Origin of the sequence: Streptomyces sp. NPDC059373 (assembly GCF_042751495.1) — a bacterium.
Classification (GTDB): domain Bacteria; phylum Actinomycetota; class Actinomycetes; order Streptomycetales; family Streptomycetaceae; genus Actinacidiphila.
Genome location: NZ_JBHYXC010000016.1, coordinates 55,252 through 110,327, shown reverse-complemented (window position 1 = coordinate 110,327; position 55,076 = coordinate 55,252). Strand labels below are relative to the sequence as shown.

General features: G+C 70.2%; 59 protein-coding genes (2 of these 59 only partly in view). 39 read left to right on the top strand and 20 right to left on the bottom strand.

The annotated features are described in order from the left end of the window. The 3 genes in view from ACFXJ5_RS22205 to ACFXJ5_RS22195 are tightly spaced (at most 33 nt apart) and all read right to left on the bottom strand, a layout consistent with a single transcriptional unit that may run on beyond the window. On the bottom strand, window positions 1-577 hold the 5' portion of the coding sequence (locus ACFXJ5_RS22205) for an alpha/beta fold hydrolase (protein WP_384633582.1). 224 nt of this gene lie to the left of the window's left edge; only the first 577 of its 801 coding nucleotides appear in the window; its start codon is at window positions 575-577; its stop codon lies off the left edge, out of view. A gap of 33 nt (window positions 578-610) precedes the next feature. After that, window positions 611-1,396 carry a maleylpyruvate isomerase family mycothiol-dependent enzyme gene (locus tag ACFXJ5_RS22200; protein WP_384633579.1) on the bottom strand — a complete coding sequence of 262 codons (786 nt, stop codon included), beginning with the start codon at window positions 1,394-1,396 and terminating at the stop codon, window positions 611-613. Between the two features lie 14 nt (window positions 1,397-1,410). Then, window positions 1,411-1,761: a VOC family protein gene (locus ACFXJ5_RS22195; protein ID WP_384633576.1), complete on the bottom strand. Its 351-nt coding sequence runs from the start codon at window positions 1,759-1,761 to the stop codon at window positions 1,411-1,413. A gap of 153 nt (window positions 1,762-1,914) precedes the next feature. Between ACFXJ5_RS22195 and ACFXJ5_RS22190 the strand changes: the two genes are divergently transcribed. Beyond that, a complete protein-coding gene (locus ACFXJ5_RS22190) occupies window positions 1,915-2,370 on the top strand; it encodes an SRPBCC family protein (RefSeq protein ID WP_384633573.1) in 456 nt (151 codons plus the stop codon). After that, window positions 2,367-2,744 carry an ArsR/SmtB family transcription factor gene (locus tag ACFXJ5_RS22185; protein WP_384633571.1) on the top strand — a complete coding sequence of 126 codons (378 nt, stop codon included), beginning with the start codon at window positions 2,367-2,369 and terminating at the stop codon, window positions 2,742-2,744. Before ACFXJ5_RS22190 ends, ACFXJ5_RS22185 begins: the two co-directional genes overlap by 4 nt. 187 nt (window positions 2,745-2,931) lie before the next feature. Here ACFXJ5_RS22185 and ACFXJ5_RS22180 read toward each other — a convergent pair whose 3' ends face one another. Together ACFXJ5_RS22180 and ACFXJ5_RS22175 are read right to left on the bottom strand one after the other, a co-directional pair. Then, a complete protein-coding gene (locus tag ACFXJ5_RS22180) occupies window positions 2,932-3,348 on the bottom strand; it encodes a TIGR03668 family PPOX class F420-dependent oxidoreductase (RefSeq protein ID WP_384633569.1) in 417 nt (138 codons plus the stop codon). Window positions 3,349-3,363: 15 nt separating this feature from the next. Beyond that, window positions 3,364-4,191 carry an LLM class F420-dependent oxidoreductase gene (locus ACFXJ5_RS22175; RefSeq protein ID WP_384633566.1) on the bottom strand — a complete coding sequence of 276 codons (828 nt, stop codon included), beginning with the start codon at window positions 4,189-4,191 and terminating at the stop codon, window positions 3,364-3,366. 160 nt (window positions 4,192-4,351) lie between these two features. Between ACFXJ5_RS22175 and ACFXJ5_RS22170 the strand changes: the two genes are divergently transcribed. After that, a complete protein-coding gene (locus ACFXJ5_RS22170; protein WP_384633564.1) occupies window positions 4,352-4,807 on the top strand; it encodes a tellurite resistance TerB family protein in 456 nt (151 codons plus the stop codon). Between the two features lie 30 nt (window positions 4,808-4,837). Here ACFXJ5_RS22170 and ACFXJ5_RS22165 read toward each other — a convergent pair whose 3' ends face one another. Then, on the bottom strand, window positions 4,838-5,101 hold the full coding sequence (locus tag ACFXJ5_RS22165; protein WP_384633561.1) for a GlsB/YeaQ/YmgE family stress response membrane protein: 264 nt from the start codon (window positions 5,099-5,101) through the stop codon (window positions 4,838-4,840). 150 nt (window positions 5,102-5,251) lie between these two features. Here ACFXJ5_RS22165 and ACFXJ5_RS22160 point away from each other — a divergent pair, with 150 nt between their 5' ends. Continuing rightward, window positions 5,252-6,613 (top strand): cytochrome P450, encoded by a 1,362-nt coding sequence (locus ACFXJ5_RS22160; RefSeq protein WP_384633558.1) that lies wholly within the window; start codon window positions 5,252-5,254, stop codon window positions 6,611-6,613. A 15-nt stretch (window positions 6,614-6,628) separates the two neighbouring features. On the opposite strand, the gene ACFXJ5_RS22155 is transcribed toward ACFXJ5_RS22160, so the two are convergent. The 3 genes from ACFXJ5_RS22155 to ACFXJ5_RS22145 all read right to left on the bottom strand — a co-directional run bounded on the left by ACFXJ5_RS22155 (window position 6,629) and on the right by ACFXJ5_RS22145 (window position 8,508). Continuing rightward, a complete protein-coding gene (locus ACFXJ5_RS22155; protein ID WP_384633556.1) occupies window positions 6,629-6,943 on the bottom strand; it encodes a mycoredoxin in 315 nt (104 codons plus the stop codon). Window positions 6,944-7,242: 299 nt separating this feature from the next. After that, entirely contained in the window at window positions 7,243-7,962 is a 720-nt protein-coding gene (locus ACFXJ5_RS22150) for an aspartate/glutamate racemase family protein (RefSeq protein WP_384633553.1), read from the bottom strand. Window positions 7,963-8,004: 42 nt separating this feature from the next. Next, window positions 8,005-8,508, bottom strand: coding sequence for a C40 family peptidase (locus tag ACFXJ5_RS22145; protein WP_384633550.1), 504 nt, complete (start codon window positions 8,506-8,508; stop codon window positions 8,005-8,007). 359 nt (window positions 8,509-8,867) lie between these two features. Here ACFXJ5_RS22145 and ACFXJ5_RS22140 point away from each other — a divergent pair, with 359 nt between their 5' ends. Next, window positions 8,868-9,350 carry a hypothetical protein gene (locus tag ACFXJ5_RS22140; protein ID WP_384633547.1) on the top strand — a complete coding sequence of 161 codons (483 nt, stop codon included), beginning with the start codon at window positions 8,868-8,870 and terminating at the stop codon, window positions 9,348-9,350. Here the strand turns inward: ACFXJ5_RS22140 and ACFXJ5_RS22135 are convergent. Continuing rightward, complete coding sequence (locus ACFXJ5_RS22135; RefSeq protein WP_384633544.1) at window positions 9,310-9,510, bottom strand: hypothetical protein; 201 nt, start codon at window positions 9,508-9,510, stop codon at window positions 9,310-9,312. The genes ACFXJ5_RS22140 and ACFXJ5_RS22135 overlap by 41 nt on opposite strands. Before the next feature lie 178 nt (window positions 9,511-9,688). Here ACFXJ5_RS22135 and ACFXJ5_RS22130 point away from each other — a divergent pair, with 178 nt between their 5' ends. Then, complete coding sequence (locus ACFXJ5_RS22130; protein WP_384633541.1) at window positions 9,689-10,441, top strand: phytanoyl-CoA dioxygenase family protein; 753 nt, start codon at window positions 9,689-9,691, stop codon at window positions 10,439-10,441. Between the two features lie 17 nt (window positions 10,442-10,458). Here ACFXJ5_RS22130 and ACFXJ5_RS22125 read toward each other — a convergent pair whose 3' ends face one another. After that, complete coding sequence (locus tag ACFXJ5_RS22125) at window positions 10,459-10,878, bottom strand: PPOX class F420-dependent oxidoreductase (protein ID WP_384633538.1); 420 nt, start codon at window positions 10,876-10,878, stop codon at window positions 10,459-10,461. A gap of 148 nt (window positions 10,879-11,026) precedes the next feature. Between ACFXJ5_RS22125 and ACFXJ5_RS22120 the strand changes: the two genes are divergently transcribed. After that, a complete protein-coding gene (locus ACFXJ5_RS22120) occupies window positions 11,027-11,860 on the top strand; it encodes an aldo/keto reductase (RefSeq protein WP_384633535.1) in 834 nt (277 codons plus the stop codon). Between the two features lie 20 nt (window positions 11,861-11,880). Here the strand turns inward: ACFXJ5_RS22120 and ACFXJ5_RS22115 are convergent, their stop codons facing one another. Beyond that, complete coding sequence (locus ACFXJ5_RS22115; protein ID WP_384633532.1) at window positions 11,881-12,324, bottom strand: TraR/DksA family transcriptional regulator; 444 nt, start codon at window positions 12,322-12,324, stop codon at window positions 11,881-11,883. 85 nt (window positions 12,325-12,409) lie between these two features. Here ACFXJ5_RS22115 and ACFXJ5_RS22110 point away from each other — a divergent pair, with 85 nt between their 5' ends. Then, the gene (locus ACFXJ5_RS22110) at window positions 12,410-12,961 is read left to right on the top strand and encodes a hypothetical protein (RefSeq protein ID WP_384633529.1); all 552 of its coding nucleotides are present in this window, start codon (window positions 12,410-12,412) and stop codon (window positions 12,959-12,961) included. A gap of 141 nt (window positions 12,962-13,102) precedes the next feature. On the opposite strand, the gene ACFXJ5_RS22105 is transcribed toward ACFXJ5_RS22110, so the two are convergent. Next, on the bottom strand, window positions 13,103-13,834 hold the full coding sequence (locus tag ACFXJ5_RS22105) for an SDR family oxidoreductase (protein ID WP_384633526.1): 732 nt from the start codon (window positions 13,832-13,834) through the stop codon (window positions 13,103-13,105). Between the two features lie 141 nt (window positions 13,835-13,975). On the opposite strand from ACFXJ5_RS22105, the gene ACFXJ5_RS22100 reads away from it, so the two are divergent. Next, window positions 13,976-14,830: a helix-turn-helix transcriptional regulator gene (locus ACFXJ5_RS22100; RefSeq protein WP_384633523.1), complete on the top strand. Its 855-nt coding sequence runs from the start codon at window positions 13,976-13,978 to the stop codon at window positions 14,828-14,830. A gap of 64 nt (window positions 14,831-14,894) precedes the next feature. Here ACFXJ5_RS22100 and ACFXJ5_RS22095 read toward each other — a convergent pair whose 3' ends face one another. Next, on the bottom strand, window positions 14,895-16,142 hold the full coding sequence (locus ACFXJ5_RS22095) for an MFS transporter (RefSeq protein ID WP_384633520.1): 1,248 nt from the start codon (window positions 16,140-16,142) through the stop codon (window positions 14,895-14,897). 433 nt (window positions 16,143-16,575) lie between these two features. On the opposite strand from ACFXJ5_RS22095, the gene ACFXJ5_RS22090 reads away from it, so the two are divergent. Next, window positions 16,576-17,556, top strand: coding sequence for a LamG-like jellyroll fold domain-containing protein (locus ACFXJ5_RS22090; protein WP_384633517.1), 981 nt, complete (start codon window positions 16,576-16,578; stop codon window positions 17,554-17,556). Between the two features lie 85 nt (window positions 17,557-17,641). Further along, window positions 17,642-18,472: a pentapeptide repeat-containing protein gene (locus ACFXJ5_RS22085; protein WP_384633514.1), complete on the top strand. Its 831-nt coding sequence runs from the start codon at window positions 17,642-17,644 to the stop codon at window positions 18,470-18,472. A gap of 31 nt (window positions 18,473-18,503) precedes the next feature. Here the strand turns inward: ACFXJ5_RS22085 and ACFXJ5_RS22080 are convergent, their stop codons facing one another. Continuing rightward, window positions 18,504-18,884 (bottom strand): DUF427 domain-containing protein, encoded by a 381-nt coding sequence (locus tag ACFXJ5_RS22080; protein ID WP_384633511.1) that lies wholly within the window; start codon window positions 18,882-18,884, stop codon window positions 18,504-18,506. A 132-nt stretch (window positions 18,885-19,016) separates the two neighbouring features. On the opposite strand from ACFXJ5_RS22080, the gene ACFXJ5_RS22075 reads away from it, so the two are divergent. The 5 genes from ACFXJ5_RS22075 (at window position 19,017) to ACFXJ5_RS22055 (ending at window position 23,294) form a co-directional block, all read left to right on the top strand. Beyond that, a complete protein-coding gene (locus tag ACFXJ5_RS22075; protein WP_384633509.1) occupies window positions 19,017-19,166 on the top strand; it encodes an SbtR family transcriptional regulator in 150 nt (49 codons plus the stop codon). A 304-nt stretch (window positions 19,167-19,470) separates the two neighbouring features. After that, on the top strand, window positions 19,471-20,283 hold the full coding sequence (locus ACFXJ5_RS22070; protein WP_384633506.1) for an FAD:protein FMN transferase: 813 nt from the start codon (window positions 19,471-19,473) through the stop codon (window positions 20,281-20,283). After that, entirely contained in the window at window positions 20,280-21,737 is a 1,458-nt protein-coding gene (locus ACFXJ5_RS22065; RefSeq protein WP_384633503.1) for a ferric reductase-like transmembrane domain-containing protein, read from the top strand. The genes ACFXJ5_RS22070 and ACFXJ5_RS22065 overlap by 4 nt, the downstream gene beginning before the upstream one ends. A 54-nt stretch (window positions 21,738-21,791) precedes the next feature. Then, on the top strand, window positions 21,792-22,298 hold the full coding sequence (locus tag ACFXJ5_RS22060; protein ID WP_384633500.1) for an FMN-binding protein: 507 nt from the start codon (window positions 21,792-21,794) through the stop codon (window positions 22,296-22,298). 87 nt (window positions 22,299-22,385) lie between these two features. Continuing rightward, window positions 22,386-23,294, top strand: coding sequence for an LppU/SCO3897 family protein (locus ACFXJ5_RS22055; RefSeq protein ID WP_384633497.1), 909 nt, complete (start codon window positions 22,386-22,388; stop codon window positions 23,292-23,294). Between the two features lie 10 nt (window positions 23,295-23,304). Here ACFXJ5_RS22055 and ACFXJ5_RS22050 read toward each other — a convergent pair whose 3' ends face one another. Beyond that, window positions 23,305-24,093: an oxidoreductase gene (locus ACFXJ5_RS22050; protein WP_384633494.1), complete on the bottom strand. Its 789-nt coding sequence runs from the start codon at window positions 24,091-24,093 to the stop codon at window positions 23,305-23,307. A gap of 10 nt (window positions 24,094-24,103) precedes the next feature. Continuing rightward, a complete protein-coding gene (locus ACFXJ5_RS22045; RefSeq protein WP_384633491.1) occupies window positions 24,104-25,027 on the bottom strand; it encodes a nitroreductase/quinone reductase family protein in 924 nt (307 codons plus the stop codon). A gap of 165 nt (window positions 25,028-25,192) precedes the next feature. Here ACFXJ5_RS22045 and ACFXJ5_RS22040 point away from each other — a divergent pair, with 165 nt between their 5' ends. The 4 genes from ACFXJ5_RS22040 (at window position 25,193) to ACFXJ5_RS22025 (ending at window position 27,847) form a co-directional block, all read left to right on the top strand. Then, on the top strand, window positions 25,193-25,591 hold the full coding sequence (locus ACFXJ5_RS22040) for a MarR family transcriptional regulator (RefSeq protein ID WP_384633709.1): 399 nt from the start codon (window positions 25,193-25,195) through the stop codon (window positions 25,589-25,591). A 36-nt stretch (window positions 25,592-25,627) separates the two neighbouring features. After that, window positions 25,628-26,122 carry an RNA polymerase sigma factor gene (locus ACFXJ5_RS22035; protein WP_384633488.1) on the top strand — a complete coding sequence of 165 codons (495 nt, stop codon included), beginning with the start codon at window positions 25,628-25,630 and terminating at the stop codon, window positions 26,120-26,122. Further along, window positions 26,119-26,784 carry a hypothetical protein gene (locus tag ACFXJ5_RS22030; protein WP_384633485.1) on the top strand — a complete coding sequence of 222 codons (666 nt, stop codon included), beginning with the start codon at window positions 26,119-26,121 and terminating at the stop codon, window positions 26,782-26,784. Before ACFXJ5_RS22035 ends, ACFXJ5_RS22030 begins: the two co-directional genes overlap by 4 nt. A 397-nt stretch (window positions 26,785-27,181) precedes the next feature. After that, entirely contained in the window at window positions 27,182-27,847 is a 666-nt protein-coding gene (locus ACFXJ5_RS22025; protein WP_384633482.1) for a hypothetical protein, read from the top strand. Window positions 27,848-27,859: 12 nt separating this feature from the next. On the opposite strand, the gene ACFXJ5_RS22020 is transcribed toward ACFXJ5_RS22025, so the two are convergent. From ACFXJ5_RS22020 to ACFXJ5_RS22010, 3 genes are read right to left on the bottom strand one after another with little or no spacing between them, the layout of a single operon-like run. Beyond that, complete coding sequence (locus ACFXJ5_RS22020) at window positions 27,860-29,362, bottom strand: sodium:solute symporter (protein ID WP_384633480.1); 1,503 nt, start codon at window positions 29,360-29,362, stop codon at window positions 27,860-27,862. Next, window positions 29,359-29,580: a DUF3311 domain-containing protein gene (locus ACFXJ5_RS22015; RefSeq protein ID WP_384633477.1), complete on the bottom strand. Its 222-nt coding sequence runs from the start codon at window positions 29,578-29,580 to the stop codon at window positions 29,359-29,361. The genes ACFXJ5_RS22020 and ACFXJ5_RS22015 overlap by 4 nt, the downstream gene beginning before the upstream one ends. Before the next feature lie 31 nt (window positions 29,581-29,611). Further along, window positions 29,612-31,063 (bottom strand): amidase, encoded by a 1,452-nt coding sequence (locus tag ACFXJ5_RS22010; protein ID WP_384633474.1) that lies wholly within the window; start codon window positions 31,061-31,063, stop codon window positions 29,612-29,614. Between the two features lie 123 nt (window positions 31,064-31,186). Here ACFXJ5_RS22010 and ACFXJ5_RS22005 point away from each other — a divergent pair, with 123 nt between their 5' ends. The 19 genes from ACFXJ5_RS22005 to ACFXJ5_RS21915 all read left to right on the top strand — a co-directional run. After that, a complete protein-coding gene (locus tag ACFXJ5_RS22005) occupies window positions 31,187-31,978 on the top strand; it encodes a FadR/GntR family transcriptional regulator (protein WP_384633472.1) in 792 nt (263 codons plus the stop codon). Between the two features lie 122 nt (window positions 31,979-32,100). Then, a complete protein-coding gene (locus ACFXJ5_RS22000) occupies window positions 32,101-32,700 on the top strand; it encodes an MmyB family transcriptional regulator (RefSeq protein ID WP_384633469.1) in 600 nt (199 codons plus the stop codon). After that, on the top strand, window positions 32,697-33,230 hold the full coding sequence (locus ACFXJ5_RS21995) for a GNAT family N-acetyltransferase (RefSeq protein WP_384633466.1): 534 nt from the start codon (window positions 32,697-32,699) through the stop codon (window positions 33,228-33,230). The genes ACFXJ5_RS22000 and ACFXJ5_RS21995 overlap by 4 nt, the downstream gene beginning before the upstream one ends. A 101-nt stretch (window positions 33,231-33,331) precedes the next feature. Next, window positions 33,332-35,014, top strand: coding sequence for an FAD-dependent oxidoreductase (locus tag ACFXJ5_RS21990; RefSeq protein ID WP_384633463.1), 1,683 nt, complete (start codon window positions 33,332-33,334; stop codon window positions 35,012-35,014). A 44-nt stretch (window positions 35,015-35,058) separates the two neighbouring features. After that, window positions 35,059-36,510 carry an ATP-binding protein gene (locus tag ACFXJ5_RS21985; RefSeq protein ID WP_384633706.1) on the top strand — a complete coding sequence of 484 codons (1,452 nt, stop codon included), beginning with the start codon at window positions 35,059-35,061 and terminating at the stop codon, window positions 36,508-36,510. Next, window positions 36,507-36,857: a UBP-type zinc finger domain-containing protein gene (locus tag ACFXJ5_RS21980; protein ID WP_384633461.1), complete on the top strand. Its 351-nt coding sequence runs from the start codon at window positions 36,507-36,509 to the stop codon at window positions 36,855-36,857. The genes ACFXJ5_RS21985 and ACFXJ5_RS21980 overlap by 4 nt, the downstream gene beginning before the upstream one ends. Window positions 36,858-37,155: 298 nt before the next feature. Next, complete coding sequence (gene rpmG, locus ACFXJ5_RS21975; protein ID WP_127355579.1) at window positions 37,156-37,320, top strand: 50S ribosomal protein L33; 165 nt, start codon at window positions 37,156-37,158, stop codon at window positions 37,318-37,320. Window positions 37,321-37,346: 26 nt separating this feature from the next. After that, complete coding sequence (locus ACFXJ5_RS21970; protein WP_384633456.1) at window positions 37,347-37,598, top strand: type B 50S ribosomal protein L31; 252 nt, start codon at window positions 37,347-37,349, stop codon at window positions 37,596-37,598. A gap of 61 nt (window positions 37,599-37,659) precedes the next feature. Next, a complete protein-coding gene (locus tag ACFXJ5_RS21965; protein ID WP_384633453.1) occupies window positions 37,660-38,181 on the top strand; it encodes a TerD family protein in 522 nt (173 codons plus the stop codon). 167 nt (window positions 38,182-38,348) lie between these two features. Then, window positions 38,349-40,556 carry a molybdopterin cofactor-binding domain-containing protein gene (locus ACFXJ5_RS21960; protein WP_384633450.1) on the top strand — a complete coding sequence of 736 codons (2,208 nt, stop codon included), beginning with the start codon at window positions 38,349-38,351 and terminating at the stop codon, window positions 40,554-40,556. Between the two features lie 20 nt (window positions 40,557-40,576). Next, a complete protein-coding gene (locus ACFXJ5_RS21955) occupies window positions 40,577-41,035 on the top strand; it encodes a (2Fe-2S)-binding protein (protein ID WP_384633447.1) in 459 nt (152 codons plus the stop codon). 226 nt (window positions 41,036-41,261) lie between these two features. After that, window positions 41,262-43,244 carry a TerD family protein gene (locus tag ACFXJ5_RS21950; protein ID WP_384633444.1) on the top strand — a complete coding sequence of 661 codons (1,983 nt, stop codon included), beginning with the start codon at window positions 41,262-41,264 and terminating at the stop codon, window positions 43,242-43,244. A 437-nt stretch (window positions 43,245-43,681) separates the two neighbouring features. Further along, window positions 43,682-46,441: a cyclophane-containing RiPP biosynthesis TPR protein HaaT gene (gene haaT / locus ACFXJ5_RS21945; RefSeq protein ID WP_384633441.1), complete on the top strand. Its 2,760-nt coding sequence runs from the start codon at window positions 43,682-43,684 to the stop codon at window positions 46,439-46,441. A 176-nt stretch (window positions 46,442-46,617) separates the two neighbouring features. Beyond that, on the top strand, window positions 46,618-46,818 hold the full coding sequence (gene haaA / locus ACFXJ5_RS21940; RefSeq protein WP_384633438.1) for a HaaA family cyclophane-containing RiPP peptide: 201 nt from the start codon (window positions 46,618-46,620) through the stop codon (window positions 46,816-46,818). Window positions 46,819-46,831: 13 nt separating this feature from the next. After that, window positions 46,832-47,986 (top strand): FxsB family cyclophane-forming radical SAM/SPASM peptide maturase, encoded by a 1,155-nt coding sequence (locus tag ACFXJ5_RS21935; RefSeq protein ID WP_384633435.1) that lies wholly within the window; start codon window positions 46,832-46,834, stop codon window positions 47,984-47,986. A 66-nt stretch (window positions 47,987-48,052) separates the two neighbouring features. Continuing rightward, window positions 48,053-48,535, top strand: coding sequence for a cyclophane-containing RiPP N-acetyltransferase HaaN (gene haaN / locus ACFXJ5_RS21930; RefSeq protein ID WP_384633432.1), 483 nt, complete (start codon window positions 48,053-48,055; stop codon window positions 48,533-48,535). 135 nt (window positions 48,536-48,670) lie between these two features. Then, entirely contained in the window at window positions 48,671-52,231 is a 3,561-nt protein-coding gene (locus tag ACFXJ5_RS21925) for a DEAD/DEAH box helicase family protein (RefSeq protein WP_384633428.1), read from the top strand. Window positions 52,232-52,365: 134 nt separating this feature from the next. Continuing rightward, complete coding sequence (locus ACFXJ5_RS21920) at window positions 52,366-53,772, top strand: restriction endonuclease subunit S (protein ID WP_384633425.1); 1,407 nt, start codon at window positions 52,366-52,368, stop codon at window positions 53,770-53,772. Then, window positions 53,769-55,076, top strand: the 5' portion of a protein-coding gene (locus ACFXJ5_RS21915; protein ID WP_384633422.1) for an N-6 DNA methylase. It continues 252 nt past the right edge of the window; 1,308 of the gene's 1,560 nt are visible here — the first part of the coding sequence; it begins with the start codon at window positions 53,769-53,771; its stop codon lies beyond the right edge, outside the window. Before ACFXJ5_RS21920 ends, ACFXJ5_RS21915 begins: the two co-directional genes overlap by 4 nt.

Here is a 55,076-nt window from a genome sequence, read left to right as displayed (position 1 = left end):
AGAAGTCACCCATGATCGCGATGTTGTACGCGAGGGTGTGTGCGGCGGCGGCGAGCCCCGGCCACATGGGCATCCCGCGCATCTGCGCGACCGCCGTCGGAGGGAGGTCCACGCCTTTGGTCAGGAAGAGTTCGACCGCCTCGTCCCGGCGGCCCGACTTCGTGAGCTCGGTGAGCTGCTCCGTGAAGTCCTCCGGCGGGTGCGGGCGGCTGTCGTCGACGACGAACGGCGGCTCGTAGAGCGCCAGTCCGGTGATGTCGAGGCCGTGGGCGGCCGCCTCCAGGGCCAGGACCGCGCCGGAGGAGTGACCGAAGACGTACGCCGGCGCGCCGGCCTCGGCGATCACGGCGGCCAGGTCCTCGATCTCGCGCTCGACGGCGTAGGGCGCGGTGTCGCCGCTGGCGCCGAGGCCACGCCGATCGTAGGACAGGACGGTGAAGTCGGGGGCCAGCAGGCCGGCGAGCGGCGCGACGGCCGCTCGGCCTGCAAGGGCGCCGCACACGACGACGAGCGGTGGCCCGTTGCCCGTACGGTCGTAGACGATGGGGGTGCGGTCGGCCGAGATTGCGGTCGCCATCACAACTCCTTCGGCGTACGGGAGATGACTCCCTCACCCGAGGGAGACCCTTTCCAGCCAGTAGTCCAGCAGCGTGCCCTCGCCCAGCACCTCCACCCGGGCGCTGCCGGCGGGCAGCCGCCGGTAGAAGACCCGCAGGACGTCGCCGAGCGGACCTCGCAGCGCGACGGCCGCCCTGCCGTGGCCACGGCGCCAGGTGAAGCCGCCGTCGCCGAGTTCGATCAGCCACTCGGCGTTCAGCTCGGGGCGGACGTCGGTGGCGTGCAGGTGGATGCTCGCGCCGGCGTCCCCGCGTGGCTCGGCGAGGCGCGGGGTGGCGCCCGGGGCGCTCATCAGCTCCAGCAGTTCGTCGACGGCATCGGTGGCCACCTCGGGGGCGACGCTGTATTCGGCGCCCAGGGCGGCGGCCGCGTCGGCCCGGTGGATGACCACGTCGTGGGCGGCGCGCCGGGCCCAGAATCCGGTACTCGCCGGCAGCCCCCACACCTGCGCCTCTCCGTCCGGCCCGGCCGCCCGCAGGGTGCGCGCGAATTCCTCGGCGGCATCCCCGAGCCAGGCGTCCCGCGCGTCCGCCGCGTCGCCCTGCGGTCCGGTGAGGTCCGGCACCTGCCGCTCCGGGTCGTCGACCGGTTCGCCGGTGCGTACGGCTGTGCCGACCGTACGCAGGTTGCCTCCGACGTGCCGTACGAGATCGGTGAGCGTCCAGCCGGGGCAGGTCGGCACGTCCGTGGTGGGGTCGGCGCCGGCGAGCAGTTCTCTGAGCAGTCCGGTCTGGGTGAGCAGCTCGTCGCAGTAACGGTCGTGCCCCAGGATCGCCATGACCGACCTCCCGTTCACAGCTCGTGGGCGCGCGGGTGGCGTGGCTCGTAGAGCCCGAGTTCACCGCCGCCCGGCAGCCGCAGGACGCACAGCAGTCCCCAGCGTTGGTCGCTGACCGGCTTGACGAACTCCACGCCCTTCGCGGTCAGTTCGGCCACGGTCGCGTGGACGTCGTCGCACATCAGGAAGAGCTCGTGGCTCCCGGTGCCGTCGGTGGGGTGTACGGCGACCTCGGCGGGTGGCAGCTTGAAGATCAGCCAGCCGCCGCCTCCGTCGACGTGCGGATAACCCAGTACGTCCCGGAAGAACGCCCGGTCCGCCTCGGCGTCGCGGCTGTAGAGGATGACATGAGCGCCATTGATCATGTGCCGGCCTTGTCTCGGGGTTGTCCCCCACGGTAGGCGGCGGCCGGGTGAGCCGCCACACCTCGGCCATGTGCAAGTTCAGGCTTGCGCGTCCGCGACAGACGTGCAAGCCTGGAGTTGCACGTATCGGACCCAACCCCCTTGGAGGCCGTCATGTCGGCGGACCGTATCGAACGAGAGATCACCATCGCCGCCCCCATCGAGCGCGTCTGGGCGGTGCTCACCGAATCCGAGCACGTGGGAGCGTGGTTCGGGCAGGGCAAGCCGACCGACGTCGATCTCCGGCCGGGCGGGATCATGGTGCTCGACCACGGCCAGTACGGGGTCTTCCTCACCCGCATCGAGAAGGTCGACCCGCCGCACTACTTCGCGTACCGGTGGGCCAGCGCCCACCCGGGCGAGGAGGCCACGGACGACAACTCGACGCTGGTCGAGTTCACGCTCGCCGAGGACGGCGACGGCACCCGGCTCAGCCTGGTCGAGAGCGGCTTCGCCAAGCTGGAGATCCCGGCCGAGCGCCAGGCCACCGCTTCGTACGAAAGCCACTCGGGCGGCTGGCCGGGCGCCCTGGAGTCGCTGCTCCGGCACGCCGAACAGCGGGGCGCATGACCGGTCTCGACCAGGTCGACGAGGTCCTGGCCGCACTCGCGGACCCCATGCGGCGGCGCGTCCTCGACGGGCTCGCCGCACGGGGGGAGGCCACCGCGACCGGGCTGGCCGAGGAGCTGCCGGTGAGCCGGCAGGCCGTGGTCCAGCATCTGTCGGTGCTGGAGAAGGCGGGGCTCGTCAGCAGCCGGCGCAGCGGGCGGGAACGGCGCTACCGCGTCGAGCCGCAGCGCCTCGACGCCACGGCCCGCTGGATGGCGCGGGTCGCGGCCACCTGGGACGCGCGCCTGGACGTCATCAAGCGGCTGGCCGAGTCACCCGACCCGAAGCCGTCGCCCTCCACAGGCGGGTCGCCGACAGCCCGGCCGCCGCGATGAGCAGCAGATCGCGCGCGTACCGGACACCGATGGCCGGCGGATCGGCGTCGTCCCGCAACTCGCGGTGGAGCAGCGGGAATTCCAGCGTCGTCAGCAGGCAGCCGACGAGCACGCGGCGCAGCCGTCCGGCGCCGTTGGCTGCGCTGACGGCTGCTCGCGCCGGCGGCCGGCCGGGCGCTGCTGCGGCCTATACGGCACGCCACCCCCGCCACCGCCGGACGGCCACCATCATCACCGGCCCGTCCGGCGGCCGGCGGCGGTACGGCTCGTAGCGCTCACCCAGCAGCGCCACCGCGTCCGCGGCCTCCTGCGGGGTCGCGAGGCGGGCGAGGCCGTCGGCGCGGACCCACCACAGGCGGTCCCAGTCGTCGTCGTACGCGTCCGCCAGCAGGCAGACCGCCGGGTTGGCGGCGATGTTCTCGAGCCGCTTCAGCCGGGGCGACCGCTTCGGCTTGTGGTCGACGGCGGAGACGACGAGGTCGTCGCGCACGGCGAAGACCAGCGGCACCAGATGCGGCCGGCCGTCGGCGTCGACGGTGGCCAGCCGCGCCACCCGGGCGTCGGCGAACCGCCGCCGTGCCTCGTCCTGCGCCATGTCGGGCATGCCGTGGCACCGGCCTCACCGGTAGGCCGACGCGACCTCGGCCAACTCGTCAAGGGTGCGCAGTGTTTCGCTCTCCGGCTCGGTCGGCAGGTAGAGCAGCACGCGCTCCACGCCCAGCTCCACGTACGCCTCGACGGCTTCGCGGTCGGGCGGGGCCGCGTACACCACGACGGCCGCGTCGGCGCCGGCCTTCTGCCGCATGCGGTCGATCTGCGGGCCCAGTTCCTTCGGGTGGATGCCGGAGACCAGCCACGCCGACCCGTACTCGGCCACACGGGCGAAGGTCCGCTCGCTGGCACCGCCGACGTAGATCGGCGGGTGCGGCTTCTGCACCGGCTTGGGCCAGCAGTACGCGGCGTCGAAGTCGACGAACTCGCCGTGGAACTCCGCCTTCTCCTTGGTCCACAGCTCGATCATGGCGCGGATCCGCTCGTCCATCAGCCGGCCCCGGGTGCGTGGATCCGTACCGTGGCTGCGCATCTCCTCCCGGTTCCAGCCGGCGCCCACCCCGAACACCGCCCGGCCGCCGGAGACCAGGTCCAGGGAGGCGACCTCCTTCGCGGTGATGATCGGGTCCCGCTGCACCACCAGGGCGATACCGGTCCCCAGCAGCAGGTCGCTGGTGACCGGCGCCATGGCGGACAGGGCCACGAACGGGTCCAGCGTGCGGTAGTACATCCGGGGCAGCTCGGTGCCGCCCGGGTACGGGGTCTCCCGGCTGGCCGGGATGTGGGTGTGCTCGGCGAGGAACACCGAGTCGAAGCCGCGCTCCTCCAGCGCGGGGCCGAGAGTGGCGGGCGCGATGCCCTCGTCAGTCACAAAGGTCGAGATCCCGAACTTCATCCATGATCACCTCAATGGCATCATACGACGCGATACGTCCCAGTTGTTCCTTCCGATACCCCGGACGGAGCCGGGACATGTCCGATCGGTTCAGGCACTTCGGGGCACGCCCCTTCGTTGGCTCCATTGCCAACGCTTGACCAAGACATGAGGAGAGACCGTGGCCCTGTGGGACCGGCTCAAGGAATCCGCATCGACGATGCAGACCCAGCTCAACGCCAAGAAGAACGACCTCAAGAGCGGGGCCTTCCGCGACGCCAGCATGGCCATCTGCGCCCTCGTCGCCGCCGCTGACGGGTCCATCGACCCGACCGAGCGGCGGCGCGTCGCCCAGCTCATCGCGACCAACGAGGTGCTGCAGAACTTCCCCGCCGACGACCTCCAGCGGCGCTTCGACGACTACCTCAACAAGCTGACCGCCGACTTCGACTTCGGCAAGGTCAGCGTCCTGCAGGAAGTCGCCAAGGCCAAGAAGAAGCCCGCCGAGGCCCGCGCCGTCATCCAGATCGGCATCGTCATCGGCGGCGCCGACGGCAACTTCGACAAGGACGAGCAGGCCGTCGTCCGCGAGGCCTGCTACACCCTCGACCTGTCGCCCGCCGAATTCGACCTCTGAACGAGTAACCGCCCAGGTGCGCCGTACGACTCAGCGGCGCGCCCGGCCACGGTCCAGGGCGGCGATACCGACCGCCGCCAGGCCGATCTGGATCACCCACTCGATCCAGTCCACGCCTTTGGTGTCCGCCACGCCCACCGCCTTGGCGATGGCCGATCCGATCAGTGCCGCCACAATGCCGATGAGGATGGTCCAGATCACGCCGATGTGCTGGCGGCCCGGCACCACCAGCCGCGCCAGCACGCCGATGATCAAGCCGATCACGATGGCGCTGATGATGCCCGAGACTTCCACGACTGCCTCCCAGTGACACGGATCCTGAATCCTGCTGGACGTGTGCCCACTCCGGGCGGTCAATCACCCTCTGGCGCGCGACGTGCTGGGGCGCTTTGCTTGTGCGGTCACGCGCCTCCGACGCCCGCCCACCGCCCGAGGGAATGACCCATGACCACAGACGCCCCCGTGACCCCGACCGCCCCCGCCCCGGCTCCTGTTCGCGGTCCGCGCGGCTTACCCCTGATCGGCAGCATTCCGGCCTTCGCACGGGACCCGCTGGGCTTCTTCGAGCGGCTGCGCGACCACGGCGATCTGGTGCGATGGCGGCTCGGGCCGCAACGGTCGGTGTTCGTCTCCCGCCCCGAGCACATCGGGGAGTTGCTCACCGGGGTCGAGACCGTCTTCCGGCATCCGGAGCTGGGTTGGGCCTTCAAGCTGGTGCTGGGCGAAGGGGTCGTCACCTCGGAAGGGCCCGCCTGGCGGCGCAAGCGCGCGCTGGTGCAGCCGGCCGTACGCCCCCGCCAGGTCCGGTCGTACGCGGAGACGATGACGGAGTCGGCCGCCGCGCTGGCGGAGTCCCTGCGGGCGGGGCAGCGGGTCGACGTACGGCGGGAGATGCTCGCGCTCACCCAACGCATCGCCGTACGCACCCTGTTCGGGGCGGACACGGCGGGGCGCGAAGAGGTGATCGGGGCCGCGATGGACACCGCACAGCAGGCCATCGGTGACGAGTTCCGGGGGCTGACGCTGTTTCTGCCACCGTGGGTTCCGACGCCGGGCCGGCGGAAGCTGAAGGCGGCCGTCGAGGTCATCGACGCCGAGGTGGGACGGGTGACCGAGCAGCGGCGGCGCAGCGGCGAGGAGCGCGACGACCTGCTCAGCCGTCTGTTGGCCGCCCGGGACGAGGAGGACCTGCCGCTGACCGACAAGGAGATACGCGACGAGGCGGTCACCCTCTACATCGGCGGCCACGAGACCACCGGCACCACGCTCACCTGGGCCTGGTATCTGCTCTCCCGCAGTCCCGAGGCCCGGGCGCGGCTCACGGAGGAGCTGACCCGGGTGCTCGGCGGGCGCGACCCGGGGTACGACGACCTCAAGGAGCTGACCTGGACCGACCAGGTGGTGAAGGAGACCCTTCGGCTCTTCCCTCCGGTGTGGCTGATGACCGCCATCGCCAAGGAGGGCTCGACGATGGGCGGGCGGCCGATCCCCGAGGGCACGGTGGTGTGGGCCAGCCAGTGGAGCGCCCACCGCGACCCGCGCTGGTTCCCCGACCCCGTCGCCTTCCGGCCCGAGCGCTGGGACGCCGACGCCCCGGACCCGGTGCCCGACCATGCCTGGTTCCCCTTCGGCGGCGGGGCCAGGGCCTGCCTCGGCGCCCGCTTCGCCACGGTCGAGGCGGTTCTCGTCCTGGCCACCCTGGCCCAGCGCTTCCACTTCGCCGTCGACCCCGGCGAGATCCCGCCCCGCACCGGCCTCACCCTCCAGCCCGGCCGCCCGGTGCGGGCGACCCTGCGGGCGGCCTGAGCGGGCCCCACCGTCTCAGCGCCGCCGGAACCGGCCCTTCGGGGCCGCCGACGTCTCGTCCTCGGCCAGCAGTTGGGGGGCACGCTCCTCAACTGCCGCCACCACTTCACGCGTTGACGGGTTCACCATCGCCGTGCCGGCCACCACCACGGTCGGCACGGTCTCGTTCCCGTCCGCGACCGAGCGCACGAACGCCGCCGCCTCGGGGTCCTCCCAGATGTTGACCTCGGTGTACGGCAGGCGCGTCCGGCGCATCCCCATCCGCAGCACCATGCAGTACGGGCAGCCGGGCCGCCAGTACACGACCACGCCGTCATGCTGTGCGGTCATCGATCCCCCTCGTGTGGTTGGCCCCCGGGCCGCCGATTGTGGCACACGGCCCCAGGCGCGTCGGGCCCCGCCTGACGAGGTGGATCCCGGTGGCGACGGGCACGATCACCAGGAGGACCATGATCACGATGCCCGGGACCGGGTTGACGCCTCCGTCGCTGGTGCAGTGCGGGACGGCCTGCATCCGGGCCCGTTCCGCGGCGAACCCATCGAGCGCGCGGGCCCCGGCCGGGGTCAGCTCGTCGTACCGGCGCGGCGGGCGCCGACCGACTCCTGCCAGGTGGTGTCGACGAGGGCGTTCACTCACGCCCTGTCGAGCTCTTCCAGCCGTCGGCGAGCGCCAGCGCGACGGCCGCCTCGGCGTGCAGGCGGGTCGTCGGGAAGACCGGCACGGGGCTGTCGGCGGGGCCGACGAGCAGCTCGATCTCGGTACAGCCGAGCACGATGCCCTCGGCGCCCGCTTCGACGAGGCCGCCGATGACGGCCCGGTACGCCTCGCGTGACTCCTCGCTTACGACGCCGACGCACAGCTCGTCGTAGATCACCCGGTGCACCGTCGCGCGTCCCTCGGCATCGGGGACGAGTACCTGGAGGCCACGCGCCTCGAGGCGGCCGCGGTAGAAGTCCTGCTCCATGGTGAAGGCCGTGCCCAGGAGCCCGACGCGGCGCAGGCCGGCGGCCCGTACGGCCTCCGCCGTGGTGTCGGCCAGATGAAGCAGCGGCGGCTTCACCGCGGCCGCCACCTGGTCGGCGACCTTGTGCATGGTGTTCGTACAGAGCAGGAGGAGGTCCGCGCCCGCTGCCTCCAGCGCCCGGGCCGCGTCGGCCAGCACCTCGCCGGCCTCCTGCCAACGCCCTTCGGCCTGCAGTCGCTCGATGTCCGCGAAGTCCACTGAATACAGCACGCACTTCGCCGAATGGAGACCGCCCAGCCGTTCCCGCGTCAGCTGGTTGACCAGCCGGTAGTACTCCGCCGTGGACTCCCAGCTCATGCCGCCGAGCAAACCGATGGTCTTCATCCGGGCTCCTCCCCCGCAGGCTCCGGCCCTGTCCCGTGGGCCCTATGTCGCGCGACCGTACCGGACGTTCCTGGTCCAGATCCGCTCCAGCCGCACCCGGGCTCCGGGGCGCGGGGCGTGCCAGATGCGGCCGTGGCCGGCGTAGATGCCGACGTGGCCCATGGCGCCACCCGTGGGGAAGAAGACGAGATCACCGGGGCTGCGGTGCCGCCGACGGATGTGCTCGGTGAGCTCGTACTGCTGCTCGGCGGTGCGCGGCAGGCGCTTTCCGGCTTTGCGGAAGGCGTAGAGCATCAGGCCTGAGCAGTCGAAGCGGTTGGGGCCGGCGGCCCCGTAGGCGTAGGGCGCGCCCTGCTTGGAGGCGGCGACGACCAGGGCCTTGACGCCGTACGGAGCGAGCCCGTCGGCAAAGGTGGCGGGGCTGGTCACGGTGCCGGCCGCCACGAGGATCAGGAGGAGGAAGAGGGCGGCGCCGGTTCGGGTGGCGCGATCGAGCGGGCGGGAAATGCGCGGTTTCCTGCGGGAGTTCGTCCGGGAGTAGGGCATGGTGAGACCTCCGCATCCGGATGGGGAAAAGGCTGGGTCGGGTCGTGGGGAAATCCCTGCTTTCGGCGATCTGTGTCGTTCGCTGTCGATGGCCGATCAGTTTTCTCCGCACCCATGTCCTTTTCAGTTTCGGTTTCGGCGCGCCCTGTCCGGATTCTGCAACAAATCCGCGAAGGTATGACCAGATGACTGTCGGTCGGGGGTCCTCCCGCCGTCGTCAACTTCCGTACAGGGGCGTCAAACGCCACGGCGCGCCACCCCTTCCGCAGCGTAGAAATATCTACCAAGGTGGATTGCGGGGGCGATGCCGATCCGGCATTCGGGAATCCACATGAATCCATCCACAGCGGAGGAGAATCATGAGACACACCGCTCTGAAACAGGCGATGGAATGGCTGGCCGCAGCCGCGACCGACCCGCAGGCGTGCAAGCGGGAATGGGAACACGGCGAAAGTGGCACGGTATTACTACCGGCAGGGCGCTTCTGGGACGTGCTGAGCGTGCCGGAGGATCTCGGTCTGCTCGCCCTCGACGCCCTGATGCGGGCTCCGAGGCAGGAGCCGGGCCCCACGCTCGCCGATCTCGGCGCGCGCAGGGTGGGGTTCTTCCTCCCTCCCGATCCCGTGACCCGCTGGATCGGCTCCGGCATCCGTTACGTCGGCAGGGGATCCTGGATCGCGGTGCCGGCTCCGTACCGGATCGCGGGTTCGCTGCGCTGGCTCGTGCCTCCGGACGGCAGCGGTACGGTGCACCGGCCCGCAGCCGTGGAACTGGCGCTCCAGCAGGCGACCGAGGTGCTGGTCACGTCTCCGGAGAGGCGGACTCCGGGAGGCTTTCCGTGAGATATTGGCCGGGCACCGTCCTGCCGTAGGCGCGCCAGTCGGCGACCAGACCGGAGTAGATCGGCGGGTCCATCCAGTACGCACCGGTGAGTTCGGCGAACGACCGGTGGTGGTCGAGGTGGCCCAGGAGGCATCCCGTGGTGGCGGATGTACTGTCCATGTCCAAGCAACGCGGCTCGTGCGCCGGTGGTACGCCGGCGCCCGGCGCTGCCACCGGTTCGAGTGAGCGCACCCCCCTCGTTAGGGGCCATGTTCTGATCCGATGGCCATACTGATCCGGCCCGGCCCCGCCGATATCCGGTTGCCCGGGCCACGCTCCGCCTGCTGCACTCGATGGCATGGTGACGCTCACCGACACAGTGCGGACCGCCTTCCGCCGGCAGGGCTTTGTCGTGGTCCCCGGTGTCCTGAGCGGCGAGCGGATCGCCGCGGGCCGCCGACTGGTCGCGGCGATGCTGGCGAAACAGCCGTACGCCGACGACCACGTCGGACCGTACTTCCTGTGGCCGCGCTTCGGCCCGGAAGGCGACCCGCTGCTCGACTTCTACCGCGACGCGGGCATCGGCGAGCTCGCAGCGCAGTTGCTACGCCCCGAACTCGCTCCTCAGGACCCGGACTTCGCCCAGGTGGCGACCACCGTCCCGCACTGGCCGCACCGGCCCGGCGGCCCGCACGTCGACGGCGTGACCCCCGGGGAGCCGGACGGACGCCCCGGCACCTTCTCACTGCTCGCGGGCGTCTGGCTCACCGACCAACACCGGCCACACCGCGGGAACCTGTGGATCTGGCCGGGCACCCACCTCCGCTTCGGCCAGTACCTCGCCGAACGCGGCGCCGACGCCCTCACCCGAATCGACGACATGAATCCCGGCCCCTACCCCAAGGTCGAGCTCGGCCGGCCCATCCAGGCCTCCGGCCCCGCCGGCAGCGTGCTGTTCGCCCACTACCTGCTCGCCCACAACATCGGCGGCCACGACGGCACCCCCGCCGAAGGCCGCCGCGAGACGGTCTACTACCGGCTCCACGCCACCGGCCACCGCGAGCGCTGGCGCGAGGCCGTCACCGATCCGCTCACCGAATTCCGCGCCTAGGGCGTTTCTCTCCGACCTCACCCGAGTTGGCGGGAGTCCTTCAGAGTGCCCCATCCGTGCCAGCGGTCGACCACGATCCAGGCACTGAACCGGCGGCGATCCCGCCGCGCGTAGGGCTTGCCGAGGTACCGCCGGGACAGCCGGTCGATGTCGGCCAGTTCCTTGTCCTCGCGGATTTCGGTGACGCGGCCGATGACGCTGATGTGCGTGTACCAGTTGCCCTCGTCGAGCACGGTGAGCGTGACCCGCGGGTCGTTGCGAATGTGCTCCAGCCGCTTACGTCCCTCATCCATGTTGACCAGTACCCGGCCGTCGTCCCAGAGGTACCAGGTAGCCGTGGACACCGGCTGACCGTCCGAGCGCAGGGTCGTGACCACGGCCGGATTGGCCTTCGTCAACATCGCGACTGCCTCGTCGGGAAGCGGTGGTTTCGACATGGAAGACCCTCCGTGACGCGTTCGACGGCTTCGGGTTTTCCATACTGCGTGACGCTCGGCGAGCGCGCATCGCATGGTGAGCCCTGGACTGCGATCATGGTGGCCGCTCGATCGCGACGCTTCGTCGGGGGCTGAGAGGGAGTACACGATGACAGAGGCCCGGACAGTGACCCTCCCCTCCGGCGCGAAGGTGCCCGCTCTCGGGCAGGGCACCTGGCATATGGGTGACCATCCCTCGCGGCGTTCCGACGAGATTGCCGCTCTCCGGCGTGGCCTGGACCTCGGGCTGACCGTCATCGACACGGCGGAAATGTACGGAAGCGGCGCCGCCGAGGAACTGGTCGGCGAAGCGATTCGCGGCCGCCGGGACGAGGCGTTCCTCGTGAGCAAGGTGTTGCCGTCCCACGCCGGCAGAAAGGGCACGGTCGCCGCCTGCCACGCGAGCCTGCGCCGTCTGGGGGCCGACCGTATCGATCTCTACCTGCTGCACTGGCGGGGCAGCGTGCCGCTGCACGAGACGGTCGAGGCCCTGGAGTCACTGGTGTCGGAAGGCAGTATCGGCTCGTGGGGCGTCAGCAACTTCGACGTCGACGACCTCGCGGACCTACCCGACGGCGCCCGCCCGCAGACCGACCAGGTGCTCTACAACCTCACCCGGCGAGGCCCGGAGTACGACCTGCTTCCCCGCTGCCGGGAACTCTCCATCCCGGTCATGGCCTACTCACCCGTGGAACAGGGCCGTCTGCTGGGCCACGAGGCCCTGGCCGCCGTGGCTGCCACCCATGCGGCCTCGCCCGTCCAGGTGGCACTCGCCTGGGTGCTGCGCCGGGACGACGTCATCGCCATCCCCAAAGCGTCCACCGCGGCGCACGTCGAGGAAAACCACGCAGCCCTCGACCTGCACCTCACGGATGACGACCTCCGCACCCTTGACGAGTCCTTCCCGCCCCCGACCCGCCCACAGCCCCTCGAGCTCCTCTGACCTGCCCGGACTCGGCCACTTCACCTGGCCGCCTTGGCCGCCTTGTTCGCGCAGGCAATGCAGACCGTCGCCGTCGGCCGGGCGGTGAGCCGCGCAGCGGCGATCGGGCCTCCGCAGCACTCACAGACCCAGTACTCACCGGTGCGCACCCGCTCCGCGGCTCGATCCAGGTCCTGCACGTCCGCGCGCGCCTGCTTGAGCGCGTCCCGCAGCTGGGCCCGTTCGAAAGCGACCGTGGCTCCCTCCGGATCGTGCTCGTCGTCGATGTTGCTCACGGCGGACGCTTCGACGACGCCGTCCCACAGGCGCTCCAAGGACTCGATCAGCCGCACCTTGCCGGCCCGGGCCTCATCGATCAGCTCTGTCGCAGCCCGGCGTTGCGCCGGTGAGTTCCCAGCACTTTCGATGTGATCTTCCACGACAAAACACAGCGAACCGTGCGAGCCGCTTATTCCGGTGATCACCGCCGGGGGCAGGCTTCACTCAACGGTCCCCCTGGATACCTTGGCCCCGGCCTGGGTAAGGGGCGAAGGGGCTGGGAGGGGGGTCATGAGCGAGCGTGCGGAAGCGACGACGATGGGCGCGGCCAGCGGGTACGGGAGCCGTGTCATCGTCACGGCGTATCCCGGTCGATTCCAGGAGCGAATGAACCTGATCATCGGCATGCTCTTCCTCGGGGGCCTCGGGTCGGCGATCCTGGTGTTCAAACCGAGGGGTGACGCACCCGCCTGGTTCCAGGCCGTGATGAGCTGCTTGCTGCTCGGCGGAGCGCTGGTGTGCTGCGGTCTGTACGGAAGGACCAGGTACTGGACGCGCCGGGGCGGCCCGGTTCCTCGCCTGTACTGCTTCGAGGGCGGCTTCGTACTCGCGCGGGAAGGGGCTCTGCGCCCCTACGGCTGGGGTGAGGTCAGGGTCGACAGCAAGAAGTGGTTGTCGGGCCCCGTCGACGACCGCACCCTGCGCAGTCGCGACATCATCACCGCTTCGGACGGAAGCGTCCTCGCCGACTTCTCCGACGAATACGACCGCACGTCCGGTATTGGAACCCTGAGGCTGCTCAAGGTGTTGTGGGACGCGGGCAGGGAGGAGCCCACGTCCTGAAACCGGTGCTCATGCCGGCCGCGGCCGGAACCACCGAGCCGAACACCGGCGACTGCGGCTTCACCCGCGCGGTGGTCATGCGGTGGTCATCTCGGGGGCGCGCATACGCAAAAGTCGAGGAGTTCTTTGGCTTCTGTCGGATCAGCCCTGGGCGGTGGGCCTGATGACGATCTCGTTGACGTCGACGTCGAGGGGCTGGCTGATGGCGTAGTCGATGGCTTCGCCGATGGCCGCGGCGGGGATCGCGATGTCCATCAGGCCCCCTACGGCCGCACGTACGTCCGTGTCGGTGATGCCGTCGGCCAGCTCGCTACGGGTCATGCCGGGGCTGACCACGGTGACGCGCAGGTCGCGGCTCTCCTGGCGCAGGCCCTCCGAGAGGGCGCGGACCGCGAACTTGGTGGCGCTGTAGACAGCGGCGGTGGGATCGACGCGCAGTCCGGAGACGGAGGCGATGTTCACGATGTGCCCGGCGCCCTGCTCGCGCATGAGGGGAAGCACCGCGGCGATGCCGTGCAGCACACCGCGGATGTTCACGTCGATCATGCGGTTCCACTCGTCGACCCTCAGGGCCTCCAGCAGCGACAGCGGCATGACGCCCGCGTTGTTGACCAGGACATCGACACGTCCGTACGTCTCGTGCGCGGCCCGGACGAAGGACCGCATGCTCTCCAGGCTGGTCACATCCAGCTCGCGGTGGTCGGCCGTACCCCCGTCCGCCTGGATTTCCTTGGCGATGGCGGCGATACGGTCCGTACGGCGGGCACCGAGGACCACCCGGTGGCCCGAGGCTGCCAGCCGGCGGGCCGTGGCCTCGCCGATGCCGCTGCTGGCTCCGGTGATGAGTACGGTCTTGTCGGCCTTGACGGTCATGGGAAGCCTTCCGCATACGCGCGGCGGTGATCCACCGCAGGGCTTTCGAGCATGCGCCGGATCCCGCCGATGAGGCAGGACGAGGCTTCCTGGGTGCGCCACTCCCAGGAAGCGCGGCAGCCGACGACGTAGGATTTTTGAATGAGTGGTTACGAGCTGGGCGAGTTCCTGCGCACCCGTCGCTCCCGACTGCAGCCGGGGGACGTGGGACTGCCCAGTTCCGGAGCCCGCCGGGTCGTCGGGCTGCGGCGCGAAGAGGTCGCCGTACTGGCCGGGGTCAGCGCCGACTACTACGCCCGCCTCGAGCAGGGCCGGGAACGAAGCCCCTCCGGCCAGGTCGTCGACGCCATCGCACGGGCCCTGTGCCTGGACACGGACGCCCGCTGGCACGCCTACCGGCTGGCCGGCCTCGTACCGAAACCGGTCCCTTCCGACCAGCCGGCCGACCAGGTCGACCCCGCCCTGCTGCAGTTGATGGACGCCTTCCCCACGTCGGTCGCCTACGTCATCAACCGCCGCCTGGAGGTCCTCGCCTCCAACGCGCTGGCCGACGCTCTGCTGTCACCTCTGGCGGACCGTCGTCACATGATCCGCTCCCTCTTCCGCGACCCCGCCGCCCGTGAGCTCTTCGCCGACTGGTCGACCGTCGCCCGCTGCTCGGTCGAGGCGCTGCGGCTGGCCGCGGGGCACGACCAGGGCGACCCCGAGATCGCCTCGGTCGTCAATGAACTGCTGGTCGGCAGCGAGGAGTTCGCGGCGCTGTGGGGAGAGAACAGCGTCAGCGGCCTCGGCCGGAAGACCAAGACCTTCAACCACCCGGCCGTGGGCCGCATCAAGCTCACCTACCAGAGCTTCGACATCCAGGCCGCCCCCGGCCAGCATCTCCTCGTCGGCACCGCCGCCCCCGGCACCCCGGACGCCGACTCCCTCGCCCTCCTCGGCTCCCTCCACGCCGTCGGCCGGCCGGACAGGGCGCTGCGACCGGGCAGCGACTGATCCGACCGGACCGAGAGTGGGGGGTGGGGTGGCCGCCCCCCGCCGGCCCGTACATCGCTCCGGATCACCGGGCCGTGTGCCCGATGGCCCAGAAGGAGGGGAAGGCCAGTACGGCGGCGAGCATGGCCAGAAGCGCGAGGAGGCCGCCGCCGGTGATGGCCCAGGCGGGGCTGAGGGCGACGGCGACGGTGCCGTGGGCGAGGCCGGCCAGGAGGGGGCCACCGGCGGCGACGACGGTGTCGATGCCCTGGAGGCGGCCGCGCATACGGTCCTCGGCGGCGGTGTGGAGGATGGTTTTGCGGAAGACGCCCAGGACGAGGAGCGCGACCCCACTGAGGGCGAGCAGCAGGGCGGCGACCGGCAGCGAGGTGGCGAGCCCGAAGCCGGCGACGGCGGCGCCCCAGCAGCAGGCGGAGGCCGTGACCATGACGCCGTGGCGGCCGATCCGGCTGTACGTCCCGGACAGGCAGGCGCCCAGCAGGGCACCGGCGGACATTGCGGCCGACAGGACGCCGATCACGACGCCCCCGCCTGCCGGATCGCCGAAGACCTGGTGGGCGACCTGCGGGAAGAGCGCGGCGGGCATGCCGAAGAACATGGCGGTGAAGTCGGCGAGATACACCACCAACAGCACCGGCCGGCCCCTCACATAGCGCAGGCCCTCCGCGACCGCCCCGGGACCGGCCCGTCCGCCGACGCCGCCCCCGCCCGCCACCGGGAGGTCCGGGAGGCCGCGTACGGCAGGCAGCGCGGCGCAGACGGCGAGCGCGTCGAGCAGGTAGAGCGTCGGCAGCCCGAAGACCGCCACCAGGGTCCCGGCCAGCAGCGGGCCGGCGATGCCGCCGAACCAGGTGACCATCGACTGCAACGCGTTGGCCGCCGCCAGCAGTTCAGGCGGCACCACCCTCGGTACGACCGCTCCGCGCACCGCCGCGCCCGCGCCGAAGAGCGCCTGCTGTGCGGCGACCAGCACCAGAAGCACCGTCACAGAGCGTGCCCCGACGGCTGCCTGGGCCCAGAACAGCGCCGACACCACGGCCATCCCGGTCTGCGTCGTCAGCAGGATCCGGCGCCGGTCGACCACGTCGGCCAGCGCCCCGCCCCACAGCGCCGACACCACCAGCGGCACGAAGGCGGCCAGGTCCGCCAGCCCCACGTACGCCGACGACCCCGTGAGCCCGTACACCTGCAGCGGCACCGCAACGGCGGTGAGTTGGCTGCCGATCCCGGTGACGGCGGTCGTGGTCCACAGCCTCCGGAACGGCCGGTGGCGCAGCGGCCCGGTGTCGAGCAACACACGCATCCCCCTCATGCCGGGCAGCGTGCCCGGCGGAGCCGATGCTGGGCTTTGCCCCGAGGAGAAGGTCAAGGCAGGGAAGGCCGCGCTTGGCCACCTGCCACGTCCATCCGCTGGTCCGCGGCCGGTTGACCGGCATGCAACCGCAGGCGCTCGGTGTCCAAGCCGATCGCCGTGGGGCGCGGCGGGCGCTGGAAGTTGACGTACCGGTCGCGCATCCGGTGGTCGCGACCGGCGTCTCCGCACCGGAAGCGCAGCCGATGACGAGCGCCTCGCCGGGGTCCCTCACGGCCCGGAAGGCGGGCGCGCTCCGCACCTTCCCGCGGGACACGTCCCGTCGTACGACCGTCTCCCCCGGCTCGAATCGCCGCATGTACCGGTTATGGCTCGTGGCGGCGGGCGACGGGCGACGGGCGACGGCCAGGGGATCATATCCTAGCATCCGTTCATGACCGACGGCACCGAACACCAGACCGGGCCTGCCGCGCCCGGGAATGCGGCGTACCAGCAGGCACCACGCTTCGGGTCCGCCCCGCCCGAGCCGGACTGGCAGGCGATGGCGGATCGCCACCAGGCGGGCAGGCGGCGCCGCAAGCGGTGGCTCGGCGCGAGCGTCGCCGTGGTCGGGGTCGTCGCCGTGGCAGCCGGGACCGTGGCCGTCCGGAGCCTGAGCGGCGGCGACCCGGAGCCGAGCGCCCTCGGTTCGCCGACGGCCTCGCCGTCAGCCACACCCTCCGCCACGCCGTCCACCTCGGCCTCGCCCTCGCGTGCCCCCGTGACCACCCCGACCGTCCCCGGGAAGCCGAACGTTCTCGCCGACCACACCGGGCAGGCGGACCTCCCCCTCGGCCCGGACGCCGGGTTGAAGTCGGTGTCCGGCGGTTACGCGCTCAGCCTCAGGGGCGACGCCGCCCGCTCCTACGCCCAGTCGGACGACCCGGTGGTCGACACCACCGCCGGTTTCACCGTGTCGGCGTGGGTCTACAACAACGCGGCGAACGGCTCCCGTTCGGCGATCAGCGCGGGCGACGGCGCCTCGTCCGTCTTCGACCTGGGCCGCGACGACGCGAACGGCCGCAAGGCGTGGGTCTTCCGGGTCGGGACCGCGCAGGTCCGTTCCGAGAACGCCGCCACCGTCTCCACGTGGACCCTTCTCACCGGAAGCTACGACGCCACCGCCCACACCGTCACCCTCTACGTGAGCGGTGCCCCGGCCGGGTCCGCGAGGGCCTCGGGCCTGCCGACCGGCTCCGGCCCGCTCGAACTCGGCCGAAGCCGGAGCAACGCCGCATGGACCGCCCCCTGGCTCGGGGTGATCGGCCACATCCAGGTCTGGAACAAGGGGCTGAGCGCCGCCGAGGCTGCCCGCGTGAAGTCATCCGGCGGTGCGGGGGCCGACGCCCCGCCGATCGCCTCCTGGCTGGTCTGACGGCACCGGCAGCGCTGTCCGGCCCCGACGCCGCGTCGGGGACAATGGTGTCTCATCACCACCCCGCAGCAGGAGATCACGTACGTTGTCCGAGAAGCGCGAAGCCCCTTCCCCCGGCGGAAGCCTCGATCTGCAGGCCGACTGCGCCAGCTGCTTCGGGCTCTGCTGCGTCGCGCTGCCCTTCGCCGCCTCCGCCGACTTCGCCGTCGACAAGCCGGCCGGGAAGCCGTGTACGAATCTGGGGACGGACTTCCGCTGCGGCATCCACACCCGCCTGCGCGACGAGGGCTTTCCCGGCTGTACCGTCTTCGACTGCTTCGGCGCGGGCCAGAAGGTCTCCCAGATCACCTTCGGCGGGCAGGACTGGCGTGAGGCGCCGCACACCGCCCGGCAGATGTTCGACGTGTTTCCCGTCATGCGGCAGCTCCATGAGCTGCTCCGGTACGTGACCGAGGCCCTGGCCCTGCCGCCGGCCCGCCCCGTGCACGCCGAGCTGAGGCGCGCGCTGAACGACATCGACCGCCTGACCCACGGCAGTGCGGAGTCGTTCGCCGAGCTGGACGTGCCGGCGCTCCGCCACGACGTCAACGCCCTGCTGCTGCGCACCAGCGAACTCGTACGGGCCGCCGTCCCCGGACGCAGGAAGAACCACCGGGGAGCGGACCTCATCGGCGCCCGGCTCAAGGGCGCCGACCTGCGCGGGGCCAATCTGCGCGGGGCCTACCTCATCGCGGCCGACCTGTCCCAGGCCGACCTGCGTACGGCCGACGTCATCGGCGCGGACTTCCGGGACGCCGATCTGAGCGGCGCCGACCTCACCGGCAGCATCTTCCTGACCCAGCCGCAGCTCAACGCCGCCAAGGGCGATGCCGCGACCAGGCTCCCTCCGGCCCTCACCCGCCCCGCGCACTGGTAGCCCGGGGGACTCAGCCGGCCGGCCGCTCCTGCTACTGCGACTGCTCCTCGATCGAGTCGACCCGGTCGGGATAGAAGGCCAGGTGGTCCTTGATCCCGGCCACGGCGTCGTAGGGCGCCTCGTACGTCCAGACGGCGTTCGCGCCGCCCTCCCCCGCGTCACGGATGCTGTAGTAGGCCGCGTCCCCCTTGAACGGGCAGTACGTCGCGTGATCGGTACGTTCCAGCAGGGTCAGGTCGACGTCCTCGCGGGGGATGTACTCCACGGGCGGATAGTTCGCCTCGCGCAACGTCAGGGCGTCGCGCGTGTCCGCGATGACGCGGCCTGCGACGGACACCACGACGCGGGCGGGATTCCTGTCGACCGTGATGGGATGGTCCGAGCCCGGAATCAGCACCGGCCTGTTGGTCATGCGTCTCATCTCCAATGATCCGTATCGGCTCTCTGCAGTCTCCCCTCCGACGCGCCTCCCGGCCAGGGGGCTCCGTTCATTCCCACCCGAGCGGCTGATCGAGGCGACGTACCGCAACGAGACCGCCAGGCCGTGCGGATCAGGCCCGACGTCGATCCCGACGACGTACTCATGGGCCTCGGAGGCGTCACCCTCATCGCGGGCGAACCCGGCCGGCGCGATCTCCCTCGACGGCTTCTCGACCTCCTGACGAACGGCCTCACCCACCGCAAGGACCGCTGAACACCACTTCGGCGGGGGCGTTCCTGAGATTCGCCTTAAACCTCTGAGGGCGGCACGCGGGTCCGCCCTCTCGACCGCCGGCCCTCCTGAGCCCGTGGCGGCACAACTGCCCTGGTCACAGTGCCGTGTTCGGCCGTGGTGAGGCGTTCCCCCGGGTCTTCCGCCGGTCGCGGGCACAGAGCGGACTGAGAGGTCCGCCCGGCAGGGTGACGACCACGCGCCCAAAGAGTGAAGGTCATGTAGCCACCGAACCACCGACCGGACGTACGGCAGGTGAGACGAGATGAGCAGCACAGGAAACGGGATGAGCACCCAAGGAGAGCAAGGGACCGAAGGCTGCCCTCCGTCGGCCGGTCCGTACGTCCGCGTGGAGCAGGTCATGGGCACGATGGTCTCCATCGACCTGCGCGGCTGTCTCGCGGACGCCGCCGCAGCAGGTGCCGACGACGTCATGGAGTGGCTGCACGAGGTCGACGCCGTTTTCAGTACGTACCGGCCCGACAGTGTCATCTCCCGGATCAACTCGGGTGAGTTGACGCGCAGCCAGGTCAGCGGCGACGTCGCCTGGGTGCTCGACCGGTGCGAGGAGCTGCGCCGGGAGACCGGCGGGTTCTTCGACATGCGGGCGGGCGGCACCCTGGATCCCTCAGCTCTGGTCAAGGGCTGGGCGGTGCAGCGGGCCGCGGACGGCCTGACGCGCCGGGGGTTCACGGACTTCTGCCTGTCGGCCGGCGGCGATGTCGTCTGCCGGGGCGGCCGAGGCCCGGGGCTGGGCTGGCGGATCGGCATCCAGCACCCGTACGACCGCGATGCCGTGGCAGCTGTGCTGCACGCCACCGACCTGGCGGTGGCCACCTCGGGAACGTACGAACGCGGCTCGCACATCATCGACCCGCACACCGCCCGTGCCCCCGCCGGAGTGGTGTCGGTGACGGTCTGCGGCCCGGACCTGGGCACCGCCGACGCCTGTGCGACGGCCGCTTTCGCCATGGGCCGCGAAGCCGCCGCATGGACTCTGGGCCTCGACGGATACGAGGCCATGACCGTACTGGAGGACGACACTGTGCTGACCACCCCGGGCTTCCCCCTGGCCGATCCGGGACAGGGCACACGATGACCGCGCAGCGCACACCTCAGCCGCCGCGACCGGCCCAGGCCCCGCGGATGTCGCGGCCGCCGGAGGTCCGGCGGCCGCCCAAGCCGCCGGCGCGCCCCCAGGCTCAGCGCAACTCCCCGTCCCCGCGCCGCCGTCCGGCCCGCCGCCGCCCGCTCGCCGTGGACCTGCTGGCGGCAGCGGCCGGTCTCGGCCTGGGTGCCTCGCTCGCGCTCGGTGTGTCCGCGCAGAGCATGAGCTCGCTGAGTGCGGCCGGTGGAGTGGCGACCGCGCTGGGCCGGATCACCGGCATGCTCTCCGGGTACGCCATGGTGATCACCGTCCTGCTCTCGGCGCGCATCCCCCCGCTGGAGCGCACCCTCGGCCAGGACCGTCTGATCGTCTGGCACCGCCGGCTCGCCCCCTGGGGTCTGTACCTGGTCCTGGCCCACGCGGTGCTCATCACCGTCGGTTACGCACGGGCGGCGAAGACCGGCCTGCTCGCCGAGGTGGGCCAGCTGCTGTGGACGTACGCCGGGGTACTGTCCGCCACCGTCGGCACCGGGCTGCTGCTGATGGCCGGCGTCACCTCCTACCGGCGGGCGCGACGCCGGATGAAGTACGAGACGTGGTGGGCCGTCCACCTCTATACGTACCTGGGCCTGGGACTGTCCTACGTCCACCAGGTCGACACCGGCGCGCCCTTCATCGGGCACCCGCTGGCCCGCGCCTGGTGGACCACGCTGTGGGTGGGCACCCTCGCCGTCGTACTGGCCTTCCGGGTGGGGCTGCCGCTGTGGCGTTCCGTCCGCCACGACCTGCGCATCGCCAAGGTCACCCCGGTCGGGCCGCGCACCTGGTCGGTGGTTCTGTCCGGACGCCGCCTGGACCGACTGCCGGTGGCGGGCGGCCAGTTCATGATGTGGCGGTTCCTGCGCCGCGGCCTGTGGTGGCAGGCCCACCCCTACTCCCTGTCGGCCGCGCCCAAGCCGGGACAACTGCGCATCACCGTCAAGGAACTGGGCGACCACAGCACGGCGCTGGCCGGGCTCACCCCCGGCACCCGAGTGGCCTTCGAAGGCCCCTACGGCGTGTTCACCCCCGACGTCCGACAGTCCCGGTACGTCCTGCTCGTCGGTGCCGGCGTAGGGACGACGCCCATCCGGGCGCTGCTGGAGGAACTCCCGCCGGACACCAACACCATCGTCATCCTGCGTGGTTCCCGCCCCGAGGACATCGCGCACCTCGGCGAGTTCACCCGTCTCCTCGCCCACCATCCGGCCCGGCTGCGGACGCTGACCGGGCCCCGCGAGGAGGTCCGGCTGGACGCCGCCGCGCTTCGGGCCCTCGTCCCCGACGTGTCACGCCGCGACGTCTTCGTCTGCGGGCCCGACGCCTTCACCCGAGCCGTCGTCGGCGCTGCCTGCGAGGCGGGGGTGCCCGCGGACCGTATCCACCACGAGGACTTCGCGTTCTGACCGGCGACCCGCCGACCGTCACCCGCCGCCTTCCACTGACTTCCGGAGACTTCGATGCGACGTGCACCCATCGTGCTGGCCGCCACCATCCTGGGCACTACGGGTGTCCTCATGTTCAAGCCACGCGAGGCAACCCCGGCCCTGACCTCCTCCACATCCGCCAGCCAGCAGGCCACCGTCAAGAAGAGCGGCACTTCGACGGTCGCCACCGGCTCGCCGGTCGACACGCAGTTCGGCACCACGCAGGTACAGGTCACCATCAAGAACGGGAAGATCACCGACGTCAAGGCGCTGCAAATCCCGAGCAACGAACCGCAGTCGGTGCAGATCAGCAACGCTGCCGTACCCACACTCCGGCAAAGCGCGCTCACCAAGCAGAGCGCCGCCATCGACACCGTCAGCGGCGCGACCTTCACCAGCAAGAGCTACGCCGCGTCCCTGCAGTCGGCCCTCGACAAGGCCAAGTTCAAGGCCGCCGACGGCTCCACCGCCCCCACCACAGCCCCCACCGAGGACGCGGGCGGCGGACGCGGCCACGGCGGACACGGTCCGTTCGGCTGACCCTTGATCCAGGTCGGGCGGGGCCCGGATAGCATGCGTGCGCACAGCACATAAGTACGCTTGTACGCCGCATCTTCGGGGGACAGCATGAGCAATTCCTTTGGCCCGCCCGGCCAGTTCGGCCCACCCGGTCCGCCGCCGGGCCCACCCGGCCCGCCGGGGCTGCCGCCGCAAGGTCCGCTGCAAGGTCCGCAATGGCCGTACGGGCCGCCGCCCGGCGGGCCGCAGCCGCCACGCAAGAGCAATGCCGCGGCCATCCTCGTCATCGGGATCGGCGGCACGCTCGTCCTGGCGCTGGTCGCGGTCGTGGCCCTGGGCTTCATGGCCGGATGGTTCGACTCCAAGGCCGGTGACACAGCCTCCGGGTCGCCGGCGGCGCCCAGTTTCAGCAGCACGTACGACAGCACGGGCAGCGGCTCGTACGAGGACCCGACCGTCGACCCCACCATCGCCACGCCGGACCCCACGGCGTCCGCCTTCGCGGCGGTCTCGGCCGGCGACTGCCTCACCGTCTATGACACCGGCTCGGGCGGTTTCGACACCTACGAGTGGAGCACCGACGTCCCGCCGGCCCCGGTGTCCAGCTGTTCCAGCACGAAGGCCCTGGTGAAGGTCAGCAAGGTCACGGACTACGCGAGCAGTTGCCCGTCCGGGACGGGACGGGGCACCTGGAGTCACACGTCCGACAGCGACGGCCGGACCACGGTGCTGTGCCTGAGCCGCATCTACCGCAAGAACTACTGCCTGCTCGCCGAGCAGAAGGGCAGCGGCAGCAACACCAGGATCTCGCTGGGGGACATGACGGGCGTGGACTGCACGGACACGAAGGTGCCGAAGCCGTACGACACGATCATGCACATCACCGGCGTCTACCAGCACTCGGGGAGCATCGTCGCCGGTGACTGCAGCCGCGTCACCGGCGACACGACCAGGTATTACGCCTGGAAGGTGGACGACGGCAGGAATCTGCTGTGCACCGTGGTCTACGCCGGCTGAGCACGCGGCGTCACAAGGTGGTGATCAGGCCGCCGTCGATGACGAAGTCCGCACCGGTGACATTGCCCGTGCGCTCTCCCGCGAGCATCAGGACGAGGTCGGCGACCTCCTCCGGGCGGGTGAACCGGCCCGTCACCGAACCGCCGGCTGCCTGGTCGACCACGTCGCCGGGCTCACCGCCGGCGGCGCTGGCGACGGTCGCGGCGACGCCGTCGGCGCCCAGCCACAGGTCGGTGGCGACGGGCCCGGGGCTGACGGTGTTGACGCGGATACCGCGCGGGCCGACCTCTTTGGACAGGGACTTGCTGAAGTTGGCGAGGGCGGCCTTGGCGGCGGAGTAGTCGATGACCAGCGGGTCGGGCAGGGAGGAGTTGACCGAGGCGACCGTGACGATGCTGCCGGCGCCGCGCTCCAGCAGGTGCGGCAGCACCGCGCGGGTGGCCCGGACGGCGGAGAGGAAGTTGAGGTTCAGCGCCGACAACCAGTCCTCGTCGGTCACCGACAGGAATCCGCCCAGCCGCGGGCGCACGGCCCCGACGTTGTTGACCAGGACGTCGAGCCCGCCGAACTCGGCCACCGCCTCGGCCACCAGCTCCGCCGGGCCGTCCGTCGTCCCGAGGTCCACCGCCACCGGGTGGACCGGGAACTTCTCGGCGAGCCGGGCCAGCTCCTCGGTCACATGGCGGGCGCCCGCCGCCACCCGCACCCCCTCCTCGGCCAGCGCCCGCGTGATGGCCAGCCCGATGCCCTTGCTCGCACCGGTGACCACAGCTGCCTTGCCGGAAAGACGGAGCTCCATGGCGTTCCTCTCATCGCGGTTCGCGAGCGGAACTCGATCGTAGTTGGGGAAAGAGATGCTGCTCCTCGTATGCGAAGTGTGTCTCCAGCTCGGATGCCAGCACTTCCAGCTCCGCACGCAGCTTCTCGGCGTCGGCCGCACCGGTGGCCGTACCGGCGGCCAGATCCGCCAGCAGCCCCTCGATCCCGGTCAGCGCCGACGCCACCGCCCGGTGCTCCTCGCGGAGCCGGCCGACGACCGGCGTGAGCTCGGGGAACTGCTGCTCGAAGACCGTGAACGCGCCGTCCTCGCTGGCGTGGTGCGTGTGAAGGGCGCCGCAGAAGGCCAGGCAGTGCTGGGCCAGTTGCTGCCCCAGGGACGGCACCTGCGCCACCGGGCGGCCCGCGAGGTAGGCGTCGACGCCTTCGCGGACCGCGCCGAGTTCGCGGCGGAGTTCTTCGTGGACACGGAGGAGGAATGCGCCGATGGCCGAGATCCGCTCCGGGTCCGAGAGGTCGAGGCGGCTCAGTGCGACCACCGGGATGACCCGCGTCGTACCGGCCTGGTAGGCGGCGAAGGCCGGATCGCGCTCGCACTGGTCGCGGAAGTGGCGGTCGCGCTCATCGCCTTCGAGCGGCACCGCCGTGGCGGCGTACGTCCCGACGTCGCCGCCGTCGGTGCGGATCTCGACGGTGACGCGCGGGTCGGCCAGCAGGTTGCGGTACCAGTCGGGGTGCCGGGGGCCGCCGGCATTGGAGGCGAAGACCAGGATCCGGGCGCCGTCCCGGGCATACACCGCCGGATTCGTGTGCGGGCGGCCGGTCCGCGCGCCGGTGGTGGTGAGCAGGACGAGCGGGGCGCCTTCGAACATCCCGCCCACCCTGCCGCCGTTGGTCCGGAACTCCTGGATGACCTGCTGGTTGAACTCCGCCGGGGACGGCGGCTGCTCGGACATGCGGATGACCTCTCGGATAGCATCGGCACGGACAGGCACATTTGCTTCGAAAGCAAATTAGCTTTGACTGCAAATCTATCAGGAGGCCGGCGGGTGTCAACCGATCCAGGACGCGACGAGGACGGCCCCGAGGTCGACGACGCGATCCGTACGCTGCTCCTCCTCATGCCGCGCATGGTCGGCCGGGCGAAGAAGATCCGGGTCCCCGACGAGCTGCAGTCGCTCTCACTCGCCCCCCGGCACCTCTCCCTGCTCGCCTACCTGCTCTTCGACGGACCGACCGGCGTCAACGAACTCGCCGCCCGCCTGGAGGTCGCGCCCACGACGGTGAGCCTCATGGTCGGTGAGCTGAGCCGGAAGGGCATCCTGGAGCGGCGCGAGGACGACGCGGACCGCCGCCGCAAGATCGTGAGCATCGCCGACTCCCACCGCGCCGTCATCGACGGCTGGCTGGGCCGCAGCGCCTCGGCCTGGCGGAACGCGCTCGCCCCCCTCACGGCGGACCAGCGGCGGATGTTCGTGGACACGCTCATGGCGTACGAGCGCGGTCTGGCCGACGAATGAGGTAAGCGCATCGCGGCCCTGCGGCGTATAGGGGGTGTGAAGCAGCTGGAGTTCAGGGAGTTCTACCGAGCCAGCCAGGACGTTTGCCTGCGGGCGGTCCTGGCCAGTGTGGGTGACCGGCAGCTGGCGGAGGATCTGGTCGCCGAGGCGTTCACCCGTGCCTGGATGTCGTGGCCGAGCGTGAGCCGGCATCCCGCGCCGCGCGCGTGGATCGTGCGTACGGCGCTCAACACCCGCGTTTCGTGGTGGCGTCGGCGCCGACGGGAAGTCGCGCTGAGCGGCGGTCACGACGCCGCGGACACCGCCGCCGGTGACCCCGGGATGGACCCCGCGCTGCTCGCCGTGCTGCGTCAACTGCCGCAGCGGCAGCGGGAGGTGATCGCGCTCCGGGTCTTTCTCGACCTGGACACCGCGACCACGGCCAAGGCTCTCGGGATCGCCCCGGGGACCGTGACCGCCCACCTGTCGCGGGCCGTTGCGACACTGCGCGGCCACCTCGTCACCGTAGACAACCCGGAGGTTGGGCCATGATCGACCACGACACAGCAGAGGTATCGGCGGTACTGGACGCACTGAGGGATTCGCTGGACGACGTCACCATGCACACCCCGGTCGAGGAGATCGTGGCCGCGGGACGTGCGCGCCGGCGCCGGCGCCGCCTCGCGGGGGTGACGGCGGGCGTCGCGGCGGCCGCGGGACTGGCGCTGGGCGTACCGACGTACGGCCACCCGGCGACGGCGCCGCCCGCGGCGGGCTCGGCGGGCTCGGTGCACATCCACACGGCCGCGTTCACCGTGGACAGCCAGGCGGACGGCACGGTCCATGCGACCTGGGACAAGGAGCAGTACTTCAAGGACCCGGCGGGCCTGCAGGCGGCACTGCACAAGGCCGGTTTCCCGGTGCTCGTCAAGGTCGGCGAGTTCTGCCGGGGCCCGCAGGACGACGGGACGCTGGACCCGAGCGGCGTCGGCCCCGGGGTCGGCCGCGTCATGAAGGGCGAGCGGGCGGCCGACGGCAGGGTCACCTTCGTCTTCACGCCCTCGGCGATGCCCGCCGGTACGCAGCTGTTCATCGGCTACCTGAACTCCGCCCAACTGGCCGTCACCCACGGACAACCCGGTTCCGTCGAACGCCTGGTGCCCACCGGGGTACCGCTGACCTGCACCACCGAGGCGCCGCCCGGGCACTCGTAATCCCGGTGCGGCCGGGGCCCGGGGCGCGCCACGATGGGGCGATGAGCGAACTCCCCCGGATCACCCCGGCCCCGACGGCGGCCGACCGAGTGGATGACGCGCGGCTGGCGCGGGTGCTGCGCCAGGCGGGCGCGCCCGGTGTGCTGGAGGCGCTGGCCGAGCGGCTGTCGCCCGCGGATCTCCAGACGCTGCTGCTGGCGGCGTACCGGCGACGGGCGGCTCCGTCACGCCGGGCCGGCTGCTGGAGCAGTACGAGCGCAACCGATTCGCCGCGCCCTCGGCGCACGCCCCGGCCGACCTGGCGCGCCTGGAGGTCCTGGTCCACGAACGGCTGGCCGGGCACGGCTTCGCCGGGGTCGCCCTGTCGCCGGTCTGCCCGCTGGGCACCAACTCCGCGGTGGCGACCGTCGACCAGAACAAGGTGCTGACGACCGTCCGCAACACCGAGGTCGTCGCGGACGCCACCAATGTCCTGGCCCTGGAATGCGCCGTGCGACGGCGGGAGTTGCTGCGGACGTCCGCCCGCTCGCGGCAGCGGGTCCGGCTGGGCGCGACGCATCGGGTCGTACGCGCCCAGCTGTTCGACGGGCCCGGCATGACGGCGCACTTCCAGCTGCTGGCGCTGTGCACGGCCGGGCGTGACGAGGGTTCGTTCCGCTTCGAGACCGCGGCGCTGGCCGAGCAGATCGGTCTCCATCTGGATGTGCTCGACCGGGTGCGCGCGCTCGGCCCGCTGGCCTCGGAGGTGCGGGTCACCGTCACCGATCTGACCGCCGGGCAGCACCGTGCGGCGTTGCGCGAGCACGTACTGGACAGCCTGGCGGCGGCGCACCCCGGCATCGCGTTCGGCTTCGACGACGAACGCGAGCGGGGCCGCGGTTACTACACCGGCGCCTGCTTCGAGATCCGCGCCACCACTCCCGGCGGATCCGAACTCAGCCTCGGCGACGGCGGGTTCACCTCCTGGACCGCGGATCTGCTGAGCAATGCCAAGGAGCGGCTGCTGATCAGCGGCCTCGGCCTCGAGCTGCTGTGGGGCCGGTTCCGCGCCGCCGCCGGGTGAGCGGCACCGTCGTCAGGTCGTGCTGGGCTGCAGTGCCTCCCTCGAGGGGGCGGCGGATACCGCGGTCTCGGCCTGCGCCATCCGGTCCTCGGGCGTGTCGGCCGGCCGCAGCAGCGAAAGGCCGACGGTGACCAGGAGATTGGCGGCGAGCGCGAGGAGCCCGGCGTTGATGCCGTGGAAGGGATCGTGGTCGGTGAAGACGAACCAGAAGACCAGTGCCACCCCCACCGCGATGCCGCTCACCGCCGCGAGCGCCGACATCCGCCGCCACAGCAGGGCGATCAGGACCACCGGCAGCAGCTGGGCCATGCCTTCGTACGACAGCACCGACAGCCGTACGAGGGCGTTGGGGAAGGTGTACGTCATCACCAGCGCCAGCCCGCCCGCGAGCAGCGCGACCAGCTGGGACAGTTGCCGTTGCCGTGGCGCCGTACGGGGGTGCGCACCCAGCACGGACCGGCCCCACATGGTCCCGATGACCAGCATGAAGACGGCGGTGGGGACGATGGAGGACAGGGCTCCGGCGGCGCCGATCACGCCGAACAGCCAGGCGGGCATCTCCTTGCTGATCATCTCGAACAGGGCCAGGTTGGAGTTCGTGAGGCCGGGCGTGACGAAGAGGGCGGCCAGCCCGAGGAGTACCGGCACGAACAACAGCACCTGGTAGAAGGGCATCAGGACCGCGTTGCGCCGCAGCACCTGCGCGCCGCGCGCCCCGAGGAAGCCCGCGACCTGGGTCGGGAAGATCGCGTACACCACGCCGTTGAGCAGGGCGGTGGAGATGAACCAGGCCATGCCCAGGGCGGAGTTGGCGGGGCCGGGCAGGGTCAGCCAGGCGCTGTGCTCGGCGGTGAGCCTGTGCAGCAGGGCGCCGTAGCCGCCGAAGTAGTGCAGCGGCACGTAGCCGAAGACGATCGCCAGGGTGATGACCACCAGGCTGTCCTTGAGCACCGACACCCACGCGCTGCCGCGCAGCCCGCTGACGAGGATGAACGCCTCGGAGATGACGAAGGCCAGCGCGTAGGCGAGCGACAGGCCGATGGTGCCGTAGCTGACGGTGGCGACGACCACCCCCATGCCGGTGATCTGCAGCTGGATGTACGGCAGGATGAACACGGTGGCCAGCACGGCGACGAGGGCGCCCAGCCATGGCGCGGCGAAGCGGTGCGCCGCGATGTCGCTGATGTTGTGCAGGCCGTGCCTGTGGGCGTACGACCACAGGATGGGGCCGACCACATAGCTGACGCTCATGCCGATCGACAGGTAGGCCACGACGTACAGCCCGGACAGGCCGTTGGTGTAGGACCATCCGGCGGCGCCGAGATAGCTGAAGCTGGTGTACGTCTCACCGGCCATCAGCACCAGTGTCAGCACCAGGCCCATGCTGCGGCCGCCCACCGACCACTCGGTGAGGTCGGTGGCGGACCGGCCGCGGGCGGCGGCGACGCCCAGGGCGACGGTGGCGACCATGAAGACGGAGAGGACTCCGACGGAGACCAGGGCGCTGTCGCTCATCGGCCCGCCTCCTCGGAGGAGGCCGCCTGCCAGACCGGGTCCCGCCGGGCGGCGAGCCAGACGAACAGCGGGGTGAGGAGGGTGGCGGCGAGCAGCCACAGGGCGAGGAAGGGAATTCCCAGCAGCGTGGGGTGGACCCGGTTGACGAAGGGCAGGGCACCGAGGAAGGCGATCGGTGTCCCCAGCAGCCACAGCAGCGAGGGTCGGTTCCTGAACAAGAGGGGTCTCCTGATGGGGGGTTGAGGGTCGCTACAGGCTCGGCCAGGGGCGTTGCGCGGGACGCAGGTCCTCGTACGCGCGGGCCATGCGCAGGACGCCGAGGTCGTCGAAGCGGCGGCCGGCGATCTGCAGGCCGATGGGCAGGCCGTCGGGTGTCCAGCCGCAGTTGACGGACACGGCGGGCTGCCCTGACATGTTGAACGGAACGGTGAAGGCGATGTGTTCGAGGGGCAGGGCCGGGTCGTCGGTCGGATAGGCCAGCTCGGCGCGGAAGGCGGGGATCGGCGCCACGGGCGACAGCAGGAAGTCATGGGTCCTGGTGAGGCGGTTCGCCGCCACGGACATCGCGTCCATCTGGCTGAAGCCCCGGAAGACCTCGGGTCCCGACAGGTCCTTTCCGCCCTCCGCCCACGCCAGGATGCCGGGCAGCACCTTCGCACGCCGCTCCGCCGGAAGCGCGCTGAGGTCCAGCCAGGCCCGCATCCGCCAGAAGCTGTCGAGGCCGTCGAGCATCTCCCGCGTCAGGACGGGCTGTACGGGCTCCACAACCGCGCCCGCCGCCTCGAAGGCCAGGGCAGCGGTGGTCACGGCGTCCGCCACGGCGGGTTCGACGGGCAGTCCGGTGCCGCCGTCGAGCAGCAGCCCGATCCGCAGGCCCCTTACGTCCACGTCCAGTTGGGCCCAGTCGGTGTCCGTGGGAGGCAGGGCCGTGTGGTCGCGGGCGTCGGGTGCCGAGACGACGGACAGGAGCAGCGCCGCGTCGGCGACCGTACGGGTCAGGGGCCCGATGGCCCGGCCCGGGTAGGGCGGGTGGACCGGGACCCGGCCGTACGACGGCTTGAGGCCGACCAGCCCGCACCAGCCGGCGGGCAGCCGCACCGAACCGCCGATGTCGGTGCCGAGGTGCAGCGGGCCGTAACCGGCGGCTCCGGCGGCGCCCGCGCCCGCGCTGGAGCCGCCGGGGGTGCGGCTGAGGTCCCAGGGGTTGCGGGAGAGGTGGTGGAAGCTCGACGCGCCGGAGGAGAGCATGCCCAGGTCCGGCATGGTGGTCTTGGTGAAGATCACCGCGCCTCCCTCCCTGAGCCGTGCGGCGGCCGGGGCGTCTGCCTCGGCGGGGATCAGGTCGGTGGCGGCGGTGCCGAGCGGCACGGGCGTGCCCTGGGTGGCGATGTTCTCCTTGACCGTCACCGGGACGCCGTCCAGCGGTCCGGCCGGCTCGCCCCGGCGCCAGCGCAGCTCCGACGCGTGGGCGGCTTTGCGCGCGCCCTCGGCGTCCAGCGCGTAGGTGGCGCGGAGCCGGGGCTCGTACGCCTCGACCCGTGCGAGTACCGACTCGATGACCTCGACGGGCGAGAACTCCTTCTGCGCGTAGCCCGCCACCAGCTGCACGGCGGGGACGTCGGCCAGTTCGGTGCTGTGTTCTGTTCTTTGTTCTGTGCCGTGCTCGGTGCGGTGTTCTGCGCTGCCTGTCGGGTCCTTCATGGGCTTCCTCCTTGCTACTGGTCAGACCAGTCGACTGCTACGCTATGCTCCCGCACCCTGGCACCGCGTCTTTCGCGGATCAATGCCACGCGGTTTCTTCCGCGTTAAACCGAAGGGGAGTCGGTGGTCGGTGTGACGGACGGGGTGCGATTTCAGCCGGTGGAGCCCGTACGGGCCTACGAGCGCGTGGTCGACCAGATCGAGGAGGCCGTCCTCTCCGGTCGGCTCGGCCCCGGCCAACGGCTGCCCAGCGAGCGGGACTTGATGGCGCAGCTGTCGGTCGGCCGGTCAACCGTGCGTGAGGCGCTGCGGGTTCTGGAGAGCAACGGCCTCGTCCGCTCCAAGCCCGGCGATCCGCGCGGCCCCGAGGTGCTCTCCCCCTCCCCGGAACATCTGCGCAAGACGATGACCCGGCTGACCAGGACCGACGCCCTGACCATCGGTGAACTCCTGCAGTTCCGGATGGCGGTCGAGGGGTCGACGAACCTCGTCGTGGCGCACTCCCACACCCCGCAGGACCTCGCCGCCATCTCCGCGGCCCTGGACCGGATGCGCGCCGCGGTCGAGGAGGGGGCGGAGGCCTTCAGCGCCGCGGACATGGCCTTCCACGCGGCCGTGGCCGCCGCTGCCGGCAACGGGCTGTTCCAGATCTGCGGGGACGTCGTACGCAGGGTGAGTGCCGCGCTGATCGCCGACACCATCACCCACACCGCCGACACCGGCGCCCGGATCGCCCAGATGCGGCTGTCGGTCGAGAAGGACACCCTGGTCTTCGAGGCGATCCGGCGCGGCGACGGCCGCCTCGCGGCCCACTTGACCCGCCGTCACCTGTTCGACGCCTACGCCGGCTATCTGGCCGACGACGAACGGGCCGTACTGCGCGAGTTGGTGGGCGACGCCCCGCCCCCGGCGTAGTGATCCCCAGGGCTCAGGAGAAGGTGCGGGTCGCGGTCATGCCGGCGTCCACCGGCAGCGTGACTCCGGCGACGTAGGACGCCCGGTCGCTGAGCAGCCAGGCGGGCCGCCTGCGCATCTCCGTGGCGTCGGCGACCCGGCGCAATCTGCACCGGCTGGCCGGTCCCCCGGCCCCCCCGGCCGCCCGGCCCTCTGCCGGCGGGGCGGCCGCTGTCAGCGCCGCGTCCCGCGCCCTGCTCGGCACGCTGGACCGGACGCCCGCCTTCGTCGTCGACCCGCGTTTCGACCTGCTCACCTGGAACCCGCCGGCGAGCGCCCTGGCGGCCTCGAGTCCCGTCCGGCCCACGAGCGCAATCTGCTGTGGCGTCTTCTGCTGCCCGTACGGGGCGCGGTCCCCCGCCAACCGCGAGCCCATCGGCTCGATCGGCGCCGATCTGGTCGCCGGGCTGCGCGCCCACCACGCCGACCGCCCGGCGGACCACGCCCTGACCGCCTTCGTGGGCCGCCTGTCGGCCCAGAGCCCCGCCTTCGCCGCGCTGTGGGCCCGGCACGGGGCGAGCCTGCCACGCCAGGGATGCTGCACATCCGGCATCCGGATCTGGCCGCCGAGGGCCTGGCCCCGGCCGGCAGCCACGCCCGCGACGTCTTCCAGGGCCTGCTGCGGCGGCGTACGGACGCCGATTAACGCCCCGGCCCCCGCTTTGGACAGGATGGGGCCATGACCGAGATCCATACCCCCCGCCTCCTGCTGCGCCGCTGGACCGACGACGACCTCGCCCCCATGGCGGAGATCCACGCGGACCCGGAGGTGATGCGCTGGATCGGCGACGGCTCCGTACGCGACCTGGAGGAGACGGCGGAAGCCATCGAGCGGTGGGAGGACGAGTGGGACGAGGAGGGGTTCGGCCTCTTCGCCGTCGAGCTGCTGGCCTCGGGCGAGCTGGCCGGATTCACCGGCCTGTCCGTGCCCACGTTCCTGCCCGAGGTGCTGCCCGCCGTGGAGATCGGCTGGCGCCTGGGCACGCAGTTCTGGGGGCAGGGGTACGCCTCCGAGGCCGCACACGCCACGCTGGAGTTCGCCCTCGAGGACCGCGGCCTCGACCGCGTCATCAGCATCGCCCGGATCGGCAATGACGCCTCCGAGAACGTCATGCGCAAGCTCGGCATGACCCCGGAGCGGGTGACCACGCACCCCGTCCACGGCCACCCGCTGCGCGTCCACGCCATCGACCTCACCGAGTACCAGGCGTAGGCCGCCGGCCGCCGAACCCGGTCGGCCTGCGAGGCGGGCCCTGGGTGCCTACGATGGGTGGTGCTGTGATCCAGGGGGGACACCGACGATTCGGGGCGGGGATGCCAGTGACAGAGCCCGGCGGCGCGACACGGACGGTCATCGTGACCGTGGACGACGACCCCGGGGTGTCCCGCGCGGTCGCCCGTGACCTGCGGCGCAGGTACGGCGAGCAGTACCGCGTGGTGCGCGCGGAGTCCGGGGACTCGGCGCTCGACGCCCTGCGGCAGATGAAGCTGCGGGGTGATCTGGTCGCGGTGATCCTCGCCGACTACCGCATGCCACGGATGAACGGCCTCGAGTTCCTGGAAGAGGCGATGGACATCTATCCGGGCGCGCGGCGGGTCCTGCTCACGGCGTACGCCGACACCGGCGCGGCCATCGAGGCGATCAACGTGGTCGACCTCGACCACTACCTGCTCAAGCCGTGGGACCCGCCGGAGGAGAAGCTCTACCCGGTCGTGGACGACCTGCTGCAGACGTGGCTGGCCTCGGACTACCGGCCGACCCCGGCGATCAAGGTCGTCGGGCACCGCTGGTCGGCGCGCTCCTCCGGGGTCCGCGAGTTCCTCGCCCGCAACCAGGTGCCGTACCGCTGGTACACCTCCGAGGAGCCGGAGGGACAGCGCCTGCTCGCCGCCGCCGGCGCGGACGGGCTCCGGCTGCCGCTGGTGCTCACGGCGGACGGAGAGGCGCTGGTGAAGCCGTCCGACCAGGAGCTGGCCGCCCGCGTGGGGCTGGCCACGACGCCGTCTGCGGACTTCTACGACCTCATCGTCGTCGGGGGCGGCCCGGCCGGACTGGGCGCGGCCCTCTACGGCGCGTCCGAGGGGCTGCGTACCGTACTGGTCGAGCGCACCGCGACCGGCGGCCAGGCGGGCCAGAGTTCCCGGATCGAGAACTACCTCGGCTTCCCGGACGGGGTGTCCGGGGCCCAGCTGACCGAGCGCGCCCGCCGCCAGGCGGCCAAGTTCGGCACCGAGCTGCTCACCGCGTGCGAGGTCACCGGCCTGGAGATCAACGGCCCGTCCCGCACCGTACGGCTCTGGGACGGGTCCGCCATCGCCGCGCACACCGTGATCCTGGCGACCGGCGTCTCGTACCGGCAGCTGGACGCGCCCGGCGTGTCCGAGCTGACCGGTCGCGGGGTCTTCTACGGCTCCGCGCTGACCGAGGCGACCGCCTGCGAGGGCCAGGACATCTACATCGTCGGCGGGGCGAACTCCGCCGGGCAGGCCGCGGTCTATCTGGCCAAGGGCGCGAAGTCCGTGACGATCCTGGTGCGCGGGCCGTCGCTCACCGCGTCGATGTCGCACTACCTCATCGAGCAGGTCGCCGGCGTACCCGGCATCACGGTCCGTACATGCACCGAGGTGGCCGCCGCGCACGGCGACAAGCATCTGGAAGGCCTCCTGCTGCGCGACACGAAGACCGGGCAGACCGAACTCGTCGACGCCCAGTGGCTGTTCGTCTTCATCGGCGCCGCCCCACGTACCGACTGGCTCGACGGCGTCGTGATGCGCGACAGCCGCGGCTTCGTCATGGCCGGTCCCGACCTGTCCACCGAGGGCCGGCCGCCCGAGGGCTGGGAGCTGGACCGGCCCCCGTACCACCTGGAGACATCCGTCCCCGGGGTCTTCGCCGCGGGCGACGTACGCGCCGAGTCCGCCAAGCGAGTCGCGTCCGCCGTCGGAGAGGGAGCCATGGCCGTCATGCTCGTACACAGGTATCTGGAGCGGCTGTGACCGCGCAACCACTGCCGCAGCCGATTCCGACGCCGCCGCCGTCGCTGCCCTGCGATGTGGACGAGCTGCGCTCGCTGTTCCTGTTCGAGAAGCTGTCCGACGGGCAGCTGGCGTGGCTGTGCGGCGAGGGCCGGGTGGAACTCGCCGACCCGGGCCAGGTGTATGCCGAGGGCGACCCCGCGACCTGCTTCTACGTCCTGCTCGAAGGCACCGTCGTCCTGTCCCGGCGGGTCGGGGAGGACGACGTGGAGGTCAGCCGTACCTCCGACCGAGGGGTGTACGCCGGCGCCTGGCAGTCCTACCTCGGCGACCGGGTCCCGCAGGTCTACAACAGCTCGCTGCGGGTCACGGTGCCGTCGCGCTTCTTCGTGCTCTCGGCGGACTCCTTCGCCTGGCTGATGCGCGACTGGTTCCCGATGTCCGTGCACCTGCTGGAGGGGCTGTTCTTGGGCAACCGGAGCACCCAGCAGGCCGTCAGCCAGCGCGAGCGGCTGCTGGCCCTGGGCTCTCTGTCGGCCGGCCTCACCCACGAGCTGAACAACCCCGCCGCCGCCGCGCTGCGCGCCACCTCCGCGCTGCGCGAGCGGGTCGCCGGGATGCGGCACAAGCTCGGCATGATCGCGGCCGGGCCGTTCGAGCGCGCCACCCTGGAAACCCTGATCGGCCTGCAGGAAGGCGCCGCCGAGCAGGTCGCCAAGGCCCCGCCGCTCAGCCCCATGGAGGCGTCCGACCGCGAGGACGCCGTCGGCGACTGGCTCGACGCGCACGGCATCGCCGGCGGCTGGGACCTGGCCCCGACCTTCGTACAGGCCGGTCTGGACATCGACTGGCTGGAGCAGGTCGCCGCCTCGGTGGACCAGGCCACGCTGGAAGGCGCGGTGCGGTGGCTGAACTACACCGTCGAGACCGAGCTGCTGATGAACGAGATCGAGGACTCCACCACCCGCATCTCGAACCTCGTCGGTGCCGCCCGCCAGTACTCGCAGCTGGACCGCTCGCCCTTCCAGGTCGTCGACGTCCACGAGCTCCTCGACAGCACCCTGCAGATGTTCACCGGCAAGATCGGCCCGGGCGTCACCGTCGTCAAGGACTACGACCGCACGGTGCCCAGGATCCCCGCCTACCCGGGCGAGCTCAACCAGGTCTGGACGAACCTCATCGACAATGCCGTCTCCGCCATGGAGGGCACCGGCACGCTCACCATCCGCACTGCCTTGGACGGCGACCGCGACAGCGTCCTCGTCGAGTTCGGCGACACCGGCCCCGGCGTGGACCCCGAGATCCGCGGGCGGATCTTCGAGCCCTTCTTCACCACGAAGCCCGTCGGCGAGGGCACCGGCCTCGGGCTCGACATCTCCTGGCGCATCGTGGTCAACAAGCACCACGGCGACCTCCAGGTGGAGTCCGTCCCCGGTGACACCCGCTTCCGCGTCCACCTCCCGCTCACTGCCCCGGAGCCCGAGCCTCAGCCCGCCCGACAGCAGGAGTCATCATGACGACCATCCCCGGCATCGACCCCACCGTCCCGCCGAGCGGGACCGGCTGCGCCGACTGCGACGCGGGCGGAGGCTGGTGGTTCCACCTGCGCCGCTGCGCGCAGTGCGGCCACATCGGCTGCTGCGACACCTCCCCCGCCCAGCACGCCAGCGCCCACGCCGCCGCCACCGGCCACCCCCTCATCCGCAGCTTCGAGCCGGGCGAGGCCTGGTTCTGGAGCTACCCGACCAAGGAGTTCGCCGAGACCGGCCCGGCCCTGGCCCCGCCCGAGTCCCACCCCGCTGACCAGCCGGTTCCCGGTCCTGCGGGGCGGGTGCCCGCGGACTGGCGCAGCCACCTGAACTAGGCCCTGTCTGACAAATAGCGCCGGCCGCCCGGAGGGCGGGCCCCGCGGCGTCTGGTGCGTGTGATCGCAAGGCGGAGGATTGCCCTCGTAGTGGGCTACTCGGGCGACTCCGACAACGCAGCGAGCGCGCGTGCCAGGGGTCGCGGGGCAGGCGGGATTTGTCAGACAGGGCCTAGCGGGAATGCGGGCGGGGGGTATGGCGTTACGGTCACCAGAGACACCGGATGAACATGAATCCCATTCCCAGGGACATCCCGTCCACAGGGAAGGGACCGGTGAGAGATCTGGAGGCCCAGCCATGGCACGTAACGACGCCCGCCCCGTCATCACGCTGCGTTCAACCGCCGGAACCGGCCACACGTACGTCACCCGCAAGAACCGGCGCAACGACCCCGACCGCCTCGTCCTGCGCAAGTACGACCCCACCGCGGGTGAGCACGTCCTGTACCGCGAGACGCGCTGACCCCCTCTCCCTGTGAAGGATCCCGCATGAACACGCGTATCCACCCCACCTACCGCCCCGTCGTCTTCCGCGACCGCTCCGCCGGCTTCGCCTTCCTGACCGGCTCGACCGCGGATTCCGCCCAGCACATCGCGTGGGAGGACGGCAACACCTACCCCGTCATCGACGTGGAGGTCTCGTCCGCCAGCCACCCCTTCTACACCGGCAACTCCCGCGTCGTGGACACCGCCGGCCGCGTAGAGAAGTTCCGGCGCCGCTACGGCTCAACTGGGGCTTGACGTCTGCCTGTCGGCGAGTTCTGATCATCCGGTCGGCCCAGTTCCACAGAGAGGACGTCCGGTGAGCAGCCTCAACAAGGGAGCCGCCAAAGTCGAAGTCAGGCTCCGCTGGGACCCCAGCCCCCTGGGCGCCCCACCCAGCGACCTCGACATCATCGCCGCCACCTACCGTGCGGCCGCCCCGCACGGTGAGCCGGCGTATCTCGTGCACTTCGACAGCCGCTCCCCCGACGGCACCATCACCCTCAACCGCGACAGCAAGAACGGCAAAGGCCTCGGCGACGACGAGGTCATGACCCTCGAACTCGACCGCCTCTCCCCCGACTACTCCCGCGTCCTCGTCGGCGTAGCCATCCAGCAAGGCGGCGGCCACCTGACCTTCGCCGACATCGCCAACCCCGCCGTCCGCCTCACCGAGGGCTACAACAAGCTCTCCGAGACCGACTTCGCCCCCGTCGCCACCTCCACCGCCGCCACCGTCGCCGAGTTCGTCCGCGACGGCTCCAGCGCCTGGCGATTCCACGCCGTCCTCCGCGGGTTCGACGCGGACCCGGATACGTTCGCGCGAACGATGGGGGCCTGAGGCGCTAAAACGCACGCCCGGCCGTCACCGCGGTGTCGGCCGGTTTCCGTTCGAACAGCCGGCCACGACTCGATCACGGCGCCAATCGGGGCCTTGCGCTCCCCCTACTCACCAGTAATGATCCCGCCACGGGCGCGCAACGGAGCCGCTCGTGAACGGAGTCCGCCATGGCCGTCGCGAGACGCAGGTTCCTCACCTACCTGGTCGCCGCCCCCACGCTGACCGTCGCCGCTCAGCTCGTGATGGACGCGGTCGACCCCGCCACCGCCTCTGCGGTGATCCCGACGCCACCCGCGATCGCGGACCTCGTCGACCTCGGCGACATCCTGATCCTCGCCGGCCTGCCGACCTCCGACATGCTCGTCCTGACGGTCGGCGAGGACGGCACAGCCACCCTCGGCCTCCCCAGGGAAGAGGTCGGCCAGGGCCTGACCACCGCCATCGCGATGCTGGTCGCCGAGGAGCTCGACCTCCCGCTCACCGACATACGTATCGAACTCGACGACGCCCGGCCCGAGTTGCTCTTCGGCCAGCTCACCGGCAGCTCGAACTCCGTACGCTCGCTCTACGACCCGGTGCGGCACGCCGCGGCCGCCGCCCGGGTACGCCTGATCGTGGCCGCCGCCGCGCGCTGGGGGCTCCCCGCGGGCAAGCTCACCACCGCCGACGGCTCGGTCGTCGCGCCCGACGGACGTACGGCTTCGTACGGCTCGCTGTCGACGGCCGCCGCGGACGCGAGCCTCACCGGCCTGACCGTCACCCTCAAGGCGGAGTCGCAGCACACCCTCGTCGGCACCCCGACCTCGCGCATCGACGCCCGCCGAATAGTCACCGGCCGGCAGGAGTACACCCTCGACCTGGACGTCCCCGGCGCCAAGCCCTGCATGGTCCGCCGCCCGCCGACGGTCAACGGCACGGTGAAGTCGGTGGCCAACGAGGCAGCGGTCCGGGCCATGGGCGGAGTGCTCGACGTCGTCGTCATACCGACGGGCGTGGCGGTCGTCGCCGAGACCTTCGGCCAGGCCCTCGCCGGCAAGGACGCCCTGGACGTCACCTGGGGCCCCGGCACCATCGACGGCCTCTCGGACGACGGCATCCGTACGAAGCTGAAGGCCGCGGCCCCTTCCTTCCCCTCCCTCACGCTGACCAAGCACATCGACGCCGAATTCGACTTCGCCTTCGTCAGCCACGCGCCACTCGAGACCAACTCGGCGGTCGCCGACGTACGTTCCGACCACGCCACCATCTGGTCCGGCCTGAAGTCCCCGATCGTCGCCCAGCAGACCATCGCCGCCGAACTCGGCCTGCCCGAGGACAAGGTCACCGTCCACGTCGTCCAGGCCGGCGGCTCCTTCGGGCGGCGGCTCTTCTTCGACGCGGCGCTCGAGGCCGCCCAGGTCTCCAAGGCCTCCGGCCGGCCCATCCGCCTCATGTGGTCCCGCATCGACGACATGCGCCACGGCCGCATGCGCCCCGCCACCCACCACAAGCTCCGCGCCACTTACGCCCTCGGCCAGGTCCTCACCTTCGAGCACCGCGTCGCCGCCGTCGAGACCGACTTCCGCCACGGCCTCGGCGAGATCCTCACCGCGATGGCGACCAAGCTCCCCACCGCCCTCGGCAACGAGACGTTCGCCCAGACCCTCTTCCTCACCACCGTCAAGTCCCCCTACAACTTCGGCGTCACCACCCAGACCCTCACCGAAGTCCCCCTCACCATGCACACCGGCTCCTGGCGGTCCGTCTACTCCGCGAACGCCCGCGGCGCCGAAGAGATCCTCGTCGACGAACTCGCCACCGCCCTCGGCAAGGACCCCCTCTCCTTCCGCCGCACCTTCCTCAAGACCGACGCCCAGCGCGCCGTCCTCGACAAGGCCGCCTCCGCCGGGAACTGGGGCCGCACCATGCCCGCCGGCCACGCCCAGGGCATCGCCTTCCACGAGGAGTACAAGTCCCGTACGGCCTGCCTCGTCGAACTCGACGCCACCGACCCCAAGGCCCCCCGCGTCACCAAGGCCGTCATCGCCGTCGACGTCGGCCGCCCCATCAACCCGCGCGGCCTGGAAGCCCAGATGCTCGGCGGCCTCACCGACGCCATCTCCACCACCCTCCGCGCCGGCCTCCACATCGACAACGGCCTCCCCCTGGAGGGCAGCTACTCCCAGTTCCACTACGCCCGCCAGAAGAACTCCCCCACCGACGTCCAGGTCATCGTCCTGCCCCCCGCGGCTGACGCCGAGCCCGGCGGCGCCGGCGAACTCGGCGTCCCCGCCGCCGTCGGCGCCATCGCCAACGCCTACGCCCGCGCCACGGGCACCCACCCCCGCACCTTCCCCATCAACTTCGACGTCGACTTCACCCCCTTCCCCCGCTGACCCCGCCGAGGAGTCCCCCCGTGCCCTCCCACACCTTCTCCGTCAACGGGAAATCCGTCACCGTCGACGCCCCCTCCGACCTCCCCCTCCTCTGGGTCCTCCGCGACCTCCTCGGCATCCGCGGCCCCAAATACGGCTGCGGCATCAACGTCTGCAAAGCCTGCACCAGCCACCTCGACGGCGCCGCCATCAACCCCTGCGTCGTCCCCGTCTCCGACGCCGCCGGCCACGACATCACCACCATCGAAGGCCTCGCCACCGGCGACACCCTCCACCCCGTCCAAGAAGCCTGGCTCGACGTCGACGTCCCCCAATGCGGCTACTGCCAGCCCGGCCAGATCATGGCCGCCGCCGCCCTCCTCAAGACCACCAGCACCCCCACCGACGCCGACATCGACGCCATAGCCAACGTCTGCCGCTGCGGCACCTACGTCCGCATCCGCGAGGCCATCAAGGCGGCCGCCGAGAAGATGGCCTGACCGGCCGCCAGGAGCTCCGCTACCAGCCACTTCCGTCCGACCGGTATTGCCAAGCCCCTGACGCTTGGTAGGAAAGCGACGCTAATATCCAGTCATGTTCGGGCGGCCGGAGCCAACGCCTCCCGGGCCGACAGCGAGAACTGCCCGGGTACAGGCCGCCTTCCGCAAGAAGTCCTCCGCACTTGGATGTTCCCGCCTGTCACGAGGACTCCAAGGGGGGAGCTTCATGCGAGAGATGACCAAAGGCGCGAACGTCAGCCTGCCCAGCCTGAGCCCGAACACCGGTTCTGTGATCGTCAGTCTGAGCTGGACGAGCGCGGAGGGGGACGGGGACGCGGACGTATCCGTGCTGCTGCTCGACGTCAACGGCAAGGTGCGCAGCGACGAGGACTTCTTCTTCTACAACAACCAGGCCAGCCCAGACGGAAGCGTCCAGCTGCTAGGGAAGACTCCGACGGACAGCGGCAGCGAGGACCGCATCAACCTCGATCTTTCGGCGCTGCCCGGTGAGGTCGAGCGCATCGTGGTGGCTGCCAGCCGGTACGGCAGCGCGCGTTTCGGTGACCTGGGGGACCTGAGGGTGGCGCTGGCCGACAGTGCCGGCGAGAGCATCGTCGGATTCTCCATCGCGGACGCCACCGTGGAGAGCGCGTTCCTCTTCGGTGAGCTGTACCGGCGTGGGGAGGAGTGGAAGTTCCGGGCCATCGGACAGGGCTACGAGACGGGACTCGCCGGGCTCGCCACCGATTTCGGCATCGATGTCGACGATGCCGAGGAGCCGGAGGCGGCGCACTCGGTGCCGGAGCCGCGCGCAGCCGCTGACGTCGCTCCGAAGGCCCCGGAAGCAGCCGTCACCGTCCCCGCGCCCGCCAGCCGACCGCGTACAGCCAAGAAGAAGGTCGTCCTTCCCAAGGCCCCCAAGAAGACCCTCGCCGAGAACGACGCCTGGCGTCCAGCCCGGCTCTTCCCCGCCTCGTCGCTCAAGAGCGACCACGAGCGCGAGGTCCGGGCGACCTCCATCCTTCTGTCCGTGATGGCCCAGGTGCCGGAATTCGGGCGCCGGCTCACCGCAGCCTTCGGTGCGCCGGCCGGCCGGATGGAGACGTTCACGGAGGTCTCGCTTCCCCACGGTGACACCCCGAAACGCCCGGACGGCGTCATCCGGGTCGAGCGCGCCGGCAAGCTGTGGACCGCCCTGGTCGAGGCGAAGACCAACGGCAACCCGCTCAAGGACGATCAGGTCCAGGACTACACGGACATCGCGACCAAACGCGGTTACGAGGCCGTCATCACGCTTTCCAACGACGTCGCCCTGGAAGGCAGCCCACTGGCCAACGTCAAGATCGACGGCCGCCGAAAGCACAAGGTCGCCCTGTGGCACCTTTCCTGGGCCGAGGTCACCTACCAGGCGCAGATGCTGATCCGACACGAGGGAGTCGGCAACGCGGCCCACGCCTGGCTCCTGCAGGAACTCCTCCACTACCTCCAGCACGAGAACTCCGGCTGCCACGGCTTCCAGAACATGGGACCGGCGTGGGTCCCCGTGCGCAACGGCATCGATACCGAGACTCTCTGCCAGGGTGACCGGCGCGCCATGCAGGTCGTCGAGAGTTGGGAACGCCTCATCCGGCAGGTCTGCCTGCGCCTCGGTGGCGAAGTCGGCGAAAAGGTGCTGCCCGTCCAGCGCGCCAAACGCGGCTCCGATCCGCAGTCACGCCGCGCCGCACTCGCCGACCGCCTCTGCGAGGACGGCCGCCTTCCCGCCGAGATCCGCATCGACGGCAACGTCGGCACCCTCTCGATCACCGCCGATCTGCGCACCAGCAAGCTCCGTACATCCATCGAAGTCCCGGCACCCGACCAAGGCTACCCCCTCACCTGGGCCAAGCGCCTCGTACGCCAACTCGACAACGCCCCCGCCGATCTCCACGTCGAAACCCTCCTCTCCGGCCAGGTCAGCGGCCCCCGCGGCACCCTCGAAAAACTCCGCCCCGAGCCGGCGGACCTCCTACCGAGGGACGGCACTGCCATCACCGGCTTCCGCCTCTCCCTCTTCAAGGGCATGGGCAGCACGCGCGGCAGCGCCGAGACCGGCTTCATCCGCAGCGTCGACGAGGCCGTCGACCACTTCCACTCCACCGTGATCACCCACCTGGAACGCCGCCCGGTGCGGCGGGAGCAGCCAGCCGGGGTCAACGGCTCGGAGTGACCGTACGGACTGACGTCGGATCCACGGGGCTTCCCTCCTCTCGTGTCGGGCTCCGGTTCGAACGATTCGTGGGTCGCGGACGGGGGGCGGAGCAACCTGGGCAGCGTGCCTTACCCATGAGGTCGGGCTCACAAGTGTCTCGCCGATCACGAGAGTTGACTGATCGTGCAGATGCCAGCGCTGAGGCGTCCTTGACGCTCGCCGGGGCGCCTGATGCGCTTGGGCGGTTGAGATGCCGATCTTGGGGGGGGTGCCTACGTGTCCAGTCTGGCTCTGTGCGCATTAATCCGTTCCGACGGCTGCCATGAAGTGAAGTCTGTCGACTACGTTGCCGAGGGTCAGAAGGCCGGGTTGCCCGCGTGCATGCCCATCTGCACAGCGATGTACGGACAGCTCGAGCGCACGGCGCCGAGGCACTCATGAGGTGGCGGCGGGGCATGGCGATAGCGGTTGTCGCCGGTGGTAGCGCAGCGACGACGATGTTGGTGGGACTGGTCACGAACGCGGTGTCGGAGCAGTCGCATTGGCCCTCCTGGCTCGGCTGGATGCAGCGGCACGCCTGGCCGTCGTTCGCTGTGTTGGGAGTGGCGCTGGTCGGATTGACGGCGCTGCTTGCTGCTCTCGCGGACCCCGTAACGCCCGAGAACGGCCCAGAGCCGGTTGTTCGCCCGCCCGATGAGTCGGGACCGCCAGGTACAGCCCTGGTCCTGCGCTCGCTGCCGCGGGACACCGCGGCGTTCACTGACCGTTCCGCGGAGCTTGAGCGGTTGACGAGGTCGGTGGAGGCCTCCCAGGAGAACGGGGAGTCACTGCCGGTCCATGTGATCGACGGGATGCCAGGCGTCGGGAAGACGACGTTCGCTGTGCATGCCGGGCATGTGCTCTCGGCGCGTTTTCCGGACGGGCAGATGTTCGTGAACCTGAATGGGCACACTCCGGGACGGAATCCGGTGCAGGCGACCGACGTGCTGGCCTCACTGCTGGCGGCCGCGGGGGTGCCCACGCAGCGGATACCGGTCGGGGACGACATGGGGGCAGTCACGGAGGCGCGGGCTGCCTTATGGCGGAGTCAGCTGGCTGGCAAGAAAGCCCTGCTCATCCTCGACAATGCCGCAAGTTACCGGCAGTTGGAGCCGCTGCTTCCCGGCGAGATCGGCTGTCTCGTCCTGGTGACCAGTCGCAAGCGGCTGGCAGCGAACGAGGAAGTGGTCCTGCCGGTCGAGGCTTTCCCGCCGGATCACGCTATCTCTCTGTTCACGCAGCTGAGCGGACGGCCGACGGAGAGCTTCGACAGGGCCGTATTGGAGGAGTTGGTGCGACTCTGCGGGTACTTGCCCCTGGGGGTATCCCTACTCGCTGCCCGGCTGCGGCACCATCCGTCCTGGCGCGCCGAGGACCTCCAGGGGCGGCTGCTGGCGGCCCGGGACCGACTGGGGGAAATGCGCGCAGGAGAGCGCGCCGTGGCGGCGACGTTCAATCTCTCCTACGCCGATCTTCCGCCGGAACGGCAGCGATTCTTCAGGCGGCTCGGTTTCTTCCCGGGTACGGATATTGACGCACATATCGGGGCCGCGCTTGACTCGATCACGGTGACGGAGGCAAGCCAGCACCTCGACGCGCTGTACGACGACCACCTGATCGACGAAAACCCGGGGAACCGTTACCGGCTCCACGACCTCTTACGCGACTACGCCCGCGGTCTCGCCGACGAGGGGGACAGTATGGATCACGCTCAGGCCGTCCAACGCGTGTGCACCTACTACTTGACTGCTCTCGCCGACGCCAACAGACACCTCGCCCGAAGCGGCGCTGTCACGGTCGCTCCCCCGCCCGATGCGTCTGTGGAGATCCCGGCCATGGAGACGCGGACCGTAGCCTTGGGATGGCTGGAGGACGAGCGGCCCAACGTGCTGGCCTGCATCGAGCAGGCGGGTGCACTGGCACTGCACTCCATGGTCATCCGTCTCGCCGCTGCCATGGCCCCCTTTCTGCGACAGGCAGGACCCTGGGACCAGGCCATCGACCTCCACCGCGCCGCCGCGGAGGCTGCTCGGCGCACCGGCGACCGGCAGGCGCTGGCCGATGCACTGGCCGAGCTTGGAGTCGTACGTCGTTTCATGGCCGGTTATGCGGAAGCTGCCGAGATCCTCAACGAGGCGGTCACGCACTACGAGGCCGTCGGCGACCTTCGTAGCAAAGCCAACGCCCTGAACCAGGTGGGCATCGTCTGGTACATGACGGCGGACAACGAAGCATCCGCCCAGGCACAGACGGACGGGCTGGCGCTCTACCGAGACGTAGGCGACCGGCTCGGGCAGGCCAACGCACTCGCGGATCTAGGGATGGTGCTCCGCCAGACCAGCAAGTTCGACGCAGCGGCAGAGACGCAGACCGAAGCTCTGTCGATCTACCGCGAGCTGAACGACCGCTACGGGGAGGCCAATTCACTTCGGGACCTCGGCGTCGTGCTCTGCCTCAAAGGGGAATACGCCCTGGCCGCCCAGCGGCATCGCGAGGCGTTCGACATCTATCGGGACCTCGACGACCGGGTGCACCAGGCCTATGCCCTGAATGAAATGGGCGTGGTGCGCCGACTGACCGGCGATATCGCCGGCGCGCACGAAGCCCACACCCAGGCGCTCACGCATTACACCGAGCTCGGCGACCAGTTCGGACAGGCCAACAGCATCAAGCACCTCGGCGTACTCCACCGGCTGACAGGGCAGACACCGGACGCCATCCGTGCCCAGCAAGAAGCCCTTGCCCTCTACCGCGACCTCGGCAGCCGTGGCGGTGAGGCCGCCGCGCTGAGCGAGCTAGGTGCAGCACGAGGCATCGCCGAGGACGCGGCAGAGGCCACCGAGGCGTTCGCACGGAGCCTTGAGATCGTGCGCGAACTCGGCGATCGATGCGCGGAGGCGGAGGTCCTCAACCACTGGGGGATGCTGCTGCGCGCTACCGGGGACCCGGCTGCCGGACGATCACTCTTCAGCCAGTCGCTGGGCATCGCACGGGAGATCGGATGCCCACTGGAGGAAGCGCGGGCGCTGGAGGGCGTGGGCCGCTGCGACCTGATGGCCCCAGAGCGCGAACCCGCCGAGACCTCACTCCGCGAAGCACTTGCCCTCTACGGCCGGCTGGGGGTGACCGACGCGGCAGCCGAAGTCGAGCGGTTGCTTGTGGCACAGGCCGGATGAGCCGGAACCCAACGCCAGACGCCTACGTTGGCGGTGCCATCAGGCCAGGTCACATGACCGATTTCGGTATGCCGCCACGCCCGGCGGGACTGATACGTTGCCAGCCGGTCAGTCGCACCAACCATCCCCCCTGCGCCGTGCCAATGATCCGGCACGCACACCACGAGGAGCGTTGAATGCACCCACGCACGACTGTTCCCTCCCCGCCCGACACGGCACATCCCAGCCCAGCGACCTCGCAGACGGCACCAGGCTCCGCAGTCCTGGACCGGATCGCCGCCCGCGTCCAGCTCCGCTTGGCGGCCGAGCAGACCGTCTCGAACAGTTCCGGCGACGGCAGCCATGCGGCATCCCTCATCTGGCCCTGGCCGCTGTGACCGCTTCCGCTTGATGACGCCACCCCACACGCCCTTTCGGACGTTCATCCTCAAGGTCGCGAACCGCTGCAACATCGATTGCGACTACTGCTACGTCTTCAACTCCAAGGACCAGGCCTGGCGTGACCTCCCCGCCCGGATGAGCGTGGACGTGGGGCGAGCGGCGGCCCGCCGGATCACCGAGCACGCATCGACGTATGGCCTGCGGACCATCCACGTCGTACTGCACGGCGGCGAGCCGCTGCTTGCCGGTCCCCGACACCTCGCGGACCTGCTGCGCACCCTCCGGGACGGCATTCCGACGCACACGGAGATCCGGTTCGAGCTCCAGACAAATGGCACGCTCCTCTCGGAGACATGGCTCGACCTCTTCGAGCAACACGCGGTCACCGTGGGCGTCAGCCTCGACGGCCCACCCGCCGCCAACGACCGCCACCGTCTGACCCACGCCTCCCGCTCCAGCGCCGCCTCGGCCGTACGCGGCATCGAACTGCTGCGGTCCCGCCCCCACCTGTTCGCCGGCCTCCTCGCCGTCGTGGACCTGGCCAACGACCCCGTGGAAGTACACGACTACCTGGCATCCTTCGACCCCCCGGCGATCGACTTCGGTCTCCCGCACGGCACCCACGACACCCCACCCCACCGCAACGACCCCACGCTCCCCGAATACGGCCTCTGGATGAGCCGCCTCTACGACACCTGGCTCGCCCGGCCCCAGCACCGCCACAGCATCCGCATGCTGGAGGACATCGTGGCCCTCACCTCCGGCGTCCACGGCTCGGTCGAAACCCTCGGCCTCGCCCCACCTGCCAGCATCGTCATCGAATCCGACGGCACCATCGAAGGCGTCGACACCCTCCGCTCCGTCGAGACAGGCGCCTCCTGGCTGGGCCTCGACGTCTTCGACGAGTCCTTCGACTCAGCCATCCACCACCCCAAGCTCCTGCACCGCCAGCACGGCAAGGCCGCCCTCGCCGACCAGTGCCAGGCCTGCCCGCTGGTGGACGTATGCGGCGGCGGCTATCTCCCGCACCGCTTCAGCACAGCCCGGGGCTACCGGAACCCTTCCGTCTACTGCACCGACCTGGAATACCTCATCAGGCACGTCCAGAACTCGCTCCACCAGCACGACTGGAACCCACGCCCGCCTGCTACATCATCCCCATAGTCCATCCACCCGCGACGACGGAAGCGCTCACCGGCGCAATCGATCCACGACCCACAGGAGACGCCGATGAGCGTGACCATCCGCCCCGCCGAGAAGAACGACGTCCGAGCCCTGTCCGAACTGATCGAAGAGATCGAGCGCTTCTACGGATCCACCGACAGCGACATCCAGCCCTTCGACGAACGCCAGTCCCAAGTCGAAGAGGCACTCTTCGGCTCCCCACCCCTGGCCTCCGCCCTCCTCGTCCAGGACGACGAGACCGGAGACATCATCGGCCTCGCCGCCTACTCCTTCCTATGGCCGGCCGCCGGGTCGTCGCACTCCCTCTTCCTCAAGGAGCTGTACGTCCGAGACACCCTCCGCCAGCAAGGCATCGGCGCCCGCCTCATGAACGAGCTCCGCGCCATCGCCGCCGCTCGCCCAGGATGCAGCCGCGTCGAGTGGATGACGGACCGCGACAACCCGATCGCACGCTCCTTCTACCAGAGCCTCGGCTTCGCAGAATTCGACGGGAAGATCGTCTACCGCGTCGACAGCAGCACAGCCTGAGGAGCACGCCCATGGGCGGCACGGGATCCGCCGGAGCCACCCAGAGCGCTGCATGGACATGCCGCAACTGACCTTTCACCTGATCCGCCGTGCGTAAGCTGGGCCTCTGAGATTTTCGGACGGGGAGCAGGCGGCGTGGACAATCGGCTTCGTGATCTTGCGAAGGCATCACCGAACTTCGGGGTGCTCTACCAGCACCAGTCGCTGCTGTCGCTGTACGGCGCCCTGGCCGAAGCCACCGTCTTCACGAATCCCAACTCCTCCCTCGTCCAGGCGGGCCAGTTCGGTGAAGTACTGGCTGAGGAACTGGTCAGCCGCACCGGCATGCAGGTCGAGGGAGACCGCCAGGTCGATCGTCTGAACGCCCTCACTCGTGCCGGCGTGCTGGTCGCAGAGACTCGTGCCGACTTCGACACACTGCGCCGCGACCGGAACAAGGCTGCGCACAGTCACCTCTTCGATACGTCTCGTGCTCTCGCTGCCGTGCGCGTCTGCTACAAGCTGGGGCTCTGGTTCCACGACGCCCTCACGGGCCGCCGCACCGTCGCGGAGTTCGTTCCGCCGGTTGACCCCGGCGATACCGCCCAGGTCACGGACCCGGCTGAGCTCACTGAGCTCCGCGAGGCCCTCGACGGCCACCGACAAGCTCTCACCCAGGCACGCACCCGCGTCACCGAGTCCGCCAACGAACTCGAGGCCGAGCGCAAGGCACGCGCCGAGGCCGAGAATCTCATCGCCAGCGCCGATGCGAACAAGCATGAGCTGCTCACACGTATAGAGCAGTTGGCCTCTCAGGTCGAAGAGTTGCGTAGCGAACAACAGGCCTCGTATGAGGCCGTGCGGCGGCAGCCGCGCAACGTGGACACTGCTGCCCGCGAGGCGATCATCCACCGCGCGCAACGCCCTGCCCCGCTCAACGAGGTACAGGCCCGCGACGCCATCGACGCGATGCTGCGCGCGTCCGGCTGGGTCGTCCAGGACCGCGATCACGTCAATCCGGGTGCCGGTCAGGGCGTCGCCGTCCGGGAGTTCACCCTCGCCACCGGCCGCGCCGACTATGTGCTGTATGTGGACGGCCACATCGTCGGCGTCGTGGAGGCCAAGCGCGAGGGCGACCACCTCTCCAGCGCGGTCGAGCAGAACGACCGGTACGCGGCCGGCGTGCTCAAGGAGCATCGCCTCGCCGTCTGGCACGAGGACGAGCCCTTCGCCTTCCGCTACGCCACCACCGGCACCGAGACGTACTTCATCGACCGCCGCGACCCTGACGCCCGTTCCCGCGAGGTCTTCTCCTTCCACCGCCCCGAGACGGTCGCGGCCTGGATGCGCCGTACCGAGGAGACCCCCGCTGCCCCGACCCTCCGGGCCGCCCTGCGAAGGCTGCCTCCCCTGGAAGCCAACGGCCTGCGCCTGGCCCAGGTCGACGCGATCAGCGGCCTTGAGGACTCCCTCGCCCACGACCACACACGGGCTCTGATCCAGATGGCGACCGGAGCGGGCAAGACCTTCACCGCCGTCGCGCAGACCTACCGTCTACTCAAGTACGCCAAGGCCCGCCGCGTCCTCTTCCTGGTCGACCGCAACAATCTGGGCAGGCAGGCGTTCGACGAGTTCCGGAAGTTCCCCACGCCCGACGACGGCCGCAGGCTCTCCGACATCTACAACGTCGACCGCCTCGGCGCGGCCGGGCTCCAGGACACCTCGTCGGTCGTCATCTGCACGATCCAGAGGATGTACTCCCTACTGCGCGGCGAGACCCTCACCGACGACGAGACGGGCGACGACGCCACGGACAGCCTTGCGTACGAGGACACCTACGCCACCGACCGGCCCATCGAGGTCTCCTACAACCCCGACGTGCCGATCGAGTCCTTCGACCTGATCATCGTGGACGAGTGCCACCGCTCGATCTACGGCCTGTGGCGGGGCGTTCTGGAGTACTTCGACGCCCATCTCGTCGGCCTGACCGCCACCCCCACCCTCCAGACCCTCGGCTTCTTCGGCCGCAACCTGGTCTCCGAGTACACCTACCCGCAGGCCGTCGCCGACGGCGTCAACGTCGACTTCGACGTCGTACGCATGCGTACCGACCTGCGGGAGAATGGCGCCGCCACCATCGAGTCGGGCACGACCGTAAAGGTCAGGGACCGCAAGACCCGACGGCAGCGCTACCAGGAACTCGACGACGACTTCACCTACTCCACGCGGCAAATTGGCCGGTCGGTCGTCGCGGTGGACGAGATCCGGGCCGTGCTCACCGCCTACCGCGACAACTGGCGCCGCTGGTTCCCCGGCCGCACCGAACTCCCCAAGACCCTGATCTTCGCCGTCGGCGAGGACCACGCCGAGGACGTCCTCGCCCAGGTCAAGGAGGTCTTCGGCCGCGGCGACGACTTCGCCAAGAAGATCACCTACAAGAGCCGCCAGGCCGGCGAGGACCCGGACGAGCTGATCCGCTCACTGCGCACCTCCCCCCGGCTGCGGGTCGCCGTCACCGTCGACATGATCGCCACGGGTACGGATATCAAGGCCCTGGAGTGCGTGATCTTCCTGCGCGAGGTGCGCAGCGCGGTGCTCTTCGAGCAGATGAAGGGGCGCGGCGCCCGCACCATCGACCAGACTGAACTGCAGGAGGTCACCCCGGGCGCCGACTCGTCCGTCCGCAAGGACCGCTTCGTGTTGGTCGACGCGGTCGGCGTGACGGACTCACCGCTGGTCGACGCCAAACCGCTCGTCCCGGCGGGCGAACGGCAGGTCGCCCTGTCCAAGCTGCTGGACAAGGCCGGTACGAAGTCAATCACCGCGAGCGAGGCCGAGATCCTGGCCGGCCGCCTCGCCCGCCTCAACCAGCAGTTGACGGCCGAGGAACGCGACCATCTCACCCGGGCTGCGGGCGGGAAGACCCTGTCCCAGATCGCGGGCGAGATCGTCAAGGCCGTCGACCCCGACCGGCAGGAGCGGGCTTTGGAGGACGGTGGCCCGGCGGCGGCCCGGCGGCTCGTGGAGAACGCGATCGCCCCGCTGACCGAGAATCCTGAGCTGCGACGCCACATCATCGAGATCCGCCGTGACAAGGACTACGTCATAGACGAGTTCACCGCCGTCCAGGTGACCGACCTGCACGAGGTCCCCCCTGAGGAACGGGCCCGTGAGGAAGTCGACCGCTGGAGCCGGTTGCTGAAGGAGGAGCGCGACCGCATCGCCGCCGTCAACATCGCCCTGACCAGCCCCCGTTCCGTCTCCCCGGCTGCGGCTTACACCGCGCTCCAAGAACTGGCCCTGGAGATCCGCCGCCCCCAGTACGCCTGGACTGCGCAGTCCCTGTGGACGTTCTACGAGAACTTGGGCGCGGCGACCCACCGGGCGGATGGAGAGGCTGGCGTCCCTGACCTGATCTCCCTCATCCGGTATGAGTTGGGCGTGGACGACGAGCTGAAGCCGTACCGGGAGACGGTCGACACCCGCTTCGAGTCGTGGCTGCTCAAGCAGCAGCAGGCCGGCGCCGACTTCTCCGACGAGCAACTGTGGTGGCTGCGGTCCATACGGAATGTGGTCGCGAGCGACGTCGGCATCAGCCCCGCCGAGTTCAACGCCGAGCCCTTCAAGGGCAAAGGCGGCGGACGCGGCTTCGCGCACGCGTTTCCGGACCGCGATGTGCGGTCCTTGTTGAGTGAGCTGAATCGAGAACTGGCGTGAGTGACGTGGAACTTCCGGCCGGGTGGGCGTGGGCGACCCTAGAGTCGCTTCTCGCAACTGAACCTCGCGCCATTACGGATGGCCCCTTCGGCTCCAACCTCAAGTCTGCACATTACACAGACGAGGGTGCCCGGGTGATCCGTCTGCAGAACGTTGGCGATGGCATTTTCCGAGATGAACGCGCCTACATCAGCCTTGACCATTTCGAAACCCTCCGAAACCACGAGGTCGTGCCAGGTGACCTAATCATCGCCTCACTGGGGGAATCTCTTCCCCGCGTCACAATCGTCCCCGAAATGCGTAGCCCCGCAATTGTCAAGGCCGACGTCATCCGTGCACGCATCCACGAATCCGTGTCGACAAAATGGGTCATGTACGCACTCATGTCGCCGTACGTCCGCAACCACACGGCTTCTCGCATCAAGGGCGTGGGGCGCCCTCGACTCGGTTTGGGCGAGATCCGGAAACTTCCTGTACCGATGCCGCCCCTAGCCGAGCAGCGCCGCCTCGTCGAGGTCCTCGAAGCCCACTTCTCTCACCTCGATGCAGGCATCTCGACCCTCAATCTTGTCCGAGCAAAGTCCGAGCGACTTAAATCTGTTGTGAATGGGGAGGCTCTGGCCGGCCGCTTCAGCCGCCCAGTCCGTGCCGACGAAACCGTGCGCAGGAAAACCGTACAGCAGGCCAGCAACTCATTGGCCGCCCGCCGCTGGAAGCCCACGGAACCTGTCATAATCCCTGGATATAAACCTCCGAAAAACTGGACAACAGTAAGCCTGGGGGACCTGTCATACGAATCTGGCTACGGCACGTCAACCAAGTGCGCCTATGAGGCACCCGGCTATCCAGTCCTACGCATTCCGAATGTCCAAGGAGGATCAATCAACCTTTCAGACATAAAGAACGCAGTCGACCCTACAGTCGATCTGACTAAGTTCAACCTTGAGCCCGGGGATCTTCTATTCGTGCGCACCAATGGGAGTCCCCGTCTCATCGGCAGGGTTGGCGTCGTCGAAGAAAATCTTCCCTACGCCTTCGCGTCTTACCTCATCAGATTTCGCCTCACTCCTGGAATCGTGAAACCGCGCTGGGTTCAGCTGGTAATGCAGAGCCCTCTATGGCGGCGAGCGATTGAACGGTACGCGGCGTCTTCGGCTGGTCAATACAACCTGAGCGCAGAGACGCTCTCTCAGCTTCCCGTGCCCGTTCCCCCCTTGGAAGTGCAGTGCGAGACACTTGACGCTGTGGACGCTGCTGCGGCTAGAGCCCTGCGCCTGTCCGTCGCCACTAATGTCGCCTTGGCGCGCGCAGACCATCTGCGGAGCGCGCTGATGAGTCGCGCGTTCACCGGTCAACTCGTCCCCCAGGACCCCGCCGACGAGCCCGCATCCATCGCCCTCGACCGGATCCGTGCCGAGCGCGCGGCCCAGGGCGCCAAGCCCAAGCAAGCTCGTCGCCCGCAAAAGACGACGCCCCCGCCGCCGACAACCACCGGAACCCCGATCCCCACCACCGCCGTTCAGCAGGAGCTTCCGCTGTGACCCCCGCAACCCCCGCCCTGGCCAGCGCGCAGACCAACTCCCTGGTCGCCAAGCTCTGGAACTACTGCAACGTCCTCCGGGACAACGGCCTGTCCACCATCGAGTACGTCGAGCAGCTCTCGTACCTCCTCTTCCTCAAGATGGCCGACGAGATCGAGACCGACCCCTTCACCGAGGCCGAGGCCCGAGCCGTCGTACCGGCCGACTACAACTGGCAGAAGCTCGCGTCCAAGAAGGGCCTCGACCTCGAAGTCCACTACCGCAAGACCCTGATCGCCCTCGCGCAGCGCCCCGGTACCACCCTCGGCACGATCTTCGCCAAGTCACAGAACCGCATCACCGAGCCCGCCCTCCTCGAAAAGCTGGTCGTCGACCTGATCGGCAAAGAGGACTGGACAATCCAGGGCACCGACCTCAAGGGCGATGCCTACGAAGGTCTGCTCGCAAAGGGCGCAGAGGACACCAAGACCGGCGCCGGCCAGTACTTCACACCCCGGGCGCTCATCGACGCCATGGTCGACGTGATGCAGCCGCAGCCGGGCGACACCATCACCGACCCGGCCTGCGGCACCGGCGGCTTCCTGATCGCGGCCCACAGCTACATCCGAAGCCACCACATGCGGGACCTCACCCGCGAGCAGCGCCTCGCGCTGGGCTCAGGCAAGATCTGGGGCAACGAACTGGTGACCGGCACCGCCCGGCTCGCTGCCATGAACATGCTGCTGCACGGCATCGGTGACGCCGACGGCGAATCGCTCATCACCGTGGGCGACGCCCTCAGCAACAAGCCCGACCGGCACGCCTCACTCGTCCTCGCCAACCCCCCGTTCGGCAAGAAGTCCTCGATCACCATCGTCGGCACGGACGGTAAGGCCGAGCGCGAGGACATCTCCTACGAGCGCGACGACTTCCGCGCCACCACCACCAACAAGCAGCTCAACTTCCTCCAGCACATCATGTCGCTGATGGAGATGAACGGCCGTGCGGCCGTCGTCCTCCCCGACAACGTCCTGTTCGAGGGCGGCGCGGGCGAGAAGGTCCGCCGCCGCCTGCTCGAAGAGTTTGACCTGCACACGATCCTCCGCTTGCCCACCGGCATCTTCTACGCGGGCGGGGTGAAGGCCAACGTCCTGTTCTTCGAGAAGAAGCCGCCCCAGGCAGGAGACGGCCACAACACCACCAAGCTCTGGATCTACGACTTCCGCACCGGCAAGCACTTCACCCTCAAGCAGCACCCGCTCCGCCGCACCGACCTGGACGAGTTCGTAGAGGCGTACCTGCCGGGCAAGTCACCCACCGAACGT

Bases quoted from the DNA above. Each gene is read 5' to 3' on its own strand.
- ACFXJ5_RS22135 (WP_384633544.1), bottom strand. From the start codon at position 9,510: ATGGACAGTACATCCGCCACCACGGGATGCCTCCTGGGCCACCTCGAC.
- ACFXJ5_RS22030 (WP_384633485.1), top strand. From the start codon at position 26,119: ATGATCGACCACGACACAGCAGAGGTATCGGCGGTACTGGACGCACTG.
- ACFXJ5_RS22100 (WP_384633523.1), top strand. From the start codon at position 13,976: ATGAGTGGTTACGAGCTGGGCGAGTTCCTGCGCACCCGTCGCTCCCGA.
- ACFXJ5_RS22145 (WP_384633550.1), bottom strand. From the start codon at position 8,508: ATGCCCTACTCCCGGACGAACTCCCGCAGGAAACCGCGCATTTCCCGC.
- ACFXJ5_RS22010 (WP_384633474.1), bottom strand. From the start codon at position 31,063: ATGAAGGACCCGACAGGCAGCGCAGAACACCGCACCGAGCACGGCACA.
- haaA (WP_384633438.1), top strand. From the start codon at position 46,618: ATGCACCCACGCACGACTGTTCCCTCCCCGCCCGACACGGCACATCCC.
- haaN (WP_384633432.1), top strand. From the start codon at position 48,053: ATGAGCGTGACCATCCGCCCCGCCGAGAAGAACGACGTCCGAGCCCTG.
- ACFXJ5_RS22190 (WP_384633573.1), top strand. From the start codon at position 1,915: ATGTCGGCGGACCGTATCGAACGAGAGATCACCATCGCCGCCCCCATC.
- ACFXJ5_RS22195 (WP_384633576.1), bottom strand. From the start codon at position 1,761: ATGATCAATGGCGCTCATGTCATCCTCTACAGCCGCGACGCCGAGGCG.
- ACFXJ5_RS21990 (WP_384633463.1), top strand. From the start codon at position 33,332: ATGCCAGTGACAGAGCCCGGCGGCGCGACACGGACGGTCATCGTGACC.
- ACFXJ5_RS22130 (WP_384633541.1), top strand. From the start codon at position 9,689: ATGGTGACGCTCACCGACACAGTGCGGACCGCCTTCCGCCGGCAGGGC.
- ACFXJ5_RS21980 (WP_384633461.1), top strand. From the start codon at position 36,507: ATGACGACCATCCCCGGCATCGACCCCACCGTCCCGCCGAGCGGGACC.
- ACFXJ5_RS21950 (WP_384633444.1), top strand. From the start codon at position 41,262: ATGCGAGAGATGACCAAAGGCGCGAACGTCAGCCTGCCCAGCCTGAGC.
- ACFXJ5_RS21970 (WP_384633456.1), top strand. From the start codon at position 37,347: ATGAACACGCGTATCCACCCCACCTACCGCCCCGTCGTCTTCCGCGAC.
- ACFXJ5_RS22040 (WP_384633709.1), top strand. From the start codon at position 25,193: ATGCCGCGCATGGTCGGCCGGGCGAAGAAGATCCGGGTCCCCGACGAG.
- ACFXJ5_RS22180 (WP_384633569.1), bottom strand. From the start codon at position 3,348: ATGCCCGACATGGCGCAGGACGAGGCACGGCGGCGGTTCGCCGACGCC.
- ACFXJ5_RS22150 (WP_384633553.1), bottom strand. From the start codon at position 7,962: ATGAAGACCATCGGTTTGCTCGGCGGCATGAGCTGGGAGTCCACGGCG.
- ACFXJ5_RS21935 (WP_384633435.1), top strand. From the start codon at position 46,832: ATGACGCCACCCCACACGCCCTTTCGGACGTTCATCCTCAAGGTCGCG.
- ACFXJ5_RS22050 (WP_384633494.1), bottom strand. From the start codon at position 24,093: ATGGAGCTCCGTCTTTCCGGCAAGGCAGCTGTGGTCACCGGTGCGAGC.
- ACFXJ5_RS22095 (WP_384633520.1), bottom strand. From the start codon at position 16,142: ATGAGGGGGATGCGTGTGTTGCTCGACACCGGGCCGCTGCGCCACCGG.
- ACFXJ5_RS22060 (WP_384633500.1), top strand. From the start codon at position 21,792: ATGCGACGTGCACCCATCGTGCTGGCCGCCACCATCCTGGGCACTACG.
- rpmG (WP_127355579.1), top strand. From the start codon at position 37,156: ATGGCACGTAACGACGCCCGCCCCGTCATCACGCTGCGTTCAACCGCC.
- ACFXJ5_RS22200 (WP_384633579.1), bottom strand. From the start codon at position 1,396: ATGGCGATCCTGGGGCACGACCGTTACTGCGACGAGCTGCTCACCCAG.
- ACFXJ5_RS22110 (WP_384633529.1), top strand. From the start codon at position 12,410: ATGAGCGAGCGTGCGGAAGCGACGACGATGGGCGCGGCCAGCGGGTAC.
- ACFXJ5_RS21960 (WP_384633450.1), top strand. From the start codon at position 38,349: ATGGCCGTCGCGAGACGCAGGTTCCTCACCTACCTGGTCGCCGCCCCC.
- ACFXJ5_RS22120 (WP_384633535.1), top strand. From the start codon at position 11,027: ATGACAGAGGCCCGGACAGTGACCCTCCCCTCCGGCGCGAAGGTGCCC.
- ACFXJ5_RS22105 (WP_384633526.1), bottom strand. From the start codon at position 13,834: ATGACCGTCAAGGCCGACAAGACCGTACTCATCACCGGAGCCAGCAGC.
- haaT (WP_384633441.1), top strand. From the start codon at position 43,682: ATGGCGATAGCGGTTGTCGCCGGTGGTAGCGCAGCGACGACGATGTTG.
- ACFXJ5_RS22080 (WP_384633511.1), bottom strand. From the start codon at position 18,884: ATGACCAACAGGCCGGTGCTGATTCCGGGCTCGGACCATCCCATCACG.
- ACFXJ5_RS22125 (WP_384633538.1), bottom strand. From the start codon at position 10,878: ATGTCGAAACCACCGCTTCCCGACGAGGCAGTCGCGATGTTGACGAAG.
- ACFXJ5_RS22065 (WP_384633503.1), top strand. From the start codon at position 20,280: ATGACCGCGCAGCGCACACCTCAGCCGCCGCGACCGGCCCAGGCCCCG.
- ACFXJ5_RS22175 (WP_384633566.1), bottom strand. From the start codon at position 4,191: ATGAAGTTCGGGATCTCGACCTTTGTGACTGACGAGGGCATCGCGCCC.
- ACFXJ5_RS21995 (WP_384633466.1), top strand. From the start codon at position 32,697: ATGACCGAGATCCATACCCCCCGCCTCCTGCTGCGCCGCTGGACCGAC.
- ACFXJ5_RS22090 (WP_384633517.1), top strand. From the start codon at position 16,576: ATGACCGACGGCACCGAACACCAGACCGGGCCTGCCGCGCCCGGGAAT.
- ACFXJ5_RS22155 (WP_384633556.1), bottom strand. From the start codon at position 6,943: ATGACCGCACAGCATGACGGCGTGGTCGTGTACTGGCGGCCCGGCTGC.
- ACFXJ5_RS22140 (WP_384633547.1), top strand. From the start codon at position 8,868: ATGAGACACACCGCTCTGAAACAGGCGATGGAATGGCTGGCCGCAGCC.
- ACFXJ5_RS22160 (WP_384633558.1), top strand. From the start codon at position 5,252: ATGACCACAGACGCCCCCGTGACCCCGACCGCCCCCGCCCCGGCTCCT.
- ACFXJ5_RS22070 (WP_384633506.1), top strand. From the start codon at position 19,471: ATGAGCACCCAAGGAGAGCAAGGGACCGAAGGCTGCCCTCCGTCGGCC.
- ACFXJ5_RS22045 (WP_384633491.1), bottom strand. From the start codon at position 25,027: ATGTCCGAGCAGCCGCCGTCCCCGGCGGAGTTCAACCAGCAGGTCATC.
- ACFXJ5_RS22055 (WP_384633497.1), top strand. From the start codon at position 22,386: ATGAGCAATTCCTTTGGCCCGCCCGGCCAGTTCGGCCCACCCGGTCCG.
- ACFXJ5_RS22020 (WP_384633480.1), bottom strand. From the start codon at position 29,362: ATGAGCGACAGCGCCCTGGTCTCCGTCGGAGTCCTCTCCGTCTTCATG.
- ACFXJ5_RS22185 (WP_384633571.1), top strand. From the start codon at position 2,367: ATGACCGGTCTCGACCAGGTCGACGAGGTCCTGGCCGCACTCGCGGAC.